55 protein-coding genes (2 of these 55 only partly in view) are annotated in these 56100 nt (G+C 59.4%); 23 read left to right on the forward strand and 32 right to left on the reverse strand.

The window, feature by feature from the left end; all coding sequences use genetic code 11:
- Positions 1 to 558, forward strand: partial view of a glycosyltransferase family 2 protein gene (locus tag HNQ72_RS07395; RefSeq protein WP_183990945.1) — the 3' portion only. 489 nt of this gene lie to the left of the window's left edge; only the last 558 of its 1047 coding nucleotides appear in the window; its start codon lies beyond the left edge, outside the window; it ends in the stop codon at positions 556 to 558.
- A gap of 248 nt (positions 559 to 806) precedes the next feature.
- The gene (locus tag HNQ72_RS07400; RefSeq protein WP_183990947.1) at positions 807 to 1019 is read left to right on the forward strand and encodes a hypothetical protein; all 213 of its coding nucleotides are present in this window, start codon (positions 807 to 809) and stop codon (positions 1017 to 1019) included.
- A 6-nt stretch (positions 1020 to 1025) separates the two neighbouring features.
- On the opposite strand, the gene HNQ72_RS07405 is transcribed toward HNQ72_RS07400, so the two are convergent.
- On the reverse strand, positions 1026 to 1532 hold the full coding sequence (locus tag HNQ72_RS07405) for a ferritin-like domain-containing protein (protein ID WP_183990949.1): 507 nt from the start codon (positions 1530 to 1532) through the stop codon (positions 1026 to 1028).
- 410 nt (positions 1533 to 1942) lie between these two features.
- Between HNQ72_RS07405 and HNQ72_RS07410 the strand changes: the two genes are divergently transcribed.
- The gene (locus HNQ72_RS07410) at positions 1943 to 2149 is read left to right on the forward strand and encodes a hypothetical protein (protein WP_183990951.1); all 207 of its coding nucleotides are present in this window, start codon (positions 1943 to 1945) and stop codon (positions 2147 to 2149) included.
- 81 nt (positions 2150 to 2230) lie between these two features.
- Positions 2231 to 3739, forward strand: coding sequence for a phospholipase D-like domain-containing protein (locus tag HNQ72_RS07415; protein WP_244654318.1), 1509 nt, complete (start codon positions 2231 to 2233; stop codon positions 3737 to 3739).
- On the opposite strand, the gene HNQ72_RS07420 is transcribed toward HNQ72_RS07415, so the two are convergent.
- Positions 3719 to 4657, reverse strand: coding sequence for a putative bifunctional lysylphosphatidylglycerol flippase/synthetase (locus tag HNQ72_RS07420; RefSeq protein WP_183990954.1), 939 nt, complete (start codon positions 4655 to 4657; stop codon positions 3719 to 3721). The genes HNQ72_RS07415 and HNQ72_RS07420 overlap by 21 nt on opposite strands.
- Before the next feature lie 60 nt (positions 4658 to 4717).
- Between HNQ72_RS07420 and HNQ72_RS07425 the strand changes: the two genes are divergently transcribed.
- Entirely contained in the window at positions 4718 to 5467 is a 750-nt protein-coding gene (locus HNQ72_RS07425) for an endonuclease/exonuclease/phosphatase family protein (RefSeq protein WP_183990956.1), read from the forward strand.
- On the opposite strand, the gene HNQ72_RS07430 is transcribed toward HNQ72_RS07425, so the two are convergent.
- Both HNQ72_RS07430 and HNQ72_RS07435 read right to left on the reverse strand, forming a co-directional pair.
- Positions 5464 to 6051, reverse strand: coding sequence for a phosphoribosyltransferase family protein (locus HNQ72_RS07430; protein WP_183990958.1), 588 nt, complete (start codon positions 6049 to 6051; stop codon positions 5464 to 5466). The genes HNQ72_RS07425 and HNQ72_RS07430 overlap by 4 nt on opposite strands.
- 90 nt (positions 6052 to 6141) lie before the next feature.
- Positions 6142 to 6696, reverse strand: a complete 555-nt coding sequence (locus tag HNQ72_RS07435; RefSeq protein WP_183990960.1) for a helix-turn-helix domain-containing protein — start codon at positions 6694 to 6696, stop codon at positions 6142 to 6144.
- Between the two features lie 174 nt (positions 6697 to 6870).
- Here HNQ72_RS07435 and HNQ72_RS07440 point away from each other — a divergent pair, with 174 nt between their 5' ends.
- Both HNQ72_RS07440 and HNQ72_RS07445 read left to right on the forward strand, forming a co-directional pair.
- Complete coding sequence (locus HNQ72_RS07440; protein WP_183990962.1) at positions 6871 to 7515, forward strand: TetR family transcriptional regulator C-terminal domain-containing protein; 645 nt, start codon at positions 6871 to 6873, stop codon at positions 7513 to 7515.
- Between the two features lie 11 nt (positions 7516 to 7526).
- Positions 7527 to 8729, forward strand: a complete 1203-nt coding sequence (locus HNQ72_RS07445; RefSeq protein WP_183990964.1) for a pyridoxal phosphate-dependent aminotransferase — start codon at positions 7527 to 7529, stop codon at positions 8727 to 8729.
- Between the two features lie 20 nt (positions 8730 to 8749).
- Here HNQ72_RS07445 and HNQ72_RS07450 read toward each other — a convergent pair whose 3' ends face one another.
- The 5 genes from HNQ72_RS07450 to HNQ72_RS07470 all read right to left on the reverse strand — a co-directional run bounded on the left by HNQ72_RS07450 (position 8750) and on the right by HNQ72_RS07470 (position 13435).
- On the reverse strand, positions 8750 to 9241 hold the full coding sequence (locus HNQ72_RS07450; RefSeq protein WP_183990966.1) for a hypothetical protein: 492 nt from the start codon (positions 9239 to 9241) through the stop codon (positions 8750 to 8752).
- 189 nt (positions 9242 to 9430) lie between these two features.
- Positions 9431 to 9640: a hypothetical protein gene (locus HNQ72_RS07455; protein WP_183990968.1), complete on the reverse strand. Its 210-nt coding sequence runs from the start codon at positions 9638 to 9640 to the stop codon at positions 9431 to 9433.
- A 120-nt stretch (positions 9641 to 9760) separates the two neighbouring features.
- Positions 9761 to 10792 (reverse strand): alpha/beta hydrolase, encoded by a 1032-nt coding sequence (locus tag HNQ72_RS07460; protein WP_183990970.1) that lies wholly within the window; start codon positions 10790 to 10792, stop codon positions 9761 to 9763.
- A 157-nt stretch (positions 10793 to 10949) separates the two neighbouring features.
- Positions 10950 to 12224, reverse strand: a complete 1275-nt coding sequence (locus HNQ72_RS07465) for a DUF763 domain-containing protein (RefSeq protein WP_183990972.1) — start codon at positions 12222 to 12224, stop codon at positions 10950 to 10952.
- A 26-nt stretch (positions 12225 to 12250) separates the two neighbouring features.
- Entirely contained in the window at positions 12251 to 13435 is a 1185-nt protein-coding gene (locus HNQ72_RS07470; RefSeq protein ID WP_183990974.1) for an aminotransferase, read from the reverse strand.
- 122 nt (positions 13436 to 13557) lie between these two features.
- Here HNQ72_RS07470 and HNQ72_RS07475 point away from each other — a divergent pair, with 122 nt between their 5' ends.
- Together HNQ72_RS07475 and HNQ72_RS07480 are read left to right on the forward strand one after the other, a co-directional pair.
- Entirely contained in the window at positions 13558 to 14223 is a 666-nt protein-coding gene (locus HNQ72_RS07475) for a sulfite oxidase-like oxidoreductase (RefSeq protein WP_183990976.1), read from the forward strand.
- 640 nt (positions 14224 to 14863) lie between these two features.
- Positions 14864 to 15457 carry a TetR/AcrR family transcriptional regulator gene (locus HNQ72_RS07480; RefSeq protein ID WP_373289393.1) on the forward strand — a complete coding sequence of 198 codons (594 nt, stop codon included), beginning with the start codon at positions 14864 to 14866 and terminating at the stop codon, positions 15455 to 15457.
- Between the two features lie 69 nt (positions 15458 to 15526).
- On the opposite strand, the gene HNQ72_RS07485 is transcribed toward HNQ72_RS07480, so the two are convergent.
- From HNQ72_RS07485 to HNQ72_RS07535, 11 genes are all read right to left on the reverse strand, one after another.
- Entirely contained in the window at positions 15527 to 17872 is a 2346-nt protein-coding gene (locus HNQ72_RS07485) for a polysaccharide biosynthesis tyrosine autokinase (protein ID WP_183990979.1), read from the reverse strand.
- A 70-nt stretch (positions 17873 to 17942) separates the two neighbouring features.
- Complete coding sequence (locus tag HNQ72_RS07490; protein ID WP_148143057.1) at positions 17943 to 18848, reverse strand: UTP--glucose-1-phosphate uridylyltransferase; 906 nt, start codon at positions 18846 to 18848, stop codon at positions 17943 to 17945.
- A gap of 44 nt (positions 18849 to 18892) precedes the next feature.
- Complete coding sequence (locus HNQ72_RS07495; RefSeq protein ID WP_183991407.1) at positions 18893 to 19843, reverse strand: glycosyltransferase family 2 protein; 951 nt, start codon at positions 19841 to 19843, stop codon at positions 18893 to 18895.
- Positions 19844 to 19845: 2 nt separating this feature from the next.
- Positions 19846 to 20775: a glycosyltransferase family 2 protein gene (locus HNQ72_RS07500; RefSeq protein ID WP_183990981.1), complete on the reverse strand. Its 930-nt coding sequence runs from the start codon at positions 20773 to 20775 to the stop codon at positions 19846 to 19848.
- A complete protein-coding gene (locus HNQ72_RS07505; protein WP_183990983.1) occupies positions 20772 to 21800 on the reverse strand; it encodes a glycosyltransferase family 2 protein in 1029 nt (342 codons plus the stop codon). Before HNQ72_RS07505 ends, HNQ72_RS07500 begins: the two co-directional genes overlap by 4 nt.
- Positions 21801 to 21814: 14 nt before the next feature.
- On the reverse strand, positions 21815 to 23008 hold the full coding sequence (locus HNQ72_RS07510) for a glycosyltransferase (RefSeq protein ID WP_183990985.1): 1194 nt from the start codon (positions 23006 to 23008) through the stop codon (positions 21815 to 21817).
- Between the two features lie 67 nt (positions 23009 to 23075).
- Complete coding sequence (gene exoK / locus HNQ72_RS07515; protein WP_280518261.1) at positions 23076 to 23798, reverse strand: endo-1,3-1,4-beta-glycanase ExoK; 723 nt, start codon at positions 23796 to 23798, stop codon at positions 23076 to 23078.
- Positions 23799 to 23871: 73 nt separating this feature from the next.
- Complete coding sequence (locus tag HNQ72_RS07520) at positions 23872 to 25023, reverse strand: acyltransferase family protein (RefSeq protein WP_244654319.1); 1152 nt, start codon at positions 25021 to 25023, stop codon at positions 23872 to 23874.
- A 524-nt stretch (positions 25024 to 25547) separates the two neighbouring features.
- Positions 25548 to 26576 carry a polysaccharide pyruvyl transferase family protein gene (locus tag HNQ72_RS07525; RefSeq protein WP_183990989.1) on the reverse strand — a complete coding sequence of 343 codons (1029 nt, stop codon included), beginning with the start codon at positions 26574 to 26576 and terminating at the stop codon, positions 25548 to 25550.
- 39 nt (positions 26577 to 26615) lie between these two features.
- Entirely contained in the window at positions 26616 to 28112 is a 1497-nt protein-coding gene (locus HNQ72_RS07530) for a lipopolysaccharide biosynthesis protein (RefSeq protein WP_183990992.1), read from the reverse strand.
- A gap of 92 nt (positions 28113 to 28204) precedes the next feature.
- Positions 28205 to 29185, reverse strand: a complete 981-nt coding sequence (locus HNQ72_RS07535; RefSeq protein ID WP_244654320.1) for a glycosyltransferase family 2 protein — start codon at positions 29183 to 29185, stop codon at positions 28205 to 28207.
- Positions 29186 to 29867: 682 nt separating this feature from the next.
- Between HNQ72_RS07535 and HNQ72_RS07540 the strand changes: the two genes are divergently transcribed.
- On the forward strand, positions 29868 to 30836 hold the full coding sequence (locus tag HNQ72_RS07540; RefSeq protein ID WP_183990994.1) for a glycosyltransferase family A protein: 969 nt from the start codon (positions 29868 to 29870) through the stop codon (positions 30834 to 30836).
- Positions 30837 to 30915: 79 nt separating this feature from the next.
- Here the strand turns inward: HNQ72_RS07540 and HNQ72_RS07545 are convergent, their stop codons facing one another.
- Positions 30916 to 31923, reverse strand: coding sequence for a glycosyltransferase family 2 protein (locus HNQ72_RS07545; RefSeq protein WP_183990996.1), 1008 nt, complete (start codon positions 31921 to 31923; stop codon positions 30916 to 30918).
- 111 nt (positions 31924 to 32034) lie between these two features.
- Positions 32035 to 32331 carry an exopolysaccharide production repressor protein gene (locus HNQ72_RS07550; protein WP_244654321.1) on the reverse strand — a complete coding sequence of 99 codons (297 nt, stop codon included), beginning with the start codon at positions 32329 to 32331 and terminating at the stop codon, positions 32035 to 32037.
- Between the two features lie 723 nt (positions 32332 to 33054).
- Between HNQ72_RS07550 and HNQ72_RS07555 the strand changes: the two genes are divergently transcribed.
- The 3 genes from HNQ72_RS07555 to HNQ72_RS07565 all read left to right on the forward strand — a co-directional run bounded on the left by HNQ72_RS07555 (position 33055) and on the right by HNQ72_RS07565 (position 36474).
- Positions 33055 to 33735 carry a sugar transferase gene (locus tag HNQ72_RS07555; RefSeq protein WP_183990998.1) on the forward strand — a complete coding sequence of 227 codons (681 nt, stop codon included), beginning with the start codon at positions 33055 to 33057 and terminating at the stop codon, positions 33733 to 33735.
- A gap of 83 nt (positions 33736 to 33818) precedes the next feature.
- The gene (locus tag HNQ72_RS07560) at positions 33819 to 35204 is read left to right on the forward strand and encodes a polysaccharide biosynthesis/export family protein (protein ID WP_244654322.1); all 1386 of its coding nucleotides are present in this window, start codon (positions 33819 to 33821) and stop codon (positions 35202 to 35204) included.
- A 10-nt stretch (positions 35205 to 35214) separates the two neighbouring features.
- Positions 35215 to 36474, forward strand: coding sequence for an O-antigen ligase family protein (locus HNQ72_RS07565; RefSeq protein WP_183991000.1), 1260 nt, complete (start codon positions 35215 to 35217; stop codon positions 36472 to 36474).
- A 65-nt stretch (positions 36475 to 36539) separates the two neighbouring features.
- Here the strand turns inward: HNQ72_RS07565 and minE are convergent, their stop codons facing one another.
- The 6 genes from minE to denD form a co-directional block, all read right to left on the reverse strand.
- Complete coding sequence (gene minE / locus HNQ72_RS07570; RefSeq protein ID WP_183991002.1) at positions 36540 to 36803, reverse strand: cell division topological specificity factor MinE; 264 nt, start codon at positions 36801 to 36803, stop codon at positions 36540 to 36542.
- The gene (gene minD / locus HNQ72_RS07575) at positions 36800 to 37615 is read right to left on the reverse strand and encodes a septum site-determining protein MinD (protein ID WP_183991004.1); all 816 of its coding nucleotides are present in this window, start codon (positions 37613 to 37615) and stop codon (positions 36800 to 36802) included. The genes minE and minD overlap by 4 nt, the downstream gene beginning before the upstream one ends.
- A gap of 31 nt (positions 37616 to 37646) precedes the next feature.
- The gene (minC, locus tag HNQ72_RS07580; protein ID WP_183991006.1) at positions 37647 to 38402 is read right to left on the reverse strand and encodes a septum site-determining protein MinC; all 756 of its coding nucleotides are present in this window, start codon (positions 38400 to 38402) and stop codon (positions 37647 to 37649) included.
- Between the two features lie 309 nt (positions 38403 to 38711).
- Positions 38712 to 40013, reverse strand: coding sequence for an MFS transporter (locus HNQ72_RS07585; RefSeq protein ID WP_183991008.1), 1302 nt, complete (start codon positions 40011 to 40013; stop codon positions 38712 to 38714).
- A 268-nt stretch (positions 40014 to 40281) separates the two neighbouring features.
- Positions 40282 to 41172: an NAD(P)-dependent oxidoreductase gene (locus tag HNQ72_RS07590; protein WP_183991010.1), complete on the reverse strand. Its 891-nt coding sequence runs from the start codon at positions 41170 to 41172 to the stop codon at positions 40282 to 40284.
- Complete coding sequence (gene denD / locus HNQ72_RS07595; protein WP_183991012.1) at positions 41169 to 42152, reverse strand: D-erythronate dehydrogenase; 984 nt, start codon at positions 42150 to 42152, stop codon at positions 41169 to 41171. Before denD ends, HNQ72_RS07590 begins: the two co-directional genes overlap by 4 nt.
- Before the next feature lie 182 nt (positions 42153 to 42334).
- On the opposite strand from denD, the gene HNQ72_RS07600 reads away from it, so the two are divergent.
- The 6 genes from HNQ72_RS07600 to HNQ72_RS07625 all read left to right on the forward strand — a co-directional run bounded on the left by HNQ72_RS07600 (position 42335) and on the right by HNQ72_RS07625 (position 48718).
- On the forward strand, positions 42335 to 43780 hold the full coding sequence (locus tag HNQ72_RS07600; RefSeq protein WP_183991014.1) for an FAD-binding oxidoreductase: 1446 nt from the start codon (positions 42335 to 42337) through the stop codon (positions 43778 to 43780).
- Between the two features lie 24 nt (positions 43781 to 43804).
- Positions 43805 to 44518, forward strand: coding sequence for a FadR/GntR family transcriptional regulator (locus HNQ72_RS07605; RefSeq protein WP_148143040.1), 714 nt, complete (start codon positions 43805 to 43807; stop codon positions 44516 to 44518).
- A 148-nt stretch (positions 44519 to 44666) separates the two neighbouring features.
- Positions 44667 to 45827 carry a fumarylacetoacetate hydrolase family protein gene (locus tag HNQ72_RS07610; protein WP_183991016.1) on the forward strand — a complete coding sequence of 387 codons (1161 nt, stop codon included), beginning with the start codon at positions 44667 to 44669 and terminating at the stop codon, positions 45825 to 45827.
- 19 nt (positions 45828 to 45846) lie between these two features.
- Positions 45847 to 46380, forward strand: coding sequence for a TRAP transporter small permease (locus HNQ72_RS07615; protein WP_183991018.1), 534 nt, complete (start codon positions 45847 to 45849; stop codon positions 46378 to 46380).
- A gap of 1 nt (position 46381) precedes the next feature.
- Positions 46382 to 47659, forward strand: a complete 1278-nt coding sequence (locus HNQ72_RS07620) for a TRAP transporter large permease (protein WP_183991020.1) — start codon at positions 46382 to 46384, stop codon at positions 47657 to 47659.
- 51 nt (positions 47660 to 47710) lie between these two features.
- Entirely contained in the window at positions 47711 to 48718 is a 1008-nt protein-coding gene (locus HNQ72_RS07625; protein ID WP_183991022.1) for a TRAP transporter substrate-binding protein, read from the forward strand.
- A gap of 67 nt (positions 48719 to 48785) precedes the next feature.
- Here HNQ72_RS07625 and HNQ72_RS07630 read toward each other — a convergent pair whose 3' ends face one another.
- Positions 48786 to 49700 (reverse strand): DMT family transporter, encoded by a 915-nt coding sequence (locus HNQ72_RS07630; RefSeq protein WP_244654323.1) that lies wholly within the window; start codon positions 49698 to 49700, stop codon positions 48786 to 48788.
- A gap of 11 nt (positions 49701 to 49711) precedes the next feature.
- Complete coding sequence (locus HNQ72_RS07635) at positions 49712 to 50914, reverse strand: mandelate racemase/muconate lactonizing enzyme family protein (RefSeq protein WP_183991024.1); 1203 nt, start codon at positions 50912 to 50914, stop codon at positions 49712 to 49714.
- Positions 50915 to 51189: 275 nt separating this feature from the next.
- Between HNQ72_RS07635 and HNQ72_RS07640 the strand changes: the two genes are divergently transcribed.
- The gene (locus HNQ72_RS07640; RefSeq protein ID WP_183991027.1) at positions 51190 to 52572 is read left to right on the forward strand and encodes an aminotransferase family protein; all 1383 of its coding nucleotides are present in this window, start codon (positions 51190 to 51192) and stop codon (positions 52570 to 52572) included.
- A gap of 79 nt (positions 52573 to 52651) precedes the next feature.
- Positions 52652 to 53629 carry an agmatinase gene (locus HNQ72_RS07645; protein WP_183991029.1) on the forward strand — a complete coding sequence of 326 codons (978 nt, stop codon included), beginning with the start codon at positions 52652 to 52654 and terminating at the stop codon, positions 53627 to 53629.
- A gap of 6 nt (positions 53630 to 53635) precedes the next feature.
- Here HNQ72_RS07645 and HNQ72_RS07650 read toward each other — a convergent pair whose 3' ends face one another.
- Positions 53636 to 54109, reverse strand: coding sequence for a response regulator (locus HNQ72_RS07650; RefSeq protein ID WP_244654324.1), 474 nt, complete (start codon positions 54107 to 54109; stop codon positions 53636 to 53638).
- Between the two features lie 174 nt (positions 54110 to 54283).
- Complete coding sequence (locus HNQ72_RS07655) at positions 54284 to 54832, reverse strand: helix-turn-helix domain-containing protein (RefSeq protein ID WP_183991032.1); 549 nt, start codon at positions 54830 to 54832, stop codon at positions 54284 to 54286.
- A 198-nt stretch (positions 54833 to 55030) separates the two neighbouring features.
- Between HNQ72_RS07655 and HNQ72_RS07660 the strand changes: the two genes are divergently transcribed.
- A complete protein-coding gene (locus HNQ72_RS07660; RefSeq protein ID WP_183991034.1) occupies positions 55031 to 55648 on the forward strand; it encodes a response regulator transcription factor in 618 nt (205 codons plus the stop codon).
- Between the two features lie 204 nt (positions 55649 to 55852).
- Positions 55853 to 56100, forward strand: partial view of a response regulator transcription factor gene (locus tag HNQ72_RS07665; RefSeq protein WP_183991036.1) — the 5' portion only. Its footprint extends 121 nt past the window's final position; the window shows 248 of its 369 coding nt (coding positions 1–248); the start codon lies at positions 55853 to 55855; the stop codon falls past the right edge of the window.

The following is a 56100-nucleotide window of genomic DNA, read 5'->3' on the forward strand; positions in this document are numbered from 1 at the left end:
TATGAGGAGCTGAACCTCGGCATCCGGCTGCGCAGTACCGGCTGGAAACTGCATCGGCTCGATCGTCGTTTTGCCTGCTATCACGAACGTGATCCCCGCTCCCGTGACCTGCTTCTGCAACAGGTGAAAACCAAGGAGCCTTTCGGCATCGGCGAGCTCTTGCGGGCAGCAACCGGCAAGCCCTATTTCTATCGGCTGCTGCGCGCTCTGCCCGAGCTTGGCATCCTGGCGCTTGCCTGGAGCTTCATGCTCGGCTCAATTCTGCTTGTCGCAACACTGCCCGGCGTCACCATGCCCGCCATTATCATCGCTGCAGGCCTTGGCCTTGTCGTGGCTGTCACGTCCTTGCGCACCGGACGGCTGAAGACGGGTCTCTATATGGTGATCGTCCGCTTTCTTCAGGCGATCGCCCTGCCGGTCGGCTACATCACGCCGCGCCGCAACCCGCGTTCCTGGATCGAAAGCCGGCTTCTCGGCGAACCCGATGCGGAAGTGAGCCGCGATGCCGATCAAGCCACGGATGCTTATGATACCGCCATGGCCAAAAGCGCCCGCTGAGCCCTGATTTCAGCCGGATTGTGCAACCGGAACCAGTTCTCCGACTTGCTGCAAGCCGGCCTGCAGAGCCGTGAACAGCAGATAAAATCCGGTCACCGAATCATTACTTCGATTTAACCTGGCCCCGCTTGAAACGGCCACAGAAGGTAGTAATCTCACCCCATCGCTGGCTGATATGTAGGGCGCCGGCGACTGAAAGACGACAGGTCGTCACCGAAGTTCTTTCGCCCCCATGATGGAGGCAAGACATGATACCCGCAGTAGAAACACATACATTCGACCCCAACGAGCTTGCATTCCTGAAACGCGTTTTCGATGACGTTTGCATAGAACACGGCCTGCCCGGCAGCAGCACTGCGGCAAGCGATGTGGCGGTTGAAATGATTCAGCTTTACCAGCGCGGCGTGAAGGACGAAAAGAGCCTTCATCGTCACTTCGATGGGCACAGCTTCTTTGGTTGAACAAGGCTAACGCTTCGCCTGCAGATCCCGTTCATCGCGCATCAGGAAAACCCGGGTGATGGGATCGAGATTGTCTTCCAGCCACCTCGCCATCGACATCTCTTCCGCAAGGATGCGTTCGAACACAGCTTGGGCTTCGGTTTCTCCCAGCTCGTCGGCAGCCGCGATCAGCATGCGATAGGTCGCGATCTCCAGATGTTCGAACGCGTAAGCCTGGGCGGTGAACTTCACCACCTCGTCATTCATCACCAGCGCGGGGATTCCATGAACGGTCGCGGCGATGCGCCCGGCAATATCCTTGAGCGTCGACGGCGCACCGGAGAAATCGTTGAGTAGGCTTTGCAGCGCGTCCGCCTGGCTGCGCGTTTCCTCGAGATGTTCGAGCATGCGCGCCTTGAGATCCGGGTAGTTTTCCAGTCGCCGTGTCTGCGCGGTCAAAGCAGTAATCGCCTGCTCCTCCATCGCATGGGCGCTTTTCAGCCAGGCAATGAAATTGTCCTTCGCATGGGTCATGCAGCTCCTCCCTCGTCTCATCCACAGATAATACACGGGCTCGTGATCGCCAATGGCAACCCCGAACCATGACGGGAAGTTCCCTGACATTGAACGCGAAATTGCCTCGAGATGCCCTCAAGGGATGCATCTGCGGCATATCAGCACTTGTTAAAAAGATGGGAACCAACACTTGCGCCCGGGGTTACCGATGCATTAATGGAGGCGCCGATGATCGAAGATCCAAGAGAGCCAACAGAGCAGCCGCCCATGCCGGCGCCAGGATGGGCTCCGGATCCACCGATCAACGAGCCGGAACCCGACAGGCTGCCCGATGAGGCGCCAGTCCCCAATCCGGATGAGACAAACAGACCGCCCGTCTACATGCCGCCAGGAAATGCGGCGTAACCGGCGGCATAGAAGAGAACGACATGACAGTATCGAGTAAGAGCATGCCGGGCCGCGTTGCAGCTCGGTCCCAGCAGCCAGCCGAGTTCAAACCGTGCCTGTGGAAGCTGCTGGTAGTGACCGCCGGTATCCTGGCCTCCGTATTCGTTGCCATGCAGATGGTCGACGACACCTATGTCGGTTCGTTCGATACCAAGGTTTCCACGCAGCAGACCCAAAAGGCCGGCTAAGCCTTCAAAGACCGCTTAAGGAGCGGGAACAAAAACCGAAATCGTGGCGTTCATCCGTCAGAAATGACGAGGTGGCGCAAGGTGGACGTGAGCAATTTTTCCAATCCTGATCTGATCGATCCGGTGCTTCATCGCACGCGGGTCATCAAGCCTGGCAGAAACGTCTGGCGCTCGGCCAAAGCAGAGCGCGTGGCGTTCCTGATCGACGGCGAGGACTATTTCCGCCGTCTCGACGAAGTGTTGCGGCAGGCTAAAAAGTCGATATTCATCGTTGGATGGGACTTCAATCCCGACGTAAGGTTGCTCCCGCGAGATGAAGGCTCGGAAACGATCGGCGCGCTGTTGCGACGCATGGTCGACGAGAAGCCGGATCTCGAAATCCGCATTCTCGTCTGGGGCATGGGGCCGGTATATTCCGGCAAAAGCCTGCGCATGTTCGGCAAGATGGAATGGGCCGACCATTCGCGCATCGACCTGCGCTTCGACTTCCGCCACCCTTTACGGGCAAGCCACCATCAGAAGATCGTCGCGATCGACGACAAGACCGCCTTTCTGGGCGGCATCGACCTGACGGCCCGGCGCTGGGACGACAGAGAACATACGATCGTCAACCCCGATCGCGTCTCGCCGGATGGCACGACCTACGGCCCTGTCCATGACATGCAGACCATCGTCACCGGAGACATGGCAAAGCTGATCGGCGATGTCGCACGACGCAGATGGAGGAAAACCCACGGCGAAGAACTCGCCCCCGTGGTTGTCCCCGGCCCCGCCCCCTGGCCTTCCGATCTCAAGCCCGCATTGCGAAATTGCCCGACCGGTCTGGCGCTGACCGAACCCTGGAAGTGGAAAGGCCGCCGCGGTCATCGCGAGGCGATCCGCCTGACCCACGACGCACTGAAGGCCGCGGAAAGGCATCTCTATATCGAGACGCAATATCTCGCTTCCTTCGGCGTCGCCCGAACGCTCGCCAAGCGGCTGCGCAGACAGAACGGCCCCGAGATCGTCGTGCTCGTCACCCGCGAATCCCACGGTTTTCTCGAAAAACTGATGATGGGCCATAACCGCACACGGCTGATCCGCCGGCTGAAACGCGCCGACCGATATGACCGGCTGAGGGTCTTTTATGCGGTGACACCGGACGAAAAGGGTGGTGCGCGCGAGATTATCGTCCATTCCAAGCTGATCATCGCCGACGACCATTTCGTCCGCGTCGGCTCTTCCAACCTCAACAACCGCTCAGAAGGTCTCGACACCGAGAGCGACCTGGCGATGGAGCCGCAGGACGCCGCCGGTCGCGCCGCTATTGCGGAACTGCGGATCGATCTGCTTGCAGAACATCTGGCGGCCGATCAGGCGCTGGTGCGCCAACATTTCGAAGAGACCGGCTCGCTGATCCGCACGATCGAGATGCTCAACGTCAACGGCCGACACCTGAAACCCTTCGACGTGGACGTCGAAAGGGGCGAGACCGAATCCATCCCCGGCACCAGCATCATCGATCCGAAACAGCCCTTCTGGCCGATCCCGCAGATTCAGGCCGGTTTCCGCCGCTTCGTCTCGCGCTGCTCACCCCATCGAATGTTTTGAAAAGCTGTCCGGGCGACGTCGATAATAGGCCTCGCTGACAAGAAATGTCGGTAGGCCTATCATCAGTGGCACGAAGAAATAGAGAACCCGGAAGGCGACGAGCGCACCGATGATCTTGGCGCCCGGCAGGATGCTAAGCATCGTCGCCTCCAGCACGCCGAGCCCGCCCGGAACATGGCTGATCAATGAAGCGACATTGGCTGTGACGTAAGCACCGGCAACCTCGAAATAGCTGATATCGCCGAACACTGCCATCAACTGGTGGATCGCTGCCGCGACACAGGCGAAATTCAGCGTGCCGATGCCGATCTGCGCGATCGCGAGACCGGGGGACGGCGGATCGAGACGCCATTTGCGGAACCGCACCGGGATCTTGAAGACGCACACAAGAAGATAAGCAACCGGGCCGGCGAGGCAGGCAAGACCTGCCGCAACTCTCGTCTCCTGACCGATACCGAAAAGATCGGTATCCGGTCCCAGATCGAGAAGCAGAACGAGAGCGGCGAGGCTCGATAGCCCCAGACCGACGGTAATGCCGCAAAAGCCGATGACCTTGGCGATCTCCGCACCCGTCAGCCCCCAGCGAGAATAGAACCTGTAACGAACCGCACCGCTGCTGAGCGCAGCCATGCCAACGTTATGACCAATCGACAGGGCACAGAAGGACGCGAGTGCCGACTGCCGCCAGACGAGTGGTCTTTTGACATAGCGGACCGCAAGAGTGTCGAAGCCGGTGAGGCATAGATAGGATGCCGCGACGAAGATCAGGGCAGCGCCGAGCCTGTCGATAGGGATCGCTTGCGCCGCATCTGCCACTTCATCGAACGTGTAGCGACCAAGGCTGCGATAGACGAGAAAGGCAGCAATGCAGACAGCAGCAAGGACACCCAGTTGTAAAATATGCTTCCTGCCGATCATCATGCCTCCTGCCTTCTTACAGGTGGGGAACGAAAACGCGCGACAGGTGTTCCCAGCCCTATGCAGTCACCACCCGCCAGATCGCCGGCTTCCCGTCGCCTGAAACTTCTGACCTATAATGTGCACAGTTGTATCGGCACCGATCGCCGGCTGGCGCCGGAGCGCATTGCCGAAGTGATCGCCGCGGCGCAGCCGGATATCATCGGCCTGCAGGAACTCGATGTCGGACGGAAACGAACCGGCGGCATCGATCAGGCCCATACGATCGCCGAAATCCTCAAGATGCAGCATCATTTCCACGCTGCCCTCGATGTCGAGGAAGAACGCTACGGCGATGCGATCCTGACTGCCCTGCCTGCCGAACTGGTCAAGGCGGGTCCTCTGCCTTCGGTTGGGGAACAGCGTGGCGCGCTTTGGATCGAAATCGAGATCGGCGAAAAATGCCTACAGGTGTTCAACACCCATCTGGGTCTCAGACGCATCGATCGGATGCGGCAAGTAGAAGCGCTGCTCGGCCCGGAATGGCTGCGCAACGATCGTGTGATCGACCAGCCAGTCGTGTTGCTCGGCGATTTCAACTCGATCCCCTCCAGCCCGCCCTATAAACGGCTTGCCGGTGCCCTGACGGATATGCGCACCCATATGGCCGGGCAACTGCGCCCGACCTTCCCTTCACGCTTCCCGTTGCTGAGGCTCGACCACATATTCGCGTCGAACGAAGTTTCCGTGATAGGGGTAGAGATCGTTGCCAACCCACTCGCCAAGCTGGCGTCCGACCATCTGCCGCTTCTGGCGACAATCGAAATCTAGTGCAGCAACTTCTGAAGCCGTCGCGCCTGTTTCAGAAACTGGGTAACCGCCCGATCGTCCGGCGGCTCGCCGGTTGAAGCAACCCGGGCGACGCGAACGGAATGTGCACCAACCTCGCCGAGCCGCTGAAGCACCAGCTGGAGAATGGATGCCTCAACCCCATGATCGACGATCACCACGTGTTTTCCGGCATGATCGTGGCAGGGGCCATCATTATCGCCGAGATACATGACGTGGCGGCGTTCGAGATCCGACAGCTGTCGTTGGCGCTCCGTATTGAGATAACCCGGAGGCACATGCGACGCGCGCGCCAGATCCTCATCGATCACGACCTGCGGCACTTCGAAATCGAGAACTGCGCCGATAGTCTTTTCGGGGTGACCCGGCGCAGGAATTCGCCCGACAAGCAAAAGGTCCAGTTCGCAACCGAGACGCTGCGCGGCATCGAAGGCAAGATCGACGCTTTCGGGCGAAAGTGCCACAAGCACGATACGCTCCAAGGAAAGCGCCGAAAGCTGGTCAGCCAGCTCGCGTCCCGCCAGGTTACTTCCGGTAAGACCGGATGGATGGGGCTCAGCCTGCATGAAATTCCTCCTCCCAGAGTTATCCGTATTCTCAAGGACAAAGCGGTAACATCAGCAGATTGTTCCGACAGCATAACACGAAAACGGGGTCTAGCCGCGAGAAAGGACGACCAGATATCGTGCTTGCGACGGGCCACGGTTCGAGAAAGTGCAATCGCTGGGAGGGCCAAGCAGAAGGCAATCGCCCGCTTTCAGCTCATGTTCCACACCGCCTTCGGAAAAATCGAGACACCCGTCGAGTATCCAGATCTGTTGTTGCTGAAAGGCGAAGGCTGAGGCGGGATAGGTGATGCGGGCACCTGCAGGTAGCTGGACTTCTATCAGCTCTGCTGGCGCACCGGCAGGCGAAATGGCTCTTCTGAGATAACCGGTCTCAGGATCCGTCCAGATCGATTGCCTTTCCGAAAGGCTCAACCTTTCGGTGACCTTTTCGGCCGATGCGATCAGAACCGACAGGGGCACGCCGAAGGCACCGGAAAGCCGGCCGAGCACTGTCGCAGTCGGGCTTGCTTCCCGGCGCTCGATCTTGCTGATCATTGCCTTGGATACGCCCGATCGCTGGGCGAGATCGGCGAGCGACCATTTGCGCGCCTCTCTCTCCTGCTTAAGCATGAAAGCTATGGCGTCCGCAGGATCACGCTCCATTTCACCAAAGCTCCATGCATCAGGACCGTCTCAGATAGTAGACCTTCAGCTCATATAGGAGACAAGCAATTTCCGCAACGAAAGGACGAGACCACCGAGTTGCTGCTATACGGAAATTATCCAGTCGTATAATAACGGCAGGATCGGCAGCAAGAAAAAGAGCGTGAGGACGATATGGCACCAGCCCGCCGCTCCTATACCCGCGCCAGCGAGGCTGAGCGCCGCGAAGACCTGATCCTGGCGACGCTCGACTGCATCGCGGAAGTGGGCATTCAGGGTGCAACGGTGCGCCAGATCGCCAACCGCGCCGGTGTGACGGCTGGCCTCATCCGGCATTACTTCACCGGCAAGGACCAGATGCTGGAGGCGGCATACCGCGCCGTTATGGACGGCATGACACAGACCGCGATCGAGGCCGCCCGCGAGGACGAGGCGCCAAGGGCACGGCTTCGCCGTTTCATCATCGCCAACCTGACGCCGCCTGTAACCGACAGCCGAACACTATCGCTCTGGGCCGCTTTCATCAGCCACATCCAGACAGACCCGAATTTTGCTGCCATTCACCGGGACAACTATCTTGCGTTTCTGCAGGAAGTCGAAACACTTCTGTTGGCATTTTTCGATGAGCGCGGCACCGCGCTTTCGCCAAAACAATGCCGCAGCTTTGCTATCTCGCTAAACGCGCTGATCGATGGGTTGTGGCTGGAAGGCACGCTTACCGCCGATCTGTTTGACGAACACGAACTCGCCGATGCGGCGCTTGCCTCCGTCGAGGCACTGTTGAGATTGACCCCGGGCGAACTGACCTCGGAAAAGTAAGGAAGCCACGCATGCGTTATGCCTCGATCACCGACCGCCTTGCCCATCTCGGCTCCGGCCGCTGGGCCCTGCATCTCACCGCCCGGCGGATGAAGGCGGAAGGCGAGGAAATCATCGAACTGACGATCGGCGAGCCGGATGTTGCACCCGACAAGGCGCTGCTGGATGAGGCTTCGCGCGCCATGTATGCCGGTCGCACGCGCTATTCCAACGGCCGTGGCGAACCTGCAGTCCTGAAAGCACTGGTCGAAAAATATTCGAAGCGCCGCAAGGGCGTAACTGAAAAGAACTTCCTCTGCTTCCCCGGCACCCAGACAGCACTTTATGGCGTGATGACCGGCCTTGTGGAAGCCGGCGATGGCGTGCTGGTCGGCGATCCGCTTTATGCGACCTATGAAGGCGTGATCGCCTCGACCGGCGCCCACATGATCCCGGTACCGCTCAGGCCGGAAAAGAAATTCCATCTTCAGGCCGAGGATCTGGAGCGCGCCATCACCCCGGAAGCCCGCGTGCTGCTTCTGAACACGCCGCACAACCCGACAGGGGCCGTGCTGACCAAAGCCGAGATCGCCGCGATCGGTGAAGTCTGCCGCAGCCGAGATCTCTGGATCATCTCCGACGAGGTTTACGAACAGCTGATCTTCGACGGCACCGAATTCGCCTCGCCCTTCGACATGCCGGAGCTGGCCGAGCGGACGATTGCCGTCTCCTCGATTTCGAAATCCCATGCGGCACCCGGTTTCCGCTCCGGTTGGGCGGCGGGTCCGGAAGAGTTCTGCGAGCGGCTTCTGCCGGTCTCCGAAACCATGCTCTTCGGTGTGCAGCCCTTCATCTCCGACATGACGGCCATGGCGCTTTCCCGGCATTTCGACACTGCCGACGTGATGCGCGAGAATTACGCCCGCCGTGCCGCAATCGTCGAAAAGGCCTTTGCCGGCAGCAATCTGGTAAAACCCATGCCGCCGGAAGGAGGCATGTTCATTCTGCTCGATGTGACGGCAACGGGCCTCAACGGCGAGGAATTCGCCTGGGAACTGCTGCGTGAGGAAAAGGTCGCGGTGATGCCGGGCACCTCCTTCGGCGATCAGGCTGCGGGCTTCCTTCGTATTTCCCTGACGGTGCCGGAAGACGTACTGGCAACGGCGATGCAGCGGATCGGCGAACTTGCCGGCCGCATCGTTGCGCACAAGGAAGCGCCGTTGCATATCCGCTAATCCAAGTTGGCGGGAAGCCCTTACAGTTTTCCCGCCAGCCATAGGATGCAGAAGACAAATCCGCCGATCGCCATGAATGACGACAGGATTGTCGCGAGGATAAGGGCAACAAGATAAAGCCCCGGCACCTGCGGAGAAACCTCGAGCTGGAAATTCTCTCGTATCGTCTCCGGATTGAGGCAGCTGATCTCGAAATCGCCGGGCGCGGGGCATTCGAATGCCCCCAGCGGAATTGACTTTTTACCGCTCATATCGGTGCGATTGGTCCGAAACAGCGAACGGCCATAGGAGCGATAGTTTAGCGTCGCACCTGACGGGTGCTGCGTGACGGCAAAGCGGGCGGAAAAATAGGATACGCCGGTAATGAATGTCATTGCCGGGATGACGACGCTCACGACATAACGCCCGGCGACCGGCAGGTTCATCCGGTACGGCGCACTTCCCGCCGGGAAGCGATATTTCACCGCCGGAGAAATGATCTTCCACAGCGCCGAAATGCAGCGGATCAGCAAATAGCTGCCCGCCACCGCAACCAGAGGCGAGACCAAACCAATTAGAGACGTACTTACCATCAAGTCAGGTTAGCGCAATTCGAGCAAAAGTGGGAACCGGGTTGCGTCCGGAATTGCGCCGAAACAGGGTGACAGATCAGCCGCATATCTCCAACGGAAGCGTGACCTCGGCCACCATCGCAAACCATATCAGCCGGCGTCACCGGCATCGGCCACGCGCTCGTCGCGATCAACGGCACCAACACCGACACCACATGCCTTGCGCGCCCTGTTCATCTCGATACTGACCGGGCTCGGCTGTTTCTTGAAAAGAGCTTCCCCGGTACCGCAACTGCTGGCGACACTTGGCTGGCTGCTGCCGAAACGGGTGGCTTCTTCCGATGTGCTTCCACGGGTCATCATGTCCTCCTCCAGGCTCATGCGATAACACCGCAGGCCGGCAGAGAGTTCCCTGATCGCCTTTAATCAGGCCCGACACTCCCGCAGTTGACCCGCGGGAGTTCCTTTTTGCGGCCTGTCTTACTTCCACAAGCCATGGCGCTTCGCGAAAGTCTCGAACAGCGCAAGATGCGGAAGATCCTTGCCATTTTCGATCAGGCCATGCCCGCCGACTTCGAAGAGATGCAACTCGGTCGGCGTCTTCTGGGCGCGCAGGGCGTTAAACAGGATCAGGCTGTTTTCCGGTGCAACCGCCGGATCGTCATTCGCATGGGCAAGGAAGGTCGGCGGCATGTCGGCAGGCAGGTTGAACTCCAGCGAGATCTTGCGCTTCTCCTCATCCGTGCCGCCCTTCGGGAACATGTTCTTGACCGAGGTCTCATGCGCATAGGGCGCCATCATGGTCATCACGGGGAAGAACATGCCGGTAACGAGCGGCTTGGTCGAGAGTTTGTCCGCCTCGTCGACCGGTTCATAGGTTTCGCGGCCAAAGCTTTCCGTTAGCCAGCCGGCCAGATGTCCGCCTGCAGAGAAACCGGCAACGCCGACGCGGGCGGGATCGACGCCGAATTCCTTGGCGCGGTGGCGGATCAGCCGGATTGCGCGCTGCGCATCCTGCAACGGAGCTTCCGGGCCGGCAGCCCAGCCGTCATGCGGCAGGCGGTAGGTCATGATGAAGACCGTCGAGCCGGAACCGGCAAAGGTCTGGTCGATGCTGCTTCCCGAACGGGTCACCGCGACACGCGTATAGCTGCCGCCGGGGATCATCAGGATGGCCGAGCCATCGGGCTTGGCTGGCCGCTGCACCATCAGGATCGGGTTGGTGACATGCATTGCGGCCGTATCGTTCGGATCACCATCCTTCGGATTGCGCAGGATCCACTCCTCCTTCGCCGCCACTCCCGCGCTGCCCGGAACCTTGCCTTCCGGCCATATCGGAAAACTTTCGAGCTGCGGCAGAAGCGGAAGCTTCATCCCCTCGGGTATTTCACCCGGCTTACCCGCAACGGCAACCGGCGTCGTGCCGGAATTCTGCGCAAGTGCGGCGACCGGCAAAAGCGCAGAGGCTGCGACGGCGGTGAGAAGCTGACGGCGATCCAATAAGGCTGGCATGATGATGATTACTCCCTTTCACATGACTCCTGATGTGCAGCCTAGGGAGTAGCCGGATTGTGACAAGCGGCCGACATGCCGCAGGGCCGCAGCAAGGCCCATGCCGCGACACTGTGTCGGAGGCCAAAGTGATTGCTGTCAAATATCGGGAAAGGTCTTAAGGGGCGAGTTTTCCGCCCTGCTCCGGCCTATCGCCTTCCTCCTCCGGCGGCTCCCAGCCAAAAACGCTGCGGCCACCCCATTCATGCGAATGGCGGAACTCGCCGGCGATGATCTCCTTGAAATCGGGACCGGTGACGTAGCGTTCGAGGCTCCGGGCCTGGTCGTCGAGGCGACGCAGCGCCTGCAACTCTTCCTCGCGGCCGAGCCTTGCCTTGCCGACCGCCGATTTCATCACCCGTATCGTCTCGTCATAGACTTTCAGCGGCACCGGAAACGGATGCCGGTCCTTGCCGCCATGGGCGAGCGAGAAACGGGCGGGATCGGAAAAACGGCAGGGCGCGCCATGCACGACTTCCGCCACCATGGCGAGCGCCGAGACCGTGCGTGCACCGACACCCGGCGTCATCAGCAGATCCTCGAAATCCTTCGGCCCACGATCGGCGGCAGCAGCGAGCGTACCGTGCAGGCGGCGCATGTTGACGTCCTCCTCGCGGACATCGTGATGGTCCGGCATGATCAGATGCGGCAGCATCGGCTGTGCCGAAGGTTTTCTCATTCGCGACGGATCGAGCGCGATCACTTCGCGGACGATCCTGTCCGGACCGAGCGAGGCAAGTAGATCGAGCTGGCCGCTGCGCGAGGCGAGAGCCCGGTGATCCGCCAGATTGACGATCTCGCCCTGCCCCCTGCCTTCGATGGCCGCATGGGGTGAATCGAGAAAACTCTTCAGCCCTTCGGAATGCCAGTGATAACGCCGCGCCTGTCGCCGCGCATCGTTCATGCCCTGCTGCACGACGACCCATTTGCCGTCATCGGTGACGATGAAACCGTGCAGATAAAGATCGAACCCGTCCTGCACGGCGGCACTGTCCACTTTGGCGACGAGCTTGCTGGTCTGGGCGAGTGCTCCGCCATCGATGCCGACGCGGTTGCCGATGGCGATCAATTCCTCCGGTGTCTGGCGCGAGTTCTTGCCGCGCCCGCCGCAGACATGGATGCCGAGTTCACCCGATAACGGCGTGAGCCCACGTTTCAACGCGCCGATGACGCTGGTGGTGATGCCCGAAGAATGCCAGTCCATGCCCATCACAGCCCCAAAGGACTGGAACCAGAAGGGATGCGCCATCCGCGCCAGGAGTTCGTCACGGCCGTAATGGATGATGATCGCCTCGGTGATGACGGCACCGAGCCGCGTCATGCGTTCGCCGAGCCACCGGGGAACCCGGCCGCTGTGAAGCGGAAGATCGGCGCTGCCTGAACGTTGAGCCATGCCCCGTTATAGGCGCGCCGTGCCGATTACGACAGCGAAAAGTTCTTCAAACGTTCCGTCAGTCGACCGATCGTCTCGGCATCCGCATTGGCAAAGGCAAAGCGCAGATAATTCTGCTGGCCCTCGCCGAAATAGACGCCCGGAATGCAGGTGATGCCGGCACGTTTGGCGAGCTTTTCCGCGACTTCCGCCGAACCGACACCGGCAAACGGATGCCGCACGAAGGCAAAATAGGCGCCGATTGCATCGAGCTGCCAATCGGGAAGCTGCTGCATGACGGCCTTCAGTGCCTCGGCACGGCGGCCGATCTCCTGCCGGTTTTCTTCACGCCATGCGGCAAGCAAGGGCAATGCAGCCGCAACGGCACCCTGTGCGGCACGCGGTGCGCAGATCTGCAGATTGTCCATGATCTTGGCGACCTGCCCGATCACCGCTTCGCTCGCCGTGATCGCACCGAGGCGATGGCCGGGAATGCAGAAGGATTTCGAGAAGCTGTAGAGGCTGATCAGCGTCTCTTCCCAACCTTTGAGGTTAAACAGGCCATGCGGCCTTTGGCCGGCTTCAGGCAGGAAGTCGCGATAGGTCTCGTCGAGGATCAGCCAGATGCCCTTGTCCTGGCAGAGCTTGAATATCGCTTCGAGCAATTGCGGCGGATAGATCGCACCGGTCGGATTGTTGGGCGAAACGAGCGCTAGCGCCTTTACCTCGGGTGTAATTGCAGCCTCGATCGCAGAAACCTCCGGCAGAAACCCGTCTTCGGCCTTGCAGGCGACGAAGGCAGTCTTGATGCCCATCATCGCCAGCGTCGTTTCGTGGTTAAAATAGAAGGGCTCGGTCATCAGGACCGTATTGCCGGGACCGGCAACCGTCATCGCGGCGCAGACGAAGGCCTGGTTGCAGCCGGAAGTGATATGCGTATTGGCAGCCGCGAGCGGAACACCATAAACCTCGGCGACATGGGCGCCATAGGCGTCACGCAGCGATTGGTCGCCTTCGATCGGACCATAACCGGTATAGGCGGTGGACGACGCGGTCTCGCCGAGTAGGCGCAGCATCTCGGGATGCGCCGGATAACCGGGGACGGCCTGCGAAAGATCGATCAGCGGCCCTTTCGTAGCATCATAGGCGCGGCCCCATGCGGCAACCGAAGGAACGGGCGGAAGCGAAAGCTTGTCGACGAGCGGATTGAAGCGGGAATTTGAGGCGAGCATGATGTTCCGGAGAAGATTTTAAAAGACGGGCAATTGAATTGCTCTTCTTCTTCATCAGATTATCCGATGACGCAAGCGGAACCGCATTAACATCGCCTCCGGCACCCACGGGAGAACCGCAAATGGCCGACGACACCCCGGCACAGCAAGATTCCAAGCTTACCATCACCAAGCGCAAATGGGCTGACGAGGGCAAATTCCTCACCGGTCGCCATGCCCGGCCGGAAACCGACCGGCTGCCGCCCGGCCAGCATCTGGTGAAGAACTGGCCGGTGCTCGATCTTGGCCAGCAGCCAAGCGTTTCGACGGCACAATGGAAACTGGAGGTCCACGGCTTCGTCAACAATCCGGTGACGCTCGACTGGGCCGCATTCCGGGCGCTGCCGCAGACGGACATGCTCTCCGACATCCATTGCGTGACCACATGGTCGCGCTACGACAACAACTGGAAAGGCGTCTCCACCCGCGACTTCCTCGATCTCGTCGACCCCATGGAGCAGGCAACGGCTGTCATGCTGACGAGTTACGACGGTTACACGACTAACCTGCTGCTTTCCGACTTCTCCTCGCCCGACGCGATCATCGTCACCGACTGGGAAGGCGCGCCGCTAAGCGAGGAACATGGCGGCCCGGTGCGCCTCGTGGTGCCGCATCTCTATTTCTGGAAAAGCGCCAAATGGCTGAAGCGGATCGATTTCAACGGCATGGATCATGCCGGCTTCTGGGAGAAAAACGGCTATCACATGCGCGGTGATCCGTGGGCGGAAGAGCGGTATTCGGAGGATTGAAAGCCGGTCGCGTTATGGCATCAGAGGACGCGGTCGCGACGTCTCAGCAGATTGCACTTTTCACGAGAGCCATTACAGATCAACAGCAGAACTAATTCAGTCTATTTTCCAGAAAGCTATTTATGCGCCTGATTGCGGTTTTCCTTCTGGGCCTGTGTGTCGCGGGCTGCAGCCCCGTGACCAAACGTATAGGAACTGTGCTGGTTAGAACCGACGCAAATGGCAAAATGGCGTCCGTTTCCATGCGAGATTCAACGGGCAATCCCAAAGCCGATGCACGGTACATGCAGTATGCGCGAACGACATTTCCTTCTCGGATGCCTAATGCCAAACCCAATACGGGATACACCTATCCAGTCCACGGAGACCCCAGCGTCACTTCGGGAAATATCATCGCCTGGCGCCAGCTAGGAAGATGACAACCGTGGAAATCTGTCTTGTCATCCACGGACTGGTTTCTCCGGCTCAAGTCGCTGGAACAATCCCCTATTTCCTTGTCGCTCGGCATACTGCATTTCACGCATGACATTCACCCCGCTTCCGGTTTAAAACGAAGAGGACTTCCAATTCGGAGGCTCCTCCATTCAAACCAGTGACTTGATGCCCAAGCGTCAGGTGACGATCGCGCAGGAGCATGATTTTGGCCTCGGCCACGCCGGAAAATGCAGATCAGAAGACGCCGAAACTGCGGGCGGACGCACGCCGCAACCGCGACAAGCTGATTGAAATCGCCGCCCAGGCCTTTGCCGACAATGGCGTAGAGACCTCGCTGGAAGATATCGCCCGCAAGGCCGGTGTCGGCATAGGCACGCTTTACAGGCATTTTCCGACACGCGAACATTTGGTCGAGGTCGTTTATCGGCGTGAGCTGCAAAATCTGGCGGATGCGGCCGACGAACTGTCGCGCACCGAAGCCGCCGACATCGCGCTCGAACAATGGATGCGCCGCTTTGTCAACTACATGGCGACCAAGCGCGGCATGGCAAGCAGCCTGAAGATCATCGCCAGCTCCAACTCCACCATGTTCGCCGAAGGGTTCGGGCGTATCCGTTCCTCCTTCGACAAGCTTTTGACGACAGCGCAGGAAAAGAACCTCATTCGCAAGGATATCGGCCAGTCGGACCTGATGCACGCGATGTCCAGCATCTACTCTATCCCCGACACGCCCGAATGGCGCGACAGCGCCAATCGCCTGATCGGCCTCCTGATGGACGGATTGCGCGTTCAGCGCTGAACCATAATCGAGATACAAAAACGGCCCGGAAAACCGGGCCGCTTTTCTTTGATGGAGATCGTCGCGCCGTTATTCGGCAGCGACTTCCTTGTAGTCCCGGTAATAGGACAGGTAGTTGCTGCGCAGACGCTCCGGCGCACCCGGATCGGCATATTTGTGCAGTTCGGAAAGATCCGTCTTGTTGAGGATGACACCGATCGTCTTTGCGGCGATCTGCGGTTCCGACTGCAGCACGCTCTGAACCGCCTTGGCCGGTGTCGCGCCCCATTCGGTGACGAACACGAAGGCATCCGCATAAGGCTCGAACGCCTTGGCATCAATGACCGGGATAAGTGGCGCAAGGTCGACGACGATGACGTCGAACGTATCCTTGATGCTTTCCAGGAACTGGCTCATGCCGCTGGAAGCCAGAAGCTCGCTCGTATGGGTCACCTGACGGCCGCGCGTCGTCATCGGCAGGATGGTGAGGCGCGAACGGCGGTCGACACGGGCAACGCTGGTCCAGGACGTCTTGTTAAGGATGACGTCGACGAGACCGACTTCCGGCTCGCTTGCCAGCATCTTCGAAAGACCCGGATTGCGAAGGTCGGCGTCGATAACCAGTGTGCGTGCGCCGCTTGATGCGATCAGACCGGCAAAATTTGCCGCAACCGTCGACTTGCCCTCGCCCGGCAGGCAGGAAACGACACCAATGACGGCGCATTTCTTGCCCTGAAGCACGATATCGCAGGCAAGTTTGGTATTGCGCAGCGTTTCGGCAAACTGCGAACGCGGAGCCTCGACCGCAACACGCATCATGCGGCGGAAGGAGATCGGATCGCCAACCGGCTGGTTGGCGGCTTCGCCCTGTTCCGGCACGGCACTCGGCTTCGGCGCGTCTTCACGCGCGGCACCGGCAATGCGCGGCAGGTAGCCGAGGAAGCGCATGCCGAGCTTCTGCTGCACGTCTTCGCCGGTGCGGAAGAAGCGTTCACGCAGTTCCAGAACGGCGGCGGCGGCACAGCCGATCAAAAGACCGAGAATGACCGACAGCGCTATGGTCAGCGTCTTGCGCGGGCTGGACGGCGATACCGGCACACCGGCATCGGAAATCACGCGCGCCTTGGCGATCGGCAGCGACTGCTGTTGCGAGGCCTGTTCGAAACGCTGCAGGTAGGACTCGTAAAGCGTTCTGAGGGCCGAAGCTTTCTGTTCCAGCTCCTGCAGCTGAACCATGTTCACATTGGCATCGGAATTGTTGCCTGCGACGCGCTGGATATTTTCCCGCATCGATTCCACGCGCGACTGCGACACGTCCAGCTCGTTCTTGAAGCTGCCCGTCAGCTGCTGCAATTCGCGGAACATCTGGTTGGTCACGTCCTGCTTCTCGGCCTTCATCGCAATAGCCTGCGGATGATCGGCGCCGAACTGCTGGATGATCGCCTGTTCGCGATCGTTGATGCCGATATAGCGCTTGCGCAGATCCTGCATCACCGTGTTGTCGGTGTCGCGATTGGAGACGACCGCATTGTGCACGGCCGCTTCCGGCCCCTTGTCGATGATTGCCTTGTACTGGTTGTAGCGGGCGGCGGCGGTTGCCGCATCGGCCTGAGCCACGATCAACTGGCTGTTCAAATCGGAGAGCTGCTGCGCCGACAGAAGTTCGCCGCGCGGGGAAATCAGCCCCTTGTCGCGCTTGAACTGTTCGACAGCGAGCGACGCCTGCTGCGAGCGGGTATTCAGATCGTTCAACCGCTCCTGCAGCCAGATGCTGGCCCGCTCAGTGGCGTCGAAATTGGCGTTGAGCTGCTCCGTTAGATAGGATTCTGCATAGGTCTTGGTAATCTGCGCCGAGAGCATCTTGTCCGGTGAGCGCACCGAAACGGCGATGACCGAGCTGCGCCCGACACGTTCGACGGTCAACCATTGCTGGATGATCGCGGCTGCTTTTTCACGACGACCTGCTGCGATCTGCTCTTCGGTCAAAGCGGGCGTATCGGCGGAAAAAATCGATGTGACACCGCGCAGCATGCCCTTCACAAGATCGACAGGCGACTTTGGCGGGTCGACGATCAGGGCATTCTGGTCGAGCTTCGCCTTGCCGACGACGCTGAGTGCCAGTTCCTTGGACTTCAGGATTTCCACGGCACTGGACATGCGGTTGTCGAGCATCTGCGCCGACTGATTGTCCGACGCGTTTTCTTCCGCGTAACGGGAAAGATTGTCGTCCATGAGAATGTTCGTCATCGACGTATACATCGGCTGGGCAAAGACCAGATAAAGCCCGGCCAGAACGACCATTGCAGCAACGCAGGCACCGATCACACCCAACCGGCGCATGGCCGCAGACCACAGCTTGTCGAGGTCGATGAACGTGTCGTGGTCTTTTGGTTCTGGGGGAAACATCGTCATCGGTCGAAAGTTTGCCTGATCCATTGTGTCATCCGCTCTGGGGAAAATAGTGCAGGAAAGGCGAATGTCTCGCCTTTCCCGTAATCATTATGCGTCAAGCCGCGCGCACCTTGGTCGCGTGCGCATCGAGCAGTTCCTGGATCGTCACCGCCAGATCGCCGCTCATGTCCGCACGCATCATCGCAAAGGCGACGTTTGCCTCGATGAAGCCACGCTTGGATCCGCAGTCGAATGTACGTCCCTGGTAAGGATGTGCATGGAACGGCTGAACCTTCAACAGTTTCTGCATGCTGTCGGTCAGCTGGATCTCGTTTCCGGCGCCACGCTCCTGGCTTTCGAGAAGCTCGAAGATCTGCGGCTGCAGAATATAACGACCATTGAGGTAATAGTTCGACGGAGCATCGGCCGGCTTCGGCTTTTCCACCATTCCGGTGACCTGGAAACCGTGGCGAACATCCTGGCCGATGGCGACCACGCCATAGCTCGACGTCTCTTCCGGCGCGCACTGCTCCACCGCAAACACGTTACCGCCAACTTCTTCGTAAAGGTCCATCAGGCCGGACATGCAGCCGCGGGCGCCATAGGAAACCATGTCGGGCAGAAGCAGCGCGAACGGCTCGTCGCCGACCAGCTCACGGGCGCACCAGACCGCGTGGCCGAGACCGAGCGGGACCTGCTGGCGCGTATAGCTGACAGTACCCGCGAGCGGCAGCATCTTTTCCAACTGCGCGACCTGCACGGTCTTGCCTGAGCGGGTGAGGCTGGCGATCAGTTCGGGATTGCTGTCGAAATAGTCTTCAATGGCAGTCTTGTTACGGCTGGTGACGAAAATGATGTTTTCGATGCCTGCCTGCATGGCTTCATCAACGGCATATTGCACGACCGGACGATCGACGATCGTCAGCATTTCCTTCGGCATGGCCTTTGTCGCGGGCAGGAAGCGGGTTCCGTTGCCTGCGACAGGGATAACTGCCTTACGAACTGGTCTTTTCAGGTTCATTCCTAGTCCTTTCCAGGGGGCATACACACCCGATTGATCGGATTTCAGTTGACACCGGCCGCCTTGGCGAACCGGCGCATGCGAACAGCGATAGGCATCCGGAAGTGTTTTAACGCTCCCGGGGCTTTCAACGCGGTTTTGAGGAACCCACTGAGCGACTTGGCCTTGACCTCGTCGACGAGGGTGAGAAACGAGCGGGCTTCGATGATGCTGCGCGTGCGACGACGCTGTGCGGCCATTTCGGCCGGACCCAGCGAAAAGCGCGCCATGAAACGGCTGTCGCCCTCCAGCATGTCATCGAGATGCTTCTGCTTGAGCACACGGGAGATCGATCCCTGCAGCAGATAATAGACATAGCCCGGATTGGGATCGGTGGCGCAGCGCCCCCCGGCTGCCAGAACAGAGGCGAACAGGATATAGTCTTCCCCGATCCTCAAGCCCTCATCGAAGTTGAGATCGTGCTCCAGAAGAAAGGCCCGGTCGAAGATCGGTTTCATGTAACCGTAATTGAACGTGGTCTTGAAGATCAGGTTGGAATCGATGAATTCCGCAAGGGTGATCTCCCGCTTCTGTTCCAGATGCCGCCTGTCGAACATGGTCTTTGCAGCGCCACCTTCCAGACCGACGACATCGACATTGTCCACCACCATCTGCGCATCGAGCGTCCTTGCCCGCTGCAGCATGGAAAGCGAACGTTCCGGATAGACGGCATCGTCGGAATCGAGCGTCGCGACGAAGCGGCCGGTCGCGGCAGCGATACCGGTATTGCGCGCCCTGCCAGGCCCGCCATTCTGCGGCTGGCGGATCAGCCGCACGCGAGGATCGGCATAGCTTTCGGCAAGCGCCGCCGTTCCGTCCGTCGAACAGTCGTCGACGACGATGACCTCGACGGTGACGCCAAGCTGCGCCAGAGCGCTGTCGATTGCACGCGCGAGCGTCTCTTCCGCATTATAGGCGGCAATGATGAAGCTGATATCGGGTATCCCGCTATCCATGTTCACGCAGCCTCCGGGGCGCCGTATTGGCGGATTTCACGAACGCCGAGCATGCCCATTACGGCGCCGACATGCAGCGCGCCACGCAGCGCATAACGGTTGCGCTTAACCGGCATAAGCGTGAAGGCAGCGGCGATCGCACCACAATAACCGGCCTTTGTGGCAGCGATGAGAGCCTTGGGAAAACGCTTCATACCACCGCTCTTTGCCGCAACGATCCGGCCATGGGTCTGGCCGGAACGGAAACGACGTTTGGCAAGCCACAGGAAGCTGGCGCGACTTGCCGGCACCGGCTCCAGCACCAAGGCATCCTCGGCAAATTCGATCCGCCCACCGCTTTCCGTCAGCTGCGAGAAGAAATGCGTGTCTTCACCACCGCTCTGGCCGAGCGCCAGCGCAAAACGGCGCCCAGTGATAAGCGGCGAGCGCATGTCGAGCAGCGTATTGCAGGTGTAACCGGTAATGATCCTGCCATCGACCCAGACCGGCATGGTGGAGTGGAAATCGCCATTGCGCATCCACGCTGCACTGTCGTCGCCATAAAGCGCGCGTACTGGGCCGAGCACGGCTTCCGCACCCGTCTGGCGTGCCTTTTCATAAAGAGCGGCCAGCCATTCCGGCGTCGCGGTCTCGTCGTCGTCGATGAAGGCGAGGAAATCCGCATCGGCAGACGTGAGACAGGCATTGCGGGCGATCGAGATATTCGACTTGGGGCAATGGACATAGAGGATCGGGAACGGAGACTGCGCGCGAATGCTCTCCACCAGATCGCTCGCACTGGGAACCGCATCATTGTCCGCCACGATCAGTCGCAATGAAACGCCTGCCGGAACGGTCAGCTTGAACAGCGATTCCAGCGTATCCTTAAGCGCCGGACGCCGATAGGTGCAGATGCCGATGTCGATTTTTGCCACGGTGAGATCAGCCGTCATGCAGCCCTCTTTCGTCGAATGCGAAGCAGTTCCATCCAGAATCCGGCAGACCAGGCGAGGTGCATGATCATCGCGGGAATGGTGGCGAAGAGTGCGATCATGTTGCGCTGGCCGATTGCCATATAGGCGCCGTAAGCCACGCAGGCGATCATCCAGACGGCAACAGGAACGGCCGCCCACCAGTAGAGCAAGGCCAGAACTGCACCGGCAACCACCGGCGCGACCGCAAGCGGAATGGCCTGACGGATCTTCGGAATGGCGCGGTGCTTCAAGAGGTTTTTCGCCCTGCCCCGGCCATAGCCGAGATACTGGCGGAAGAGTGCAGAAGCGCTGGAACGCGGGTAATAGGTCATGAAGGTCTGCCCCGTCATCCAGATGCGGAAACCGGCGCTCCTGAGCCGGAAGTCCAGCTCGGCATCTTCGTTATGGCTGAAGGTCTCATCATAACCGCCGACCTGGCGATAGGCTGCGATCCGCATCAGCGCATGGTGACCATGATCGACCCATTCGCCACCACCACCGGCGCGGTGCTTGGAGCCGCCATTACCGAGCTTGGAATTCTGGGCGATCGCGGCCGCCTGCTGGAAGGCGCCAAAGCCGACCGTTTCCATTCCGACCACGACCGAATCCGCCTGATGCAGGACTGCTTCCTCGATCAGCGCCTGGCAATAATTGTCCGGATAATCCCCATGCGCGTCGATGCGGATCAGATAGTCGCGACCGTCACCATAGGTCTGGACCGCGAGGTTCATCGCCGCGCTCTGGATGCGCTTGGGGTTGTCGAGAAGCACCAGATCCGGGATTTCCCCGATCATCCGCCGAACGATATCCGGCGTGCCGTCGCGGCTGCCGCCATCGGCAACGACGATCAGCATATCGGTCTCGCCCCGCTGGAGCGAAAATTTGCGCAACAGCGCCTCGATCGTCTTGGCCTCGTTAAGGCATGGGATGACGAGAAGAACACGCGGATTGGCCGGGATTTCAGAAGTCTGGTTCGACACGTCGGAACCGGAAACGCTACTCATTACCATATTCCACCTCACGACTGCATGGTTGACGCAGCCTGCATTTCAGCAGGAGAGCGTAAATCGGGTTTTAACGATGCCAGTTTTGCAACCAGCGCCCGGCAATCGGCCGGACCTGTGATCCATTGACCGCGTTCGACCGAGGTGATCCGGGCGAACTGTTCGGCGTAAATTTCGGGCGTCATCTGAGAGAACAGCGCTTCCAGCGCCTCGGGCGTGGCCTTATCGACCGTCACGCCGATCTGGCGGTGGGCAAGAAAGCGGCCGGTCTCGGTCGATTTGAGCGCAACCGGCACCGCGCCATAAAGCCCGCCTTCGTAAAGGCGGTTTGGCAGCAGCCACTCGGAATTCAGGCCTTCCTCGAAGAAGTCGATCGCCCAGTTGAACTGTACCTCGTCATAGATGCGGGCGAGATCCTCCGGGTTCTGGTAGGAACCGTGGAAGGTGACATGCGGCGCGTCTGCGACGATCCGGTCGAAATCGGCAAATTCGCTATAGGCGGGCCGACCGCGCAGCACGATCTCGACCTTGCCGTCCATGCGGCGAGCGAAATCTGTCAGGATCGCGAGCGACTTGGCGCAGCGGATTGCCCCGAACCAGCCAATCCGCCAGGGCTCACCGGCCTTTGGCGCACGTGGCGTCGGCTGAAGCGGCAGGCTGTCCGGGTCGAGCGCGAGAACCTTGTTTTCCAGCAGCAGAACCGGCAGCGAAAGCCCCGAGCGCGGCTGGAAGAAATTTTCGACAAAGGCGGGCGAGCTGGTGATCAAGAGCTGTGCACGGCGGCCGAAATGGCGCTGGAATGCCCGCACCAGACGCCCTTTCCAGCCTTCATCGAGCAGCAGGCGATGGATATCGAGGCATTCGTAGACGATCGGCAGGTTGCGATCGAACAGACGCGCCGCCTGCCCTGCCAGCGCCAGCGTTTCAAGATTGCGGGCGATAACCACATCCGGACGGTCGATACCGGCAAGCCGGCTTTTCAGCCCGGCGCTCGCCTTGACGATAGCACCGATCCGCTGCGCAAACTTTCCATCGGAGGTCTCGCCCAGCACGATGGTGCGCACGCCCGGCTCACCCTCAAGCAGGTTGCGTCCTCTGGTAAAGCCCGCAACCGTCACGTCTGCTCCCCCGGCCTTCAGGGTAAGCACACGCCGCCTGATAGCCGCATCGGCCAGATCATGGGCGAGATAGAGAACGTTTATGCTCAAACGGGCATGCTCCTGTGCTGAAAAACTCAACGCAATATGACAAGCGAAGAAATGGCTGCGGTCAGGCTCAATCGAGATTGCAGGCGACGGATTCAGGGAACTGGCACGCGTCTCCCTGGGCGGTGAAGGAAACCCGGTCGATCACCATGGATGCCTGCCCCTGATAGGAGAAGCGGCCCATCCAGTCCTTCAGCGTGTCGGTACCCCACAGGCTGAGCATGATCTTCTGGTCATTGGTCGGTATTTTCGAAGGATCCGTCACTTCGTGAACGAGCTTGCCGTTGACGAAGTAACGTAGGCGGTCCTTTTCCCAGACGAAGGCGTAATCGTTGAAACCCTGATCGGCGCCGCCGGCGACGGGAATGAGCTTCTCGTTGCCGCCCTTGCCGTTGATATACTGGTTGACCTGAACCTGGTTGGTGTTCTTGCCGAGCACCTCGAAGTCGATCTCGTCCCAGGGCTTCTTGTCGGTCGGGCCGATATAGGTGAAGAAGGCCGAGTTGAGGCCCGAACCGGTCGCCGCCTTCATCCGCACCTCATAGGTGCCGTAAAGGTAACGCGACTTGGTCTGCACTTCGCCGCAGAGAAACTTGCGGTCCTTCGACTGGCCTTCAGAAAAATTCAGCGTCAGCGTTCCGCCTGCCGTATCGATCTGCTTCTTCGACCAGGTGCAGTTCTGGTGCGAACCATTCGCCCAGCCGTCTGCGACATACCAGAAGGACCGGTCGAAGCTGTCGAAATTCTCGACAAAGGACTTGTTGTTCAACGTGCCCTGCGCCGCAGCCGGCATGGTGGCGGACAGAAAGGATAGGCCCAGAGTGGAGATGGCGGCCGCGATTTTGTGTGCGATGGTCGTCATGGTTTCACCTGCGCTGCTGTGACAGTTTCGGTTCCATCGGGTGCGAAGACCCGACAGGACGGCTCGAAGTCGCTTTCGCGAGCTTTTCCCTGCGCCCGCGGCTACCGGTCAGGACCTCATAAACGGGCGACGCAATCCGCATCATGACGGCGTTGCTGATCACCAAGATGACAAGCGAGACGACAACAGAGCCGAAATAGAAGAGCGGATAGGCTTCCGCCGTTGCGACGCGGTTCCACACCATCCACAACGCCACCAGAACCGGATAATGGGCGCAGAAGACCCAGAAGCTCAGGCTGCCGGTCGAAGCCAGCCGCCTGCCAAGCCGTGTCTCGATCGCAATCGCCGAAATCATCCAGAAACCGAAAGCACCGACGATCGAAAGAATGTTGCGCGCAAGATCGACACCCCAGGGATAAGCAGGCTGGCTCAGATAAATCGCCAGCGACAGGGCGAAGGCCGCGGCAAGCGTGGCGATCGAAACCGGCCATGCCAAACGGTCCAGCGCCTTGAGATCGGCGCCACGCATCCCGAGGAACATGCCGAGCGCGAAGCTGAACAGGATCGAGCGTTTGACGACGATGGCAAAGCTCAGGTCCGGAATAACGGCCAGAACGAAAAGCAGGGCAAGAGCCGGGATTGCCGCGTGACGCAGCAGGAACAGCAGGATCGGCGACAGAAGAATGCAGACGAACAGATCGCGCAGGAAATACAGCGGCACATTCGCCGGCATGCCTTCAAGCGCAAACGCATAGGTCAGCATTTCGCGCAGCGATGCCGTGATGTCGGGGAAATAACCGACGCCGATGCCAACACGCTGCAGGCCGAGGATCGCGACGAACAAGCCGAGGTTCCAGATCAGGAACGGCAAAAGCACCGTCATGGTCTTGGAACGAACCACCTTGCCATAGTCGAAGGATGCAGCGCCTTTGCGCAGCAGAAGATAACCCGAAATCATGCTGAGGCACGGCACGCCGATGCGGAACAGGCTGTCGCCAAGGAAAACACTCAGCCAGTTGAACCAACCGGTCTGGGCAATCACCACATCGGATGCCGGATCGTGAGGCACATGCACGAAGACAATGCCGCAGATCAGCAGGATACGCATCAAATTGATACGCGAGGATATGTTCTGATCAACATTCAAACCAGTCACCCCTTTTGGGCAGCGCCTCCCGTCACCGCCATTTCAATCAGAGCAGACTTGAGCCCGCGTGAGTGAGAAGCATCACGGTAAGTTTCGGGTAAAATGTGGCAGCGCAGCAAATTTGGCATGTGCGAAATCTAGCAGTGGGGGCGTTTTCGGCGGATGCAACTTGCCTTTTGTCAGGCTGAAAGCACTGTCAAATATGGTCTTTACAGATTTAGCTAATATGAAAATGCTGCACCGCAGCGAAACCCAAAATTAAAAAAACAATCACGTTTTCTCGCGTGATCGTGCATTGCACGTGAGGCGACTGCGTCAACAATGGCGAATTAAGGCGAAAACATGGCAAACATGAGGCGAAATCGGTGATTTGCCCGAATCGCCCAAAACCGCTTGTCGGCAGGTATCCCGGATGGCCCAACACTCACCGTCGGCGGCAATTGCGACAAAAAAAGCGGCCGGGCGTTTTATCGCCCGGCCGCTTTGGCTGCGTTTTTTAGGATTTCATTTACCCTTGCGGGCGAGACGCCTTGTCAGATGGTTGTCGCGCGGCTGAGAGCCGTGCGCTTGTCCAGAACGTCCAGCGCCTCGTCGATATTTGCAACCAGAGCTGCTCGGTCGCCATTGGCGGTCTGCCAGGCATCGATGAACGTGCTGGTCTTGCCGTAGCTGTTGTCGAGCACGCAATGGTCGGCATCGAGAAGCAGGCTCATGATATGTCCGTGCATGCGGTCGGTGATCACCTGCCGCGCAGAACTCAACAGCCGCACGCCACGATCGAAACGCTGCTGCGCCCGCTCGCGATAGGCCAGTTCCGTCATTTTCGCCCGCCCGCCGACATCGCCGCGCAACAGGCCCTTGATGATCGCTGCACGCTTGGTGCGCTTCTGGAAATCGGCTTCCTCGTTTTCCGGCCAGTCAGCCACCATCACGTTCGGACGCGCAATCGCACGCGACGTATCGTGCGCGGCCCCGACTTCCTGGTCGGCTCTGAGGTTGAGGAGCAGGTCATGGCTCGGCGCCAGGCGCTTTACCGGACCGATCCAGAAGGCCATGTCCGGGCAAAGCCGGACTTCGCACTGGAACCACTTCCTGGCGAACTCGAAGCTCTTCTTGTCGCGCACCAGCAGCTTGTAATTGCCGTGCTTTTCGATCGCGCGTGCTGTGCTGTCGACGTTTTCCTGATTCTTGAAATGGATCGTCTGCGGCATCTGGATGACCGGACGGCCCTGGTATTTCCCCAGTATATGCTCGCGGAATTCGCGGAAACCCGGCCAGATATCGCCGAAATTGCCGCCGCCATGCAGCAGGATCTGGCCGTCGCCAATCGCAGCCAGCATCCGTTCGTCGCTATGGGTCGGGATTTCACTGACAAAGCTCGGCTTCGACTTTACCCGGTCGAAATAGGCAAGTTCCCCGAGCCAGATGGCGCTGTCACCGATATTGTAATGGTTCGGAAAATCCAGAAGCGCGTAGCGCCCGGACAGATCGACCAGATCGGCGAGGTTCTCGTGGATTACACCCTGAAGCCTCTTGATGGTGGCAGCACTTGTTTCCTGCATGGGATCTCCTTGGACGTACGGTCTCATTTCCAATTGGGTCTACTTTTGCGCCAGCAGGCGAAAGCGTGCCGGCAGCATCGACATGATCATGGCGAGATAAGGCCGGATCATCTTAAAGGCGAAAATCAGCATGAATGCGGCATAGATGGCGCCGCCCAGCGCAATGCAGAGCCCGGTGCCCAGCCATGCGGGTGTTACCGCCGCAAGGATTACCGGCTTGGCGAACCAGACGCAGACGGCCATGACCAGTGAACCGATGAACGGCATCGATATAGCCTTCAGCGTTCCCAGTGAATCGATATGGGCAAAGCGCTTCAGCACATATTGCTGGTAAGGCATGGTCAGCCACGCCCGCAGCGCATATCCGGCAGCAACCGCGATAATGCCGTAAGGCACCAGCAGCCACGTCAGAATGACAGTCATCGCAAGCTGCAGCGCCGCCACTGACAAGATGCTCTGCGCCTTGTTGACGGCCGCAAGCGCCGAGGAGGCAAACACGTTCATCACGAACGGCACGGCCATCATGACGAGCACGGTCGCGACATCGCCGGCATTGCCCCACTTGTCGCCGAACAGGAAGAGGATCAGCTGATCCGACAGCGCACCGAAGCCGAGCAGCAACGGGAAGGTTCCAAGCGCTGCCAGCCCTACAATGCGGTTATAGGCGTTGCGGAAGCTGACCGGATCGTTCTGCAGCTTTGACAGCGTCACCAGTGCAACACTGCCGATCGGAGACAAGACTGCCTGCGAGATCAGCTCGATCAGCCGCCAGGCAATCCTATAACGCCCGACTTCGGTCGGTCCGAACCATCGCGAAATGAAGATATCCTGCACGCGGGCAAGCATCATCCAGAGAATTTGGCTGACCACGAGGCTGACGCTGAACAGGAAGATCGAGCGGAAGATAGCGAAGTTGAAGCGCAGCTTCGGGATCCACCGATAGGACAACCAGCCCAGAACGACGAGCACGATGCCGTTGACCGCCGTCTGTGCTACCAGCGACCAGACGCCCCAACCGAGAAAGGCCGCGGCAACGGCCGTGAGACCAGACAGAAGGCTCGCGGCAATGCTCTGGGCGGCAAGGCTTTTGTGGCCGAAATCACGCGCCAGTCGGGCATTGTGGATGACGGCGAGCGATGACAGAGGCAGGAAAAGCGCCAGCCATTTGAGGATTGCCGCAACATTCGGATCGCGGACGAATTCGCCATAGGCGGGTGCCGCAAAAAAGATGACAACTCCGACCGAGACGCTGAAGGCGACCGAGGCCCAGAAGGCGGTATCTGCCAGTTCCTCATCCAGCTCCAGCTGACGGGTCACCGCATCGCCAAGCCCGGCATAGGCAAGCACCCGGCCGATTTCGACGAACAGGCTGGCAAGCGCAAACGTGCCGAAATCCGCAGGCCCGAGGATACGGGCCAGGATGACGAAGATGACGAAGGTCGCGACCGTGCTCCACCCGACGCGCACGATCGACCACAGGATCGATGTCGCGGTTTTCTTTTTCAGGTCGCCACTGTCGACGGCTTGAGCATCCATGAACATTCCAATCGATTGAAAGGCGGCAAATACCGCCCCATATGTGTCTTGGCCCGCATGGTGTGGACCGTTTCCGAAAATGTCCGGATGTTTTACGAGGTTTGGCCAGCCCGGCCGCTGCGCCAATAGGCCCAGAGCCCGGCAAAATTCTGCTTCACCGTGTTCCGATAGGTCAGCCCCAGCGCGCTATCGAGGTTCTTGCCGCCGAAATATTCCTTCAGCGCCTGGCGCACGTCCCAGCGGAACATGCCGCGCATGTTGGAGTCCCGCACAAACATGTATTTGGCGTAGAGCGCTCCATTGCCATAGGAATATCCGTCGAACAGCCGCTGAACCTGGTCCATGCTGCGCCGGCCGTGGAAATGTTTGACCACGAGGGTCGGAACATATTCCACGTTGAAACCCGCCCTGAAAGCCCGGTGGATGTAATCCGTATCCTCGCCAGAGCGGAACGTGGCGCCTGCGCCGAAGCGCACGTCGAAAACACCGACCTTGTCGGCCAATGCCTTCGGGAAAGCCATGTTGCATCCGTGGATGAAGCCGCCCGGATGATTGTAGATGTTGAGAACCGCGTGTTCCGTGTCCGTCTTGATCGTGATCGGCAGATCGCGCTCATCGCCAAGGTCGATGCGGCCGCCGCGCATGATAGGGGCGGTATCATCGGCGAACAGAGCGGCGATGGTGGTGAAATAATCCGGCGAAACTTCGCAGTCGTCGTCGGTAAAGGCAAGGATGCGCCCCTGAGCATTCTCGATGCCGGTGTTACGGGCATGCGACAAGCCCGGACGGCTTTCGAAGATCAGCGTCGTTTTGATCGGAGCGGTCTCGCTCCACTTGGCGACGACCTCAGAAGTTGCATCGGTCGAACCATTGTCGACGAAGATGAACTCGAGCTTGAGGTCTCGGGCTTGCAGCGCGGCATTGGAGATGGCCTGCAGGCAGCTATCGAGCCCGAAGGCGCGATTACGCGAAGAAATGATGAGGCTAATATCGACAACCTCGAACGTCATCCTGTTCCCTTCAACCGTTACGCGAATGAAGCGGCTTGCCGCCACTTCGTCACCAAGAGACATTTTGCACTGCAACAAACCACGAAAACAATCAGGAGTGCAATTGGGGTATTTTCATGATTGCTGCTCACAGATAGGGCAGCTTTCGTGCCGGAACATTGCCAGCGCCTGATATTTTGCATACCCGCCTTTCTTGTCGGAAAAATGATAATCGGTCGCCTCAATCCACTGTTTTCAGGCAAAAACGACCGATTTTACTCATTTAAGCCTGCTCTGCCCTCACGCCAAACAGCACGAAATTCACCCTTTTGCCGTATTCACCCTTCTAAAATTGGTGCAGTGCCCAAGATTAGGATCGCGTGTGTGCGCTTGCGCAACCACGACACCAATATGGCGTTTGCGACATCGGTCGCATCGACTAGCGCGCGAATCGCCAGGCCGAGAATCGCGTCGGACTGCAAGAATTGGGTCCGCGTCCTCATAATTTGGAAAGGTCCGCTGATCGTAAAACTGTGTCTGTTCAGGCCTGCTTAACCGTTCGCAAGCCTCCCGCTACAGCCGCCCCGGCTGCCAGCTTCGACAGATAGACCTGCGTCCGCAAGGGCGCAGATGCCTCGTCGCTATCCTCTGTTCCGCAACGGGCGACAGCCCGGCCTCGGCTTTGAGATACGCGCCCTCTCCTCTCGCCAAGAAAGATGGAAAGCCACCCAAGCTCACGTTCCAGAACTGCTAAGGAATTCAAAACATGGCTAGTTTCACAGTTGTCATTCCGTTCTACCAACGGAAAAAAGGAATTTTGTCCCGCGCGCTGAAATCGATATTCGCGCAGAGTTTTCAGGATTTCGACATCGTCATCGTTGATGACCAGTCGCCCCTCTCCGCTGAAACGGAATTGCGCGACAGCCCCGCCGAATGGAAGGCGAAGATCCGCGTCATCCGCCAGGAAAACGGCGGACCGGGTGCAGCCCGCAACACCGGCCTGGACAATGTTCCGCCAGAAACACGCTTCGTCGCCCTGCTTGATTCCGACGACATATGGCGCACCGACCACCTGAAGAACGCCCATGACTTCATGACCCGCTTTGAGGCCGAATGCTATTTCGCCTCGATGCAGGAAAGCGAGGAATTCTATTACCATTTCGGCATGGCCAAGCTTGCCGAGACCGAGGAAGGCAAGACGTTGGTCGAGGATCCTCTCGTGCTGGAGATCCCCGAGCTTGCCAGCGTCATGCTGAAAGACTGGGCCTTCCTGCACCTGAGCTGCATGGTGATCGCCCGGCCGCTATTCGAGAAGATAAGGTTCGATCCGGCATTGCGGCTTGCCGCCGAGGACGTGCTGTTCTTTGCCGATTGCATCCTCAACGCCAAGCGAACCGTGTTGTGCGACACACCGGGTGCCGCCCGCGGCATGGGCGTCAACATCTTCCACGGCATTGACAACCAGTCGCCGGAATTCCTCCAGCAGCAGTTCAACACACTCGTGGCGCTCGATACGCTCGAAACGCGTTTCGAGGACAGGCCGGAGGACGTCGCGTCGATCACCTCCTACAAGAACATCGCAAGACGACAGGCGTTGTGGAGCCAGGCGGGACGGCTGAAGCGCCGCCAGTCGCCCGACTTCGGCATGCTGGCCCGTTGGGTCATGCGCGACCCGGCCATTCTTGGCGCAGCCGTCAAGCTCGGCGCAGGCAAGATCGATCGCCGGGGCGGATAATCCAGCCGGGCAAAGGACAAGGTTTCGCGACGAAACGAGAGGGCAGGTGACAGATCATCCGCCCTCTATCATTACGGTGTCAGCCTTGCCCTGCTACCGGCACGCCGGCCAACAGATAGCGAGGAGTCGTCGGCAGTGACGCCGCGGACGTGTTTTTGCGCCGAAGCGCATCGTACTTATCGAAGAAAATGCCGGTGACCACCGGCACAAAGGCATCCGGACGCGACAGGATATGCCTGATCGCACCTCCTTTGCCCGATTGCCGTTTCACATCGAGAAACTCGCGCAATTCATACCGCGCCTTGATGTGGTCGCGGTGATGGGTAATCACCGAACGCGCATCGGGAGACAATTGAATGGCGGCAAGCATGGCGTTGTCGGCCTCATAAAGCCGCCTCAGGTCCTCGGTGCGATGACGGCTGCTGAGAGAATCGCCGCGTACCACGGCGCCATAACCGCAATGTTCGATCACCTTGTAACGGGCGCCAAGCGCAAGTGCCCGCACATAGAAATCGTAATCCTCGCCGAGCCGCAGCCCCTCCTCGTAGGTTAGGCCGTTTGCAACGATGAAGGATCGGCGCATGACCGGCTTCAGGAAACCGGTCTCGCCGCGCGGTTTGCCACGCTGCGAAATATTACCCTCGACGAACTGGACGAGCGAAAGCTCGCGCGCTCGCGACTGAAACCGCGCCGGAGTAGAAAGAGCAGCAGGATCGGCGACGAAGGCAATGTTGTCGGCGATAAAATCCCATCCGCTTTCTGCAAGCATCGGCGCGAACCGGCCCGGAAAGAAAAAATCGTCTGCGTCAAGAATTGCGATCAGCGGCGCGCTCGACTGGGCAATCGCCGCATTTCTGGCCGCCGAAGGCCCCTGGTTCTTCTCGAAGGAGATGATCTTCAGGCGACCACTTCCATCATTCGCTGCAAGTGCCGCCTGATCCGTTCCGTCGCTGGAGCCATCATCGACGACGACAACTTCAGATACGGCGGCCTCGCGAAGGGCAGAAGCCACGGCCAGACCGATCGTATCGGATGCGTTCTTGGCTGCGATGATCACACAGATCGTTTCGTCAACGGCTTGCGCCATAAGCTTCTCCATCGTCCGTTTCACCGCTCATTGGTGCAGACTTATGAACTTAGGAAAATGGCAGCGATGTGAAAGAGCTAATTTTAGGGGCCAGAAATGCCCATCAAAGGCTCAATGATCCTGAATGTGAACCCGAGCTGGCGCCTCGGCTGTCAGGCTGTCGCGAACGCCTGCATCTGATCTCGAGTTTGCCCTGAGACCATCACTCGAGCGGTCGGCATCCATCTGCGCCTTTTCCCGACGCACCATGTAAACGATGCCGATGAAATAACCGATCTGAAGTATTAGCGCGCAGAAAATAGTCTCGATGAGCGCCGTCCAGAAGGAACCGGACATGACGTAAGCGGCAATAGCAAACACGGCGAGTGTGCCCAACATGCTCACGAATACACGCGGTGCGTACATCATCATTCCTCCCGAGGGACTTTTCTTATGAATTTTTAAATTTCATCAGTCCTCTCACATGCCCTTTACATTACTGTGCAGTGAGAGAGTTTTCAAGATTTTCGCCGGCTCATAAATTTTGACCAGTGAATCTTTCGTAAGGTTCCATCATCGCCCGCTAGGTGCCTTTCAAACGGTTCAACACCCTGTTACCACACACCTGCACCACACTTTCGCCACAATTAAGCCTGAATTGGCGCTTCTTGGAACAAATAGACGCCGCCCGGTGCCGAGCGCCCGCGCAATCCGTTCACTTATTGTTACAAAGGTCACAAGGCGCCATCATGCGCCTTTTTGCGCCGCACCATTGTATTGCAGTGCAGCAGGCCTAGGCCTTTGGTCCTAAGGACAAGCTACTTAGGACCTGAACCTTAAGAAGCGGCGAATGATTAGGCCGCGTAAAATTGACCGTAATACATTCGGATCAAGTTTCGATTACGATTAATATTCGACATCGATTCAATTTTACAGGCTTGCGGTAGTATTTGTGTAAGCCTTTATATTTACGATCACAAGCTGCAGCTGTGACGATATCTCGCCTTTTGGCCTCTCACCGGCCCTTCCCGTCACATCGCAGAAATTTTTGTCTGGCATCAAATTACGAACACAGACTTATTATCACATACCAGCTCAATGAAGCGCCGCTTTAGGCACCGACTATCGCCAAACCTAAATGGAGCCCCCTCTATGAAGTCAGCGACACGTTCGGCAGATACGCCGCTATCAGACCTGGACCATGCCGCCATGACACTCCCGATCGGCGGCCTGGCCAAAAGAACGTTCGACGTAACCGCAGCAGGCATGGCCCTGATCGTTTTCAGCCCGCTGTTTTTGATGATCATGGCTTTGGTAAAGCTGACCGACAAAGGCCCCGCCTTTTACGGACACAGCCGCATCGGCCACAGGGGCCGTGTGTTCAAATGCCTGAAGTTCCGCACCATGGCGGTCAATGGCGATGAACTGCTTCGGAAGCATCTTCGGGAAAACCCCGAGGCTGCGGAAGAATGGCGCCAGACCCGCAAGCTCAAGGACGACCCGCGTGTCACAGCCGTTGGTCGTGTCCTGCGCAAGCTCAGCCTTGACGAACTGCCGCAGCTCCTCAACATCGTTCGCGGTGAGATGAGTGTCGTCGGTCCGCGCCCGGTCGTCGACGACGAGTTGAAGGTCTATGACAGCTCTGCCGTCTATTACCTGCAGACTCGCCCCGGCCTGACCGGCCTATGGCAGATCAGCGGACGCAATGACGTGTCTTACGAGACCCGCATCGCATTCGATACGCAGTATGTGCAGAACTGGTCGCTGACAAAGGATGTCTCGATCATCTTGAAGACGATCCCTGCCGTCTGCATGGCCCGCGGTAGCTACTGACGGGCATCATAGCCGCACCGCGCGTTATCCGCCGGTGCGGAAATCACCACGAAATACGAAATACAATAAACCAAGGAGATCTGATGGGTATCCGAATGGTCTTTCCGCGACGCATCCCGACGCTGGCAATGGCGGCGGGAACATTTGTTTTGTCGCTGACCACATCAGCAGGCGCGCAAACTTCTGCCCAGCCTCAATCCCAGACACCCCAGTCCCAAGCCCAACCTCAGGCCGCGTCTGCGGCCCAGCCTGCGACGAAGACCAGCAAGCCCGCGCAAGCGACGGCAGCGGTCGGCGCAAAGATCCAGGAAGGCGCCTATCGCCTTGGCGTGATGGACAAGCTTCGCATTCGCGTTGCGGAATGGCAGCCGGCAGACGGCAGCGTCCGCACCTGGGATGCCGTGAGCGGCGACTATGCGGTCGGCCCGTCCGGAGCACTCTCGCTGCCCTTCATCGGTGATCTCGATGCCGCCGGCAAGACGACGGCGGAAGTCGGCAAGGCGATCGGCGAGAGGCTGCAGAGCGAATTCGCCCTCCGCAATCTCCCCTCGGCTTCCGTGGAAATCGCAGAATTCCGGCCGCTCTTCTTGGCCGGCGATGTCGATAAGCCGGGCGAATATCCCTATTCCCCTAATCTGACCGTTCTGAAAGCCGTCAGCCTCGCCGGCGGCCTCAAGCGCTCAGACGCCGGCCAGCGCTTTGCCCGCGATTTCATCCGGGCGCGCGGCGATGCGCAGGTCAGTGATTCGGAACGCGGCCGCTTGATCGCTCGCAGGGCGCGCCTCATGGCCGAAATCGCCAATGCCAAGGAACTGGCCATGCCGCCGGAACTGAAGGATGTGCCGAACGCAAAGGAACTGATGGCGAGCGAGGCCTCTCTGATGAAGTCGCGTCGCGAACGTTACGAGCTTCAATTGAAGGCGTTGGCCGACCTCAAAACCCTGCTCGATACCGAAGTCCAGTCTCTGGCGCAGAAATCGGGAACACAGCAGCGGCAGCTCGCGCTCTATAACGACGACCGCGATCGCATGGCCAAGCTCAGCGAACAGGGTCTTGCCACATCCAGCCGCCGTCTCTCGGCGGAAGAGCGTGCAGCCGATCTCGAATCCAACATGCTGGATACGGATACGGCTTCGCTGCGCGCCAAGCAGGATATCAACAAGGCCAACCAGGACGAGATCAACCTTCGCAACGACTGGGATGCCCAGCGCGCTCAGGAACTGCAGGACACCGAGGCGCAGCTGGAAAAGCTCGGCCTTGAACTCTCGACTAGCCGTGAACTGATGCAGGAAGCCCTGGCGCAGTCGGCCGAAGCCCTGAAGTTCGACCCGTCCAACAAGGACGCGACGATCAAATACGTCATCGTCCGGGATAATGGCGACGGTCCGAAACAGATCACCGTCGATGAAAACGCCATGCTGCGTCCCGGTGACGTGATCAAGGTATCATCAGACCTTCTGATGCAGTGATAGGTGGCGAATGAAGATCGCTCGGTCGATGTTGGTCGACCCTGACAGGAACCAGGTTTATGGGATAGCGGCAGTGGCGCTATCCTTCTTCGTCTTCGCCTATTCCAGCCTTTTCGGGCAGGTGTCGATCCTGGCCTATTACGGGCTCTGGTTTCCGCTGATCCTGGTTGATTACAAACGGGTGCTGGGCAACTATTTCAGATATCTCTGGATAATCGCCTTCCCGCTTCTCTGTTTCCTGTCGGCCTTCTGGTCGCCGGCACCATCGGTGTCGCTGAGGACGGCAATCCAGCTGCTTACCCATCTGATCTGCGCCCTGATCGCAATGCGCACGATCAGCGTGCTGACACTGACACGCGGCTCGATCGTCGGCACTGTCGTGGTCATGCTCTATTCGATCGTCTTCGGCCATTACAGCTATGACGCGATGGATGGCAGCTACAGCTTCGTCGGATCCTTCGCTTCCAAGAATCAGCTCGGGCTCTACGCCTCGCTCGGCATCGTCTTTTCGGTTCTTTATGCGATTGTCTTCCGCCGCCGGGATATCTGGCTGGCGGGCGCGGGTGCAGCCGCTCTTCTATGCGCCTACTGCCTGATGGCCTCCCAGTCGGCCACCTCCGTGATCACCACGGCGGGGCTAATCGCCGCCTGTATCGCCTACCTGCCCTTCGGTCTTCTGGGGCCGAGCAGCCGCAAGCTTCTCTTCGTCGGCGTCGTCGTGGTCGGCTTGGCCATCGTGGTGGCCGGCCTGCAGATGGGGGCGGTGGATGCGATCCTCGGCCTGTTCGGCAAGGATTCGACGCTGACGGGTAGAACCTATCTCTGGCAACAGGGTATCGAGGCCGCCCATCTCAACCCGGTCCTCGGCATGGGTTATCAAGGTTTCTGGGTCCAGGGTTTTGCCAAACCGGAACAGCTTTGGGACGAGTTTTTCATCACCACCCGCACAGGCTTCCACTTCCATAACACCTATATCGAGGTGGCCGTGGAGAACGGCTTGGTCGGCCTTGCGCTGCTTGTCTTCATGTTGCTGCGAAACGTCTTCGGCCATCTCGGCGCCATGCTGAACCGGCACAATGATCCGTCATCCATCGTCCTGTTCGCCGTCAGCCTTTTGCTGCTGATGCGATCCTTCGTCGAGATCGACGTGATCTTCCCCTATCAGATCGGCTCTTTCCTGATGTTCTATGCCGCTGGAAAACTGACCCTTCGGCGGCCCGTGCCTCAACGTCCTCAGCACAGATACGGGCACCACCCGATCGTCGCCTGACGCAACAAAAGCAAACGGCCCGGAGCAGAAGCCCCGGGCCGTTTTCATTTCAAGTCTTGGGAGACTTAGGCTGCCCTTGCGGCATCGAGCGGAATCTCGACATCGATTTCGAGGATCGAGACATTCTCGTCGCGATCAACCTTCACCGTGACGCGGTCGCCATCGAGCTGCACATGCTTGGCGATGACGGCGAGGATTTCTTCACGCAGGATCGCGGTCAGGTCGGAGCCGGTAGATGCCCGCTCATGCGCCAGCAGAACCTGCAGGCGTTCCCGTGCAGCAGGCGCCGAGCGTCGCGCCGAACGAGTGAAAAGACGCAGTATGCTCATGCGGCCTTCCTTCCGAAAAGTTTTCCGAAGATGCCGCGCTTTTCGCCCGGCACCGTCACAGGTACGATTTCACCGGCCAGACGGCGGGCAGCTTCAAAATAGGCCTGGGCCGGCGCACTGCGTGCATCCGACAGCGTGACCGGGGCACCGAGGTTCGATGCCTTCAGGACATCCGTGCTTTCCGGAATGATGCCGAGAAGCGGGATGGAGAGGATTTCCAGAACGTCGTCGACCTTCAGCATGTCGCCGCGTTCCGCACGGAGGGAGTCGTAGCGGGTCAGAAGCAGATGCTTTTCCATCCGCTCGCCATTCTCAGCCTTGAGCGTCTTGGAATCAAGCATGCCGATGATGCGGTCCGAATCGCGAACTGACGAGACTTCCGGATTGGTGACGACAACGGCGACGTCGGCATGGCGCATGGCAAGCGTCGCGCCCTTTTCGATGCCGGCCGGGCTGTCGCAGATGACCCAGTCAAAATACCTCTTCAATTCGCCGATAACGCGCTCGACGCCCTCTTCCGTCAGCGCATCCTTGTCGCGCGTCTGGGAGGCCGGCAGCAGGAACAGCGTGTCGAGCCGCTTGTCGCGGATCAGCGCCTGCGGAAGTTTAGCGTCGCCATTGATGACGTTAACGAGGTCGTAGACCACACGGCGCTCTGCACCCATCACGAGGTCGAGGTTGCGAAGCCCGACATCGAAATCGACGACGGCGACCTTTTCATTGCGCTGTGCCAGCGCTGCTCCGAGTGCGGCCGTCGAAGTTGTCTTGCCAACCCCACCCTTGCCGGACGTCACGACTATGACTTTCCCCATATTGATCTCCTGTATTGAACCTTGTTCCGGTTCAGAAAAGTATGTCTGCCATGATCGTTTCGCCCTCGAGCGAAAGCTGCACGGCGTGCCCGCGAAGGCTTGAATCCATGTCTTCCGCCATCTTGTAGATACCGTCGATGGCGATCAGTTCCGCCTCCAGACGGCGGCAGAAAATGCGTGCGTTGCTATTGCCGATCGATCCTGCCATCGCCCGGCCGCGCAGCGTGCCGTAGATGTGGATCGAACCGCCGGCGATAACCTCGGCACCCGATGCAACGGAGCCGACAATGGTGATATCGCCTTCCGGAAAGATGATCGACTGGCCGGAACGGACCGGCTCGTCGATGGTAAGCGACTGCGGGATCGCCCGAACCTGCGGCGCTTCCTGACGCTGCGGCGCCGGTGAGACAACAGCTGCAACCTCGGCTTCGGCCTCGGTTTCCGGCTCCTGTGCCGTTACCTCGACGTCGGAAGCGGGCTTGCCGCCCTTCATCGCAGGCGGCATTTCGGGCGTGAGCTGCGACGGGCGCGCGCCCTCGATGCCCATGATCCGGACCTTGCGCGCGGCAAGGTCGTCGATCAGTTGTTTCAGTTCGGCCTTCTTGATCGAAAGCTCCGAGACGTCGAGGACGACGGGCCTGTCGAGAAAGAAACCGGCAGATCGGGCGGCCAGATCGTCGAGGCGTTCAAGCCATTGATCCAGCGGAAGATCCGGTGAAAGAACGACCGCCAGAAACGAACGGCCCTTGATGCGAATGGAGCGAGCGTCTGTTAGCACTTTGGTCATCTACGTTAATAAATCGTTGCCCGATGTCTACCGCTGACGTGGTTAACAAATGGTTAACGCGACCCGCCCAAATCTTAAGAAGCGGTAACCAACTCGGGTGAAACAGGATCGCGAAAGGTGATGCGGAAGACCCTGAACCCGCAGCCTTGATCGAGGCTTATGCGGGTTTTCTTTTGCAAGCGACGAGCCGGGCACGCCTTGTTTCCGCATAGAAAAAAGTGGCGCGAGGCGAAACGAAAAGAGGCGAGCCATAGGCCCGCCTCCGATAAAACACCGTTCTTTTAACACCGGCAGCCAGGCCGGCGAGAATCAGTCTTCCTTGATATGGCTGTGATGCTTGGTGTCGCGCATCTTCACATAGACCATAAGCGAGATGGCGATCATGATCGTCACATACCAGAAGAACCACTCTTCATGGCCGATCTGCTTGAACTTCAGCGCCACGAATTCAGCCGTGCCGCCGAAGATCGTGTTGGCGAGCGCGTAAGGCAGCGCGACGCCCAGCGCACGGATATGCGCCGGGAAAAGCTCTGCCTTCACCACCGCGTTGATCGAGGTGTAACCGGTCACGATCAGCAGGCCGACCAGCGACAACAGGAACGCGGTCAAGGCGTTCGTCGTGGCCGCAAGCGAGGTAAAGATCAGGTAGGTGAACAGCGTGCCGAGAATGCCGAAACCGACCATCAGCGGCTTGCGCCCGATCTTGTCGGAAAGCGCACCGGCGATCGGCTGGCAGAGCATGAAGACGAACAGCGCCGCCGTGGTGATCTCCGTCGCCGTCTCTTTGCTGAAGCCTGACGTGTTGACCAGGAACTTCTGCAGGTAGGTCGTATAGGCGTAAAAGGCGAGCGTACCGCCCGACGTCAGCGCGATGACGAGGAAGGCTTCCTTCGGGTAATGCCTAAACAGCGCCCAGCCGCCGGAAGACTTCTTCGCGTCCTTGTCCGCATTCTTGAACGACTGCGTCTCGACGAGGCCACGGCGGATATAGAACACCACTATCGCCAGCAATCCGCCGATGAAGAACGGAATGCGCCAGCCCCAGGACTGCAGCTGTTCTGCGGTAAGTAGCGCCTGCAGCACGAGCAGCACCGCAAGGGCGACGAGCTGACCGGAAATCAGCGTCACATACTGGAAGCTGGAGAAGAAACCGCGACGGTTTCGACCGGCCATTTCGCTGAGATAGGTAGCGCTGGCGCCATATTCGCCGCCCACACTGATGCCCTGCAGCAGACGTGCAAACACGAGGATCGCCGGCGCAGCAAGGCCGATCGATTCGTAACCCGGTGCAATCGCGATCAGGAAGGAACCGAGACACATCAGCGTGACGGAAAGCGTCAGGCCGGCCTTGCGTCCCTTGCGGTCGGCATAGATGCCCATGAACCAGGCGCCGATCGGCCGCATCAGAAAGCCCACGGCAAAGACAGCAGCCGCACTCAGCAGCTCGGCAGTCTGGTCGCCCGAGGGAAAGAAGATGGGAGCGAAGTAGAGGGTGAAGGCGGAATAGACATACCAGTCGTACCATTCGACCAGATTGCCGGCAGAGCCGCCAATGATAGATTTCAGCCTGACCTTTTCGTCGATGGGCGACGAGGCCGTGTCTTTTGCCAAGGTGTTATCCAAGAGCGCAGATCCATTTCTGAAAAGCGCGGCGGCGTAAGGGTGCCAAGGGGGGTGCCACGCATCACAGTCGCGGGCCGCGCCAAAGGGGTGGAATGTCCATTAAAGGACTTGGGGTGTCCGACCGTGTTACGCCCGAATACCCCTCGACGCCAGCCCTAATCGATCCGTCAATAAGACATATTATCGCAGTGCAGCATTTTTTCGCGAGAGAATGGCGACAGCGCCGCCATTCCCGATCTCGCCTGCCTGTTCACCGTCAGGATTTCGGATTGATGTTTTCGAAGTGAAGCAGAAGGCCGCTATGATCCTTTTCTCCGCCACCTTCGAAAACGAAGTCGGAAAATTCGCCGGTCACCGTTTGCGTCAACGGCAGTTGCAGCGAGAGTTCCTTGGCGAGCGCCATGACCGTATTCAGGTCCTTCAACTGGTTGTTCGACGAACCACCGGGTTCGAAATTCCGCTCCACCATGCGCGCGCCGTGCAGCTCCAGAATGCGGCTTTCGGCAAACCCGCCGCGGATCGCATTGCGGAACGCCTCGCGCGACGCGCCACCGGCCTGAACGAGGATCATCGCTTCGGCGACTGCACCGATCGTGACCGCCACGATCTGCTGGTTGGCAAGCTTGCAAACCTGCCCTGCTCCGCTCGGCCCCACATGGGTGACACGACCGAGAACGGCAAACACATCGGCAAGACCCGCAATCACGTCGCCATCGCCGCCGGCCATGATCGCCAGCGTCCCGGCATCGGCACCGACGACACCACCGGACACCGGAGCGTCGAGATGCCTGACGCCCATGTCGGCAAGCTTCGCGGAATGCTCGCGGGCAATCGACGGTGCGATCGAACTGGTATCGATGAGGATGGCACCCGTCTTCATCGCATCCGCCACGCCGCCATCGAACAGCACCGAGCCGACGACATCGCCATTCGTCATCATGGTGAAGACGATATCGGCATCGCGCACCGCATCGGTAGCTGAAGAGGCGACCACTGCGCCCTCGGCCTCAAGCGGCTTCGCCTTTGCAGTATCGCGGTTCCATACCGTCAACGGATATCCGGCACGGGCAAGCCGCCGCGCCATGGGCAGGCCCATCAGGCCCAGCCCTAGAAAGGCGATGCTTTTCTTGGCAGTCTCGCCACTCATAGCTTGCCTCCCAGCTCATCCTCGATATGGACCTGGATGATCTCGTCGAAGTTCTTCTCCGAGGTAAAGCCGAGTTCGCTTGCGCGTTTTGCCTCGAAGCCCGGCGCCCATCCGGCAACCATTTTCATGATCATCTCGTCCGGCTGGCGGCGGATCAGCTTCACTGCATCTTCGCCGGCAACGCGCCGCAGCGCCTCGATCTGCTCACCAACCGTGGCACTGACACCCGGCATGGAAAGGCTGCGACGCCAGCCGAGCTTGGAGAGATCGAGCCCTGCCCCATGGATCAGGAAGCCGACGGCGGAACGCGGAGATGTATGCCAATGGCGCACATCGTCGGAGACAGGCAGCACCGCCTCCTGTCCGACAAGCGGCTCACGCAAAATGCCGGAGAAGAAGCCGGAGGCTGCCTTGTTCGGCTTTCCGGGGCGGATGCAGACGGTCGGAAGACGGATACCGATACCGTCGAAGAAACCGCGACGGCTGTAATCGGCCAGAAGCAGCTCGCTCATCGCCTTCTGGGTGCCATAGCTGGTGAGCGGCGTCAGATGGAATTCGTCCGGGATAGGATAGGGCAGCGGCGCGCCGACAACCGCGATCGACGAGGTGAACACGACGCGCGGGAAATACCCGTCCGCTTGGTTTGCCAGCCGGATCGCGTCGAAGAGATAGCGCGTGCCGTCGAGATTGATGCGATAGCCCTTGTCGAAATCGAATTCCGCTTCACCGGAAACGATCGCCGCCAGATGAAAGATCACATCAGGCCGCGTGGCGATGAGTTTTTCCGCTTCGCCGGGCAGGCTGAAATCCGATGCCAGCGTCACGACCTTGCCGCCAAAGCCGACAGGCGCTTCCGGCTCGATCACATCGACCAATGTCAACGCGTCGACGGGCTTGCCATGCAGCACCCCTTCGGAAACGAGACGCTGGGTGAGCTTGCGACCGACCATGCCGGCAGCACCGATAACAAGAATATGCATGTTTCCTCCCATACACCCGTGGATGCCCCACGAATTTCCTCTTGTAAGGTTGTCTGATAACCCTGTATGGTCTGTTTGGAAATAGAAGAGTTCGTCATCAGGCAAAAAAGCCGCCGGCGAAAACTGACGTGAGGCTTTGGACTGCCGGAGAAATTCCGGGCACTCCTGGGGAGGAGAACTACATGACGGACCTTTCGGGCTCGATCGCCGAGCAGCGCCTTTCTCTGTGCGCAGTTCTGGGCGAAGATCTTGTCCTCACCAACTCAGAAGACATGCTGCAATATTGCCGTGACTGGCACGGTGACGTGACAAGTGGCGCGATTGCCGTCATCCGTCCCCGCTCAACTGCGGATGTGCAGGCCGCCGTAAGGGCATGCCGCGACCTTGGCCTCAAGATCGTACCGCAGGGCGGCAATACCGGCCTCGTTCTCGGCGGCATACCGGATGAACCGGAGCGGCAGGTCGTGCTCACGTTGGAACGCATGAACAGGATCCGCAATATCGACAGCGACGATTTCTCCGCCGTGGTCGACGCCGGATGCGTGCTGGCCGAACTCAAGGATACGATTGCCGAGAAGGGCATGTTCTTCCCGCTGGCGCTCGGTGCTCAGGGCAGCTGCCGCATCGGCGGCAATGTCTCCACCAATGCTGGCGGCATCAACGTGCTGCGTTACGGCATGACCCGCGAACTGGTTCTCGGCCTCGAAGTCGTGCTTCCCGATGGCAGCGTCTTCGACGGCCTATCGACCCTGCGCAAAGACAATCGCGGGCTGGACCTGAAGCAGCTTTTCATTGGCGCCGAAGGCACGCTCGGCATCATCACCGCAGTATCGGTGAAGCTGACGCCCTACCCCGACAATGTCGCAACCGCCCTTCTGGCGCTAAATTCGCTGGACGACGCGATCACGCTCTACCGTCGTGCAAGGCGCGATTGCTGCGACCTGATGTCGGCCTTCGAATTCATGCCGCCGCTCGCCTTCACGCTTGCGCGCGAAGCCATGCCCGACCTGCCGATCCCGTTGTCGGGCGACTATCCCGCCTATGTACTGATGGAGATTTCCGGCTCCGGGCTCGTCGATATCGACGATCTGATGCACCGTTTTCTCGAGGGCGTGATGGGCGACGAGCTGGTGGTCGACGGCACGATCGCCACATCTCAGGCGCAGGCTCGCAATCTCTGGCTCATCCGTGAAGGCATGAACGAGGGCCAGGCCAAGCGTGGCGCCCATATGCGCACCGACATCTCGGTATCGCTATCGCAGCTTGCCGCTTTTGTAATCGATGCCGAAGCGGCGGTTGCGCAAGCACTGCCCGACTGCATCAGCGTGTCCTATGGCCATGTCGGCGACGGCAACGTACACCTCAACGTGCTGCCGCCGAACGGCTCGACCATCGAAGAGCGCCACGAAAAGATTTACAGGGCCAAGAAGGTCGTCAATGTCGTGGTCGACAAATACAACGGCAGCATCAGCGCCGAGCACGGCATCGGCCGCCTGAAGCGCGAAGATTTCGAGGAGCGCCTGTCCGACACCAAGCGCGGCCTTCTGATAGCTATCAAGAAGGCGATCGATCCGGATCTGCTGCTGAACCCCCATTGCCAAATCGATCTCGGCGCGGATATTCGCTAGCCATCACAAGGAGCAACATCCGCCATGGCCGATTTCACCCAGATCAGACGAAGTGAGCATCTGCCGACGCGCATCGCCGCTGAAATCGGCAGAGAGATTTCCGATGGCAGCATCGCTCCTGGCCAGAAACTGCCGACCGAACATCTTCTGGCCCAGACGTTTGGCGTCAGCCGCTCGGTCGTACGCGAGGCGATCGCCCATCTGCGCAACGAGGGCCTGGTCGAAACCCGCCAGGGTGTCGGTGCATTCGCGACCGAACTCGCTCAGCGCCAGTCGCTCCGGATCGAGGCCGGACCACCGGAAGACAAGGAAGCTTTCCGCGACCTATTCCAGGTGCGCTTCGCATTGGAGACGGAAGCTGCTGGCCTGGCAGCCCTCCACCATTCACGCGAGGATCTCGCCAGGCTTGACGAGATTTTAGCGCAGATGACCGGCGCGGAAAAATGGGGCGAACACGGCGTCGTCGCCGATCTCGCCTTCCATCGTGCCGTCGCTGCCGCCACCCACAATGAATATTTCCAGCAATTCGTCGGCTTCATCACCGAGCGGACCCATGTCGCGATCAACGCGGCTCGCGCCGCAGCGATTTTGGAGGAAATCGTCGAAGTGACCATCGCCGAACATGTCGCCATTCGTGATGCGATTGCAACCGGCGAGCCGGCTGCCGCAAAGACCGCAATGAAGCGGCACCTGAATGGCGCTGCCCGACGCCTCAACCTTGAACTGGAAATGAGCTGACGGCAGACAGGGGGCGGTTTTCCACCCTCACGGCATCCTGCAGTTATAGACAAAACGCAAAAGTCATATTAAAACGGCTCTAACGTTGTCGGACATCTGACAACGTCGGAAAAGGTGGAGGCCTTTTCCTGAAAATGGGAGGATTTTCTTGGCATATCTGCATGCCCTGTCGTCGGATATCGTCTTGCCGGTGGATGCGCCGAACGCGCTTCTGGTTGGACGCGTATGGTCGAACGCAGCCGCCGGCCCCTGCCCGGTGCTTTTCTCAAATGGACATCTTCTAGATCTCTCCTCATTGGCGCCGACATTGTCCGCGCTGCTGGAGATTGATGATCTCGTGGAAAAACTGTCCGCCACCTCATCCTTCACCGATCTTGGCAGCCTCGACGATTTCCTGAACGGCGAGGCAGGTCAACTTCTTGCGCCCGCCGACCTTCAGGCGATCAAGGCCGCCGGTGTCACCTTCGCCGACAGCATGCTGGAGCGGGTGATCGAGGAACAGGCCAAGGGCGATCCGCTACGCGCCCAGGAAATTCGCGGCCGTCTGGCCCCGGTTCTTGGCGACAACCTCAAGGGTCTCGTCGCAGGCTCTGAAAAGGCAGCCGAAGTCAAAAAACTGCTGCAGGATATGGGCCTCTGGTCGCAATATCTGGAAGTCGGCATCGGCCCGGACGCGGAAATCTTCACCAAGGCCCAGCCGATGTCGTCCGTCGGCTGCGGCTCTGACGTCGGTATCCATCCGAAATCCGACTGGAACAACCCGGAGCCGGAAGTGGTGCTCGGCATCACCTCCAAGGGTGAGATCATCGGCGCAACGCTCGGCAACGACGTCAACCTGCGCGATTTCGAAGGCCGCTCGGCGCTGCTTCTGAGCAAGGCGAAGGACAACAACGCCTCCTGCTCGATCGGCCCGTTCATCCGCCTGTTCGACGGCAAATTCACCATCGACGACGTCAAGTCGGCCGAGATCAGCCTGTCCGTGAAGGGCGAGGACGGTTTCGAGATGACCGGTGTCAGTCCGTTGAAGGCGATCAGTCGCTCACCGGAAAACCTGACGTCGCAGCTTCTGAACCGCAACCATCAATATCCGGATGGCGCGCTGTTCTTCCTCGGCACCATGTTTGCCCCGGTCAAGGACCGCCGCGGCAAGGGACTGGGTTTCACCCACGAGATCGGCGACATCGTCGAGATTTCCAGCCCCAAACTCGGGCGGCTGGTCAACCGGGTGGACCATAGCGACACCTGCCCCGAATGGACATTCGGGATAACCGCGCTGATGAAGAACCTGGCCACGCGCGGTCTTTTGTAGGAGCATCAGGGAGGAGCAAATGCAAAAGATTATCGATCTATTTTACAGGTTCCTTGAGATCCTGCTCATCCTGCTTCTGGCAGGCATGGCCCTGATGGTGTTCGGCAATGTCGTACTGCGTTACGGCTTCAATTCGGGCCTCAACGTCTCCGACGAACTGTCGCGCTACTTCTTCGTCTGGCTCACCTTCATCGGCGCCGTCGTCGCATTCCGCGAACACTCGCATCTGGGCGTGGAATCCCTGGTGGCCATGCTCGGCCGCAAGGGCCGCATCGCCTGCATGATCCTCAGCAATCTAGTGATCATCGGCTGTTCCGCCATTTTCTTCTGGGGCACCTGGGTACAGTTGCCGATCAACACCAGCATGGCGGCCCCCGTTACCGGCCTCTCCATGGGCTGGGTCTATGGTGTCGGTTTCTTCACCGGCGCCGGCTGCGTGCTGATTTCGCTCGAACGTCTTTTCCGCCTCGTGACCGGTCGTGTGACCGAGGATGAGATCGCCGCCTTCACCGGCGAGAACCTGACGATTGAACAGATGGCGGAGCGCACCTGATATGACACTTTTCGTCTTTGTCGGCTCCCTGCTCGGAGCCATGGCGATCGGCGTGCCGGTTGCCTTCTCGCTGATGTTCTGCGGCGTCGTGCTCATGTGGTACATGGGCATGTTCAACAGCCAGATCATCGCCCAGAACATGATCGCGGGTGCTGATACCTTCACCCTGCTCGCCATTCCCTTCTTCATCCTCGCCGGCGAACTGATGAATTCCGGTGGCCTGTCGAAGCGTATCATCGATTTCGCCATCGCCTGTGTCGGTCATATCCGCGGCGGCCTCGGCATCGTGGCGATTGTCGCAGCCCTCATCATGGCGTCGATCTCCGGTTCGGCAGCGGCCGATACCGCAGCGCTGGCAGCAATCCTGATCCCGATGATGGCGAAGGCCGGTTACAACATCCCGCGCTCGGGCGGCCTGATCGCTGCCGGGGGCATCATCGCCCCGGTCATCCCGCCGTCCATGGCCTTCATCGTCTTCGGTGTCGCCGCCAACGTCTCGATCACCCAGCTCTTCATGGCAGGCATTTTCCCCGGCATCCTGATGGGCCTGTCGCTGGTCATCACCTGGCTGATCGTTGCCCGCAAGGACAATGTGCAGGCGCTGCCCAAGACCACTTACAGGGAACGTCTCAACGCGACGGGTCGCGCGCTCTGGGCGCTCGGCATGCCGGTCATCATTCTCGGCGGCATCAAGGCTGGCGTCGTCACACCGACGGAAGCCGCTGTCGTGGCTGCAGCCTATGCGATGTTCGTCGGCATGGTCATCTACCGCGAACTCAAGCCGCGTGACCTGCCCCGCGTCATCCTTCAGGCGGCCAAGACGACCGCGGTCATCATGTTCCTGGTCTGCGCCGCACTCGTATCGGCATGGCTGATAACCGCGGCCAACATTCCGGCTGAAATCGCCAGCTATATCGAACCGCTGATCGACCGGCCGATGCTGCTGATGTTCGTCATCATGATCCTCGTTCTCGTCGTCGGCACCGCCCTCGACCTGACGCCGACCATTCTGATCCTGACGCCGGTGCTGATGCCGATCATCAAGCAGGCAGGCATCGATCCGGTCTACTTCGGCGTTCTGTTCATCATCAACAACTCGATCGGCCTCATCACGCCGCCGGTCGGGATTGTTCTCAACGTTGTCAGCGGTGTCGGGAGGATACCGCTTGGCAAGGTAACGGCCGGGGTATGGCCGTTCCTGCTTGCACAGACCATCGTGCTTTTCCTGCTCGTGCTGTTTCCCGATCTCGTGATCGTACCCGCACGATGGTTGCATTGACGGCCTGACAAACAACCTTTTCAATTCGAAGTTCAACTGGGAGGACTGACTATGAAGAAACTACTTTTCGCAACAACCGCGCTGGCTATTGCCGTCTCCGGCTCGGCTCCGGCCTTCGCCGAATTCAGCAGCCGCAATATCCGCGTCTCGAACGGCATCAATGCAGATCACCCGGTCGGCAACGGCATCAAGGCCATGCAGGAATGCCTCGACCAGAAATCGGGCGGCAAGCTGAAGCTGACCGCCTTCTGGGGCGGCGCGCTCGGCGGCGACCTTCAGGCAACCCAGGCGCTGCGTTCCGGCGTCCAGGAAGCCGTTGTTACCTCGTCCTCGCCGCTCGTCGGCATCATCCCGGCGCTCGGCGTGTTTGACCTGCCGTTCCTGTTCGCGAGCCCTGCCGAAGCCTACAAGGTTCTCGATGGCAAGTTCGGCGACTCGATGAACCAGAAGCTCGACGCAGCTGGCCTCGTCAATCTCGCCTATTGGGAAAACGGTTTCCGCAACCTGTCCAACTCGCAGCATCCGGTAACCAAGTGGGAAGACTTCTCGGGCCTCAAGGTCCGCGTCATGCAGAACAACATCTTCCTCGACACGTTCCAGAACCTCGGCGCCAACGCCACCCCGATGGCCTTCGGTGAAGTCTATTCTGCGCTGGAAACCAAGGCGATCGACGCGCAGGAAAACCCCTATGTGACGATCGACACGTCGAAGTTCTTCGAAGTGCAGAAATACATCACCGAGACGAACCACGCCTACACGCCGTTCCTCTTCCTCTTCTCCAAGGCGATCTTCAACACCTATGCGCCGGAAGAGCAGGCAGCACTGCGCGAATGTGCGGTCGTCGGTCGTGATGTCGAGCGTCAGGTCATTGCCGACCTGAACAAGAAGTCACTGGAAAAGATCAAGGCGGCCGGTCTCGAAGTGAACCAGCTTTCGCCGGAAGAGCAGACCCGCATCCGCGAAAAGTCGATGGTCGTTTATGAAAAGCACAAGGCTCAGATCGGCGCCGACGTTGTCGACGGCATTCTCGCCGAGCTGAAAACCATCCGCGGCAACTGATCCGGATACACTCCCCGGATCAACTGTCGCGAGTGAAGCCCGCACCCCGCCGGTGCGGGCTTCTTTTTTATTCGGGCACCGCCGGAAGTACGCTTTCCCGCTTCTTCAGCATCTGTTCGCGGATGAAGATGAACAGGCCGGAAGCGACGATCAACGCGGCACCGATGAGCATGGTCAGCCGCGGCACGTCGCCGAAGAACAGGAAGCCGAAGATCACCGCCCAAAGCAGAAGCGTATATTGAAGCGGCGCGACCGTTGCCGCATCCGAGATCTTCAGCGCCCGGTTGACCAGCATATGCGCTGCCATGGCGACGATGCCGAGCAGTGCCAGCAGGCCGAGATCGAAGCCGGACTGGATCGGTGACCAGTCGAAGGGGGCAAACGCCAGCCCCGCGAGCCCCGCCCCCGTCACCTGAAAGAAGACCAGCGTCGTATCCGGTGTTCCGCGCAGAAAACGCCCTGAGATCATCATGAAGGCGAAGGCAGCACTGCCGATGATCGAGATCACCGCGGGCGCGGTGAACATCGCGGCTGACGGTTCAAGCGTAATGATGACGCCGACAAAGCCGATGGCAATTGCCGTCCAGCGCCGCCAGCCAACCGTGTCGCCCAGAAGCAGCGGCGAAAGCGCCGCGACATAGATCGGTGCGGCCAGCCAGTAGGTCATCACATCGGCAAGCGGCAGATACATGACGGCGTAATAGAAGCAGAACACTTCCGCCGTCGAGCAGACCACGCGGGCAAGCTGCATCCACGGCCGCTCGGCTTTCGTCAGTGCCGGTAACCCGGCCATCCAGACCATCGGAACGAGGATGACGAGTGCGGCAAGGCTACGAAGAAGCACGACCTGCCCTAGCCCGTAGCTGGCGACCAACCATTTGCCCATCGTGTCATTGAGCGCGAACATCAGCATGCCGAGCAACATGATTGCCGGACCGGCCACCGATGCGCCGCGCAAGGCTGCCGTAGAGGAAATCTGCATGGCTGGTCTCCTCAGATGGACGAGGCGTCGGAGAACCGACGGCTAACGGTGAAGGCTTTTTCAAGCTCGGGATTGAGTTCCATCCCGAGCCCCGGACCGGGCGGAACCGTGATCATACCGTTTTTCACCTCGGGAAGCGCCGTCACCAGATCGCGATACCAGGTATTGTAGAAGGCACGCACGCTTTCCTGCACCAGCGCGTTGGGAGCATTCAGCGAAAGATGCGTCGAGGCGCAGAGCACGACCGGGCCGGTACAATCATGCGGCGCGACCGGCAGGTGCCAGGCTTCCGCCATCGAGGCAATCTTGCGCGATTCAGACAGGCCGCCGCACCATGAAATGTCGAGCATGACGATGCCGGCAGCGCCGGTTTCCAGATAATCGCGAAAGCCCCAGCGCGTGGCGAGCGTTTCCGACGCGGAGATCGGCGCGGGCGAGACCTCGGCATAACGTTTCAGGCTGGACAGGCTGTCCATCTTAATCGGGTCTTCATGCCAGAAGGTGTTGTAAGGCGTCAAAGCCTTGGCGATCTGCATCGCCGGCAAAAGCTGCCACATGGAGTGGAACTCGACCATGATATCTATTCTGTCGCCGACCGCCTTGCGGATTTTCTCGAAGGGTTCGAGCGCCGCCTTCAGATCGGCAGACGAGATATACTGGCCCTTGGTCTTTTCCGCCGCCTGGTCGAACGGCCAGATCTTCATCGCCGTGATCCCTTCGGAGAGCAGCGATTCCGCCAGTTCGTCGGCGCGGTGTAGGAAGCCGTTCAGGTCGTCATAGTCCTTGCCGGTCGAAAGCCCGTAATTGGCCGTCGTCTGCCCGGTCGCCTTCTTGATATATTCGGTGCCGGCGCAGGTATTGTAGGTGCGGATTTCCTTGCGGGAAAAACCGCCAAGCAGCTGCGCGATCGGCTGGCCGGTCACTTTGCCAAAGATGTCCCACAGCGCGATGTCGAAGGCGGAATTGCCGCGTACCTCGGCGCCGGACGAACGAAAGCCGACATAACCGACCAGTTCCTGTGCCAGAAGATCGATCGCCAGGGGATCGCGGCCGATAACACGCGGGGCGACATATTCGTGGATGTAGCTTTCCACCGTTTCGGCACCGAAAAAGGTCTCCCCCAGTCCGGTAATGCCCTCATCGGTGTGAACCAGAACCCAGAGCAGGTTGCTCCGCTCGGCGACACGCACCGTCTCCAGCTTGGTGATCTTCATGTTTCCTCCCAGAATTTCCCAAGAGCCTGTATTTCTAAGGGAATTGCACCGGGATCGAAAGCCGTTTGCGGCCTCTAAAGTACGCTGAGCTAATAATATTGCCGCGTATTTCACGCCTCCGCTGGTCCGCTTTCAAACGCCACAACCGCTTTCGCAAAATTCCCGCGCAAATCCTTTGACATGAGGCGCGAAGGGATCTTTCATGGGCGCCAAGAAACGTCGCCATGCTCCGAGGAAAGGGCTGGACGGCATATAAAGCAAGAAAGAGGAACATCATGAACGTCGCTTCCCGTCCGAACGACATCCAGGCCGTTATCGAGGCCGACCGCGCCCATGTCTGGCACCATCTCTCCCAGCACAAGCAGTATGAAAGCGTCGACCCGAAGATCTATGTCGAGGGAAAAGGCACCCGCGTCTGGGATGCGACCGGCAAGGAATATCTCGATGCGGTCGCCGGTGCCGTCTGGACCGTCAATGTCGGTTACGGCCGGACCTCGATCGCCGATGCGGTACGCGACCAGTTGGTGAAGCTCAACTATTTCGCCGGCGCAGCGGGCAACGTTCCGGCAGCGCTTTTCGCCGAAAAGCTGATCGAAAAGATGCCGGGCATGACCCGCGTCTATTATTCGAACTCCGGTTCGGAAGCGAACGAGAAGGTGTTCAAAATGGTGCGCCAGATCGCGCACCGGAAGCACAATGGCGGTAAGTACAAGATCCTCTACCGCGATCGCGATTACCACGGCACGACGCTCGGCACGCTGGCCGCAGCCGGCCAGAAGGAACGTCGCGAGCAATATGGCCCGATGCCGGAAGGTTTCGTCGAGGTGCCGCATTGCCTCGAATATCGCAGCCAGTGGGGTGACGTCGAAGATTACGGCATCCGCGCAGCCAACGCGATCGAGGACGTGATCCTGCGCGAAGGCCCGGAAACCATCGGTCTTCTCTGCCTTGAACCGGTAACCGCCGGCGGCGGCGTCATCACGCCGCCCAAGGGCTATTGGGAACGCGTCCAGGAAATCTGCCGCAAATACGATGTTCTGCTGCATATCGACGAAGTCGTCTGCGGCATGGGCCGCACCGGCAAGTGGTTCGGTTACCAGCATTACGGCATCGAGCCCGATTTCGTCACCATGGCCAAAGGCGTCGCCTCCGGTTACGCCGCGATCTCCTGCACGGTGACGACCGAAAAGGTCTTCGAACTGTTCAAGGACGACCCGACCGATCCGATGTCCTATTTCCGCGACATCTCCACCTTCGGCGGCTGCACCTCGGGACCTGCTGCAGCGCTGGAAAACATGCGGATCATCGAGGATGAAGGCCTGCTCGAAAACACCCTCAAAATGGGTGAGCGGCTGATGAACAACCTGCGCGAATTGCAGAGCCGCCATCAGGTGATCGGTGATGTGCGCGGCCTAGGCCTGTTCTGCGGCGCCGAACTGGTCATGGACCGCGCGACCAAGGAACCGGCACCGGAAAAGATGGTCCAGGCAGTCACCGCCGATTGCCTGGCGCAGGGCGTCATCATCGGCGCCACCAACCGTTCGGTTCCCGGCCTCAACAACACGCTCTGCATGAGCCCGCCGCTGATCATCAATTCAGCCGAAATCGACCAGATCACCGGTGCGATCGACAAGGCGCTGACCAAAGTTTTTGGCTAACTGCCAAAAACTGGGGCCGGAGCTTCACGCCCGGCCCGACCATTCGCACAAGATGAGCGGCAAAGCCGCCGGGGAACCGATGACCAATTCCGACTTCCGCCCGATCTCGGGCGTTGATCTGCCGCGCTTTGCCGGCATCGCCACCTTCATGCGCCTGCCGCATATCGCATTGGACGACGAACGTTTGAGCCAGGTCGATATCGGCCTGATCGGCGTGCCGTGGGATGGCGGTACGACCAACCGGCCCGGCCCCCGCCATGCCCCGCGCCAATTGCGCGATCTCTCCAGCATGGTGCGGCATGAAAACGGCGCAACGCGCATCAGACCCTACGATCTTGCAAACTGCGCCGATCTTGGTGATGTCGGGCCGAACCCGGCCGATGTCGAGGACTCGATGCAGCGCATCACCGCCTTTTACGATCGGGTGAAGACGGCCGGCATCATGCCGCTGACGGCAGGCGGCGATCACCTGTCTTCACTACCGATCCTGCGCTCGCTCGGCCGCGACAGGCCATTGGGCATGATCCATTTCGACAGCCACACAGACCTCTTCCACTCCTATTTCGGCGGCTTCAAATATACCCACGGCACGCCCTTCCGCCGCGCAGTCGAAGAAGGACTGCTCGATCCGAAACGCGTCTGCATGATCGGCATCCGCGGCCCGGCCTACGATTTCGAGGACCGTGACTTTGCCGATGCCGTCGGTATTCGCGTCATCCCGATCGAGGAGTTTCACGCCCGCGGCGTCGAGGACGTGATGACGGAGGCAAGGGAAATTGTCGGCTCGGGCGAAACCTATGTCAGTTACGATATCGATTTCATCGACCCAGCCTTTGCGCCCGGAACCGGCACGCCGGAGATCGGCGGCCCGAACAGCTATCAGGCATTGCAGGTCGTGCGCGAATTGCGCGGGCTGAATATCGTCGGCGCCGACATGGTGGAAGTCTCGCCGCCATTCGACACGAGCGGAGCAACCGCCTTCCTCGGTATAACCGTGATGTTCGAATTGCTCTGCGTCATGGCCGAAATCATCAGCAAGCGTCCCGGCAAAAACTAGCGCCAATCACACCGCATTCGCCATGCCGGCATCGTTGAGAAGCCCGCTGATAGCGGAGATCAGCTGTGCCGGCACGAAAGGCTTCTGGATCAGCACGCTGTTGGGCACGCCATGCGAGGTCCATTCGGACGCGCTGTCGGCAGTCACGTAGACGACAGGGATGTTCGACTGACACTGCCGGGCGTGGCGTCCGACCTGCCAGCCACTCGCGCCTTTGCCAAGGCGGATATCGGTGATCACGCCGGAGAACTGCGTGGCGTCCGCATCGAGCGCGGCAATTGCCTCCTCGGCAGAAGCGAAGGACGCAACCTCGAAGCCGTTTTCGATCAACAACTCCTCGGCATCGAGCCGCAGAAGATGGTCGTCTTCGACCAGAAGCAATTGAATTGATGCGTCATCCGCCATGGTCCGTCCTATCGGATGCGGCAGGAAGACAAGAGCTCCCGCATCCAGTTTCAGGCTTCGACCTACCGCCGTCACCGTTCCGTCCGGCCGCCTAACGCAATCAGAGCAAAGTAGTTCCCCATTCTGATACAATCTTCGAAAATGCTGGGCCACCGTGATATGCTTGCATCATCACTCGCCTCAAATCGAGACGCCGCAGGCCTGAGGGGGCCGCCTGCAGCGCCTCGACACGGCACGGCATGCAGTCGCCTATTGCAGCGCGACGGCACCGTCCGGACGGGAAAAATAACGGCGCCATGCACTGGGCGTCGTGCCGGTCACCCGGCGGAAGACACGAGACAGATGCGACTGATCGGCCAGTCCGCAATCGAGCGCGATCTCACAAAGCGGCGCATTGGTGGTCATCATCCGCTGCTTGGCATGCTCGACACGGCGGGAAACGACATAATTGTGCGGGGGGACACCGAACGTCGCCTTGAATGCAGCGGAAAAGTAGCTTGTGCTCAACCGAACCTGCTGGGCGAGTTCGTCGAGCGGAATGCCATGGGAAATGCGCTCGTCAATATATAGCTTCACCTTCTTCACCTGCCATGGGGCAAGGCCGCCGGTGGCAACCTGCTTCTCCGGCTCGCGTGAAGCGACCGGCTCGACAAGCCGCAATTTGCCAGGTTGGCGTTCAGCAATCCTGGCATCGATGGAAAAGGGATTTTCGGGATATAGGCCTGCGAGATCGGCATAGATGGTGCTCATATCGAGCGGGTTGATCTGACGGGCGACAACAGCTGCGGTGGCGGACATCTGCGCTCTCCTGTGGGTCTGTTGAATTTTCACCAGTCCATATTGAGATGACCGCCGCCAATCGGATATTCTACAGTCAGTCAGTTTTCGCACCCATGGGTTTTAGCGTCATATACTCGGGTATGATTGCCCTTGGCGGAAGCTGCCGCGTAGGGTCGGTTTGAGCTTGAATCACGGCAATTTCAATGAATTGAGGATATGACGGAAAGCCCAATCATTCTGGTTGTCGATGACGAGCCGCTGATCCGGCAGGCACTCGACACTCTGCTTCGCTCCGTCGGTTACCGCGTGCGGACATTTGCGACCGCGCTCGACCTCTATGAGGACGATTGCCTTCCGCAGGCCAGCTGCCTGATCCTCGATATCCGGCTTCCCTTCACCAGCGGACTGGATTTCCAGCAGAAACTCACCGATCGCGGCATTGTCGTTCCGATCATATTCGTTACCGCCCATGGCGATATCCCGATGACGGTGCGCGCCATGAAGGCTGGAGCCGCCGACTTTCTCTCCAAGCCGTTCCGGGATCAGGACATTCTCGATTCCGTCGCCTCGGCCGTGCTGAAGCACCAGGAATTCCTTGGCTCCAGCAAAACCGAGGCCGACCTCAAATCCCGCTACACACAGCTTTCCCCGCGCGAGCAGCAGATCATGGCGATGGCGACGGCCGGGCTTATGAATAAGCAAATCGCCGGCGAACTGGGCCTGAGCGAGATCACCGTGAAGATCCATCGCGGCAAGGTAAGTCGCAAGATGAGCGCGAAAACCTTCGCTGATCTTGTGAAGATGGCAGAGCTACTCGGCTTGTCGCACCGGTAAGTATCTCGCGCAAAATGCGAAGCGGTTTTGCGTCAAAGAAATGCGATAAAACAAAGATCAAAGCGTTTGGAACATATCTGAAGGATCGCGAAACGCTTTGGAATGAGCCGAATAAACCCCCGTATAATTTAAACCCTTGGCTCAGAGGCGCATATTACAGGGAAAGAGAAAGACCGGGATTTCCCGGAGATTGGTTCATACCCGTTGAAAGCGCCTGTCATCATTGCCATCATCGACGACGAAGAGAACATCCGTCGCGGGATGAGCGGCCTTTTGCGATCACTCGGTTACGAAGCGCGCAGCTTTGAATCCGCAGAAGCGTTCCTCGCCACCACAGCAGCAGCCGACTGTTCGTGCATCGTCTCCGATGTACATATGGATGGCATGAGCGGTATCGACCTCTTCCAGACGCTTTCAGCGCGCGGAAGCGAGGTTCCGTTCATCTTCGTCAC

This window comes from Aliirhizobium wenxiniae, from assembly GCF_014201355.1.
GTDB lineage: Bacteria > Pseudomonadota > Alphaproteobacteria > Rhizobiales > Rhizobiaceae > Neorhizobium > Neorhizobium wenxiniae.

Bases quoted from the DNA above. Each gene is read 5' to 3' on its own strand.
- HNQ72_RS07400 (WP_183990947.1), top strand. From the start codon at position 807: ATGATACCCGCAGTAGAAACACATACATTCGACCCCAACGAGCTTGCA.
- HNQ72_RS07405 (WP_183990949.1), bottom strand. From the start codon at position 1,532: ATGACCCATGCGAAGGACAATTTCATTGCCTGGCTGAAAAGCGCCCAT.
- HNQ72_RS07410 (WP_183990951.1), top strand. From the start codon at position 1,943: ATGACAGTATCGAGTAAGAGCATGCCGGGCCGCGTTGCAGCTCGGTCC.
- HNQ72_RS07420 (WP_183990954.1), bottom strand. From the start codon at position 4,657: ATGATCGGCAGGAAGCATATTTTACAACTGGGTGTCCTTGCTGCTGTC.
- HNQ72_RS07425 (WP_183990956.1), top strand. From the start codon at position 4,718: ATGCAGTCACCACCCGCCAGATCGCCGGCTTCCCGTCGCCTGAAACTT.
- HNQ72_RS07430 (WP_183990958.1), bottom strand. From the start codon at position 6,051: ATGCAGGCTGAGCCCCATCCATCCGGTCTTACCGGAAGTAACCTGGCG.
- HNQ72_RS07435 (WP_183990960.1), bottom strand. From the start codon at position 6,696: ATGGAGCGTGATCCTGCGGACGCCATAGCTTTCATGCTTAAGCAGGAG.
- HNQ72_RS07440 (WP_183990962.1), top strand. From the start codon at position 6,871: ATGGCACCAGCCCGCCGCTCCTATACCCGCGCCAGCGAGGCTGAGCGC.
- HNQ72_RS07445 (WP_183990964.1), top strand. From the start codon at position 7,527: ATGCGTTATGCCTCGATCACCGACCGCCTTGCCCATCTCGGCTCCGGC.
- HNQ72_RS07455 (WP_183990968.1), bottom strand. From the start codon at position 9,640: ATGACCCGTGGAAGCACATCGGAAGAAGCCACCCGTTTCGGCAGCAGC.
- HNQ72_RS07460 (WP_183990970.1), bottom strand. From the start codon at position 10,792: ATGCCAGCCTTATTGGATCGCCGTCAGCTTCTCACCGCCGTCGCAGCC.
- HNQ72_RS07465 (WP_183990972.1), bottom strand. From the start codon at position 12,224: ATGGCTCAACGTTCAGGCAGCGCCGATCTTCCGCTTCACAGCGGCCGG.
- HNQ72_RS07470 (WP_183990974.1), bottom strand. From the start codon at position 13,435: ATGCTCGCCTCAAATTCCCGCTTCAATCCGCTCGTCGACAAGCTTTCG.
- HNQ72_RS07475 (WP_183990976.1), top strand. From the start codon at position 13,558: ATGGCCGACGACACCCCGGCACAGCAAGATTCCAAGCTTACCATCACC.
- HNQ72_RS07485 (WP_183990979.1), bottom strand. From the start codon at position 17,872: ATGGATCAGGCAAACTTTCGACCGATGACGATGTTTCCCCCAGAACCA.
- HNQ72_RS07490 (WP_148143057.1), bottom strand. From the start codon at position 18,848: ATGAACCTGAAAAGACCAGTTCGTAAGGCAGTTATCCCTGTCGCAGGC.
- HNQ72_RS07495 (WP_183991407.1), bottom strand. From the start codon at position 19,843: ATGGATAGCGGGATACCCGATATCAGCTTCATCATTGCCGCCTATAAT.
- HNQ72_RS07500 (WP_183990981.1), bottom strand. From the start codon at position 20,775: ATGACGGCTGATCTCACCGTGGCAAAAATCGACATCGGCATCTGCACC.
- HNQ72_RS07505 (WP_183990983.1), bottom strand. From the start codon at position 21,800: ATGAGTAGCGTTTCCGGTTCCGACGTGTCGAACCAGACTTCTGAAATC.
- exoK (WP_280518261.1), bottom strand. From the start codon at position 23,798: ATGCCGGCTGCGGCGCAGGGCACGTTGAACAACAAGTCCTTTGTCGAG.
- HNQ72_RS07525 (WP_183990989.1), bottom strand. From the start codon at position 26,576: ATGCAGGAAACAAGTGCTGCCACCATCAAGAGGCTTCAGGGTGTAATC.
- HNQ72_RS07530 (WP_183990992.1), bottom strand. From the start codon at position 28,112: ATGGATGCTCAAGCCGTCGACAGTGGCGACCTGAAAAAGAAAACCGCG.
- HNQ72_RS07535 (WP_244654320.1), bottom strand. From the start codon at position 29,185: ATGTCTCTTGGTGACGAAGTGGCGGCAAGCCGCTTCATTCGCGTAACG.
- HNQ72_RS07540 (WP_183990994.1), top strand. From the start codon at position 29,868: ATGGCTAGTTTCACAGTTGTCATTCCGTTCTACCAACGGAAAAAAGGA.
- HNQ72_RS07545 (WP_183990996.1), bottom strand. From the start codon at position 31,923: ATGGCGCAAGCCGTTGACGAAACGATCTGTGTGATCATCGCAGCCAAG.
- HNQ72_RS07550 (WP_244654321.1), bottom strand. From the start codon at position 32,331: ATGATGTACGCACCGCGTGTATTCGTGAGCATGTTGGGCACACTCGCC.
- HNQ72_RS07555 (WP_183990998.1), top strand. From the start codon at position 33,055: ATGAAGTCAGCGACACGTTCGGCAGATACGCCGCTATCAGACCTGGAC.
- HNQ72_RS07560 (WP_244654322.1), top strand. From the start codon at position 33,819: ATGGGTATCCGAATGGTCTTTCCGCGACGCATCCCGACGCTGGCAATG.
- HNQ72_RS07565 (WP_183991000.1), top strand. From the start codon at position 35,215: ATGAAGATCGCTCGGTCGATGTTGGTCGACCCTGACAGGAACCAGGTT.
- minE (WP_183991002.1), bottom strand. From the start codon at position 36,803: ATGAGCATACTGCGTCTTTTCACTCGTTCGGCGCGACGCTCGGCGCCT.
- minD (WP_183991004.1), bottom strand. From the start codon at position 37,615: ATGGGGAAAGTCATAGTCGTGACGTCCGGCAAGGGTGGGGTTGGCAAG.
- minC (WP_183991006.1), bottom strand. From the start codon at position 38,402: ATGACCAAAGTGCTAACAGACGCTCGCTCCATTCGCATCAAGGGCCGT.
- HNQ72_RS07590 (WP_183991010.1), bottom strand. From the start codon at position 41,172: ATGAGTGGCGAGACTGCCAAGAAAAGCATCGCCTTTCTAGGGCTGGGC.
- denD (WP_183991012.1), bottom strand. From the start codon at position 42,152: ATGCATATTCTTGTTATCGGTGCTGCCGGCATGGTCGGTCGCAAGCTC.
- HNQ72_RS07600 (WP_183991014.1), top strand. From the start codon at position 42,335: ATGACGGACCTTTCGGGCTCGATCGCCGAGCAGCGCCTTTCTCTGTGC.
- HNQ72_RS07605 (WP_148143040.1), top strand. From the start codon at position 43,805: ATGGCCGATTTCACCCAGATCAGACGAAGTGAGCATCTGCCGACGCGC.
- HNQ72_RS07615 (WP_183991018.1), top strand. From the start codon at position 45,847: ATGCAAAAGATTATCGATCTATTTTACAGGTTCCTTGAGATCCTGCTC.
- HNQ72_RS07620 (WP_183991020.1), top strand. From the start codon at position 46,382: ATGACACTTTTCGTCTTTGTCGGCTCCCTGCTCGGAGCCATGGCGATC.
- HNQ72_RS07625 (WP_183991022.1), top strand. From the start codon at position 47,711: ATGAAGAAACTACTTTTCGCAACAACCGCGCTGGCTATTGCCGTCTCC.
- HNQ72_RS07630 (WP_244654323.1), bottom strand. From the start codon at position 49,700: ATGCAGATTTCCTCTACGGCAGCCTTGCGCGGCGCATCGGTGGCCGGT.
- HNQ72_RS07635 (WP_183991024.1), bottom strand. From the start codon at position 50,914: ATGAAGATCACCAAGCTGGAGACGGTGCGTGTCGCCGAGCGGAGCAAC.
- HNQ72_RS07640 (WP_183991027.1), top strand. From the start codon at position 51,190: ATGAACGTCGCTTCCCGTCCGAACGACATCCAGGCCGTTATCGAGGCC.
- HNQ72_RS07645 (WP_183991029.1), top strand. From the start codon at position 52,652: ATGACCAATTCCGACTTCCGCCCGATCTCGGGCGTTGATCTGCCGCGC.
- HNQ72_RS07655 (WP_183991032.1), bottom strand. From the start codon at position 54,832: ATGTCCGCCACCGCAGCTGTTGTCGCCCGTCAGATCAACCCGCTCGAT.
- HNQ72_RS07660 (WP_183991034.1), top strand. From the start codon at position 55,031: ATGACGGAAAGCCCAATCATTCTGGTTGTCGATGACGAGCCGCTGATC.